The 57,671-nt window shown below is 41.9% G+C and carries 47 protein-coding genes, 1 tRNA gene, 1 pseudogene and 1 riboswitch (1 of these 50 only partly in view); of the genes and pseudogenes, 24 read left to right on the top strand and 25 right to left on the bottom strand.

Annotated elements, in window-relative coordinates:
* Positions 1 to 808: the beginning of a GAF domain-containing sensor histidine kinase gene (locus tag HMPREF0106_RS06510; protein WP_009040645.1), read on the bottom strand. The gene continues 932 nt to the left of window position 1, outside the view; only the first 808 of its 1,740 coding nucleotides appear in the window; it begins with the start codon at positions 806 to 808; its stop codon lies off the left edge, out of view.
* 299 nt (positions 809 to 1,107) lie between these two features.
* Positions 1,108 to 1,428 (bottom strand): DMT family transporter, encoded by a 321-nt coding sequence (locus HMPREF0106_RS06515; RefSeq protein ID WP_004306435.1) that lies wholly within the window; start codon positions 1,426 to 1,428, stop codon positions 1,108 to 1,110.
* 153 nt (positions 1,429 to 1,581) lie between these two features.
* Here HMPREF0106_RS06515 and HMPREF0106_RS06520 point away from each other — a divergent pair, with 153 nt between their 5' ends.
* Both HMPREF0106_RS06520 and HMPREF0106_RS06525 read left to right on the top strand, forming a co-directional pair.
* On the top strand, positions 1,582 to 2,154 hold the full coding sequence (locus tag HMPREF0106_RS06520; RefSeq protein ID WP_004306434.1) for a Crp/Fnr family transcriptional regulator: 573 nt from the start codon (positions 1,582 to 1,584) through the stop codon (positions 2,152 to 2,154).
* A 74-nt stretch (positions 2,155 to 2,228) separates the two neighbouring features.
* A complete protein-coding gene (locus tag HMPREF0106_RS06525) occupies positions 2,229 to 2,594 on the top strand; it encodes an MmcQ/YjbR family DNA-binding protein (RefSeq protein ID WP_009040644.1) in 366 nt (121 codons plus the stop codon).
* Positions 2,595 to 2,665: 71 nt separating this feature from the next.
* Here the strand turns inward: HMPREF0106_RS06525 and HMPREF0106_RS06530 are convergent, their stop codons facing one another.
* From HMPREF0106_RS06530 to HMPREF0106_RS06540, 3 genes are read right to left on the bottom strand one after another with little or no spacing between them, the layout of a single operon-like run.
* Positions 2,666 to 3,916, bottom strand: a complete 1,251-nt coding sequence (locus HMPREF0106_RS06530; protein WP_032851553.1) for a TolC family protein — start codon at positions 3,914 to 3,916, stop codon at positions 2,666 to 2,668.
* Positions 3,894 to 7,001: an efflux RND transporter permease subunit gene (locus tag HMPREF0106_RS06535; protein WP_009040642.1), complete on the bottom strand. Its 3,108-nt coding sequence runs from the start codon at positions 6,999 to 7,001 to the stop codon at positions 3,894 to 3,896. The genes HMPREF0106_RS06530 and HMPREF0106_RS06535 overlap by 23 nt, the downstream gene beginning before the upstream one ends.
* Positions 7,002 to 7,007: 6 nt before the next feature.
* Positions 7,008 to 8,117 carry an efflux RND transporter periplasmic adaptor subunit gene (locus HMPREF0106_RS06540; protein WP_009040641.1) on the bottom strand — a complete coding sequence of 370 codons (1,110 nt, stop codon included), beginning with the start codon at positions 8,115 to 8,117 and terminating at the stop codon, positions 7,008 to 7,010.
* Positions 8,118 to 8,555: 438 nt separating this feature from the next.
* Here HMPREF0106_RS06540 and HMPREF0106_RS06545 point away from each other — a divergent pair, with 438 nt between their 5' ends.
* The 4 genes from HMPREF0106_RS06545 to HMPREF0106_RS06560 all read left to right on the top strand — a co-directional run bounded on the left by HMPREF0106_RS06545 (position 8,556) and on the right by HMPREF0106_RS06560 (position 13,461).
* Positions 8,556 to 9,764: an MFS transporter gene (locus HMPREF0106_RS06545; protein WP_009040640.1), complete on the top strand. Its 1,209-nt coding sequence runs from the start codon at positions 8,556 to 8,558 to the stop codon at positions 9,762 to 9,764.
* 84 nt (positions 9,765 to 9,848) lie between these two features.
* Positions 9,849 to 11,981 (top strand): cation:proton antiporter, encoded by a 2,133-nt coding sequence (locus HMPREF0106_RS06550; RefSeq protein ID WP_009040639.1) that lies wholly within the window; start codon positions 9,849 to 9,851, stop codon positions 11,979 to 11,981.
* A gap of 103 nt (positions 11,982 to 12,084) precedes the next feature.
* Positions 12,085 to 12,561 carry a DinB family protein gene (locus HMPREF0106_RS06555; RefSeq protein ID WP_004299152.1) on the top strand — a complete coding sequence of 159 codons (477 nt, stop codon included), beginning with the start codon at positions 12,085 to 12,087 and terminating at the stop codon, positions 12,559 to 12,561.
* A 54-nt stretch (positions 12,562 to 12,615) separates the two neighbouring features.
* Positions 12,616 to 13,461 (top strand): hypothetical protein, encoded by an 846-nt coding sequence (locus HMPREF0106_RS06560; RefSeq protein ID WP_009040638.1) that lies wholly within the window; start codon positions 12,616 to 12,618, stop codon positions 13,459 to 13,461.
* A gap of 73 nt (positions 13,462 to 13,534) precedes the next feature.
* Here the strand turns inward: HMPREF0106_RS06560 and HMPREF0106_RS06565 are convergent, their stop codons facing one another.
* On the bottom strand, positions 13,535 to 14,155 hold the full coding sequence (locus HMPREF0106_RS06565; protein ID WP_009040637.1) for a hypothetical protein: 621 nt from the start codon (positions 14,153 to 14,155) through the stop codon (positions 13,535 to 13,537).
* Between the two features lie 198 nt (positions 14,156 to 14,353).
* Here HMPREF0106_RS06565 and HMPREF0106_RS06570 point away from each other — a divergent pair, with 198 nt between their 5' ends.
* The 4 genes from HMPREF0106_RS06570 (at position 14,354) to HMPREF0106_RS06585 (ending at position 18,410) form a co-directional block, all read left to right on the top strand.
* Complete coding sequence (locus HMPREF0106_RS06570; protein WP_009040636.1) at positions 14,354 to 14,770, top strand: DUF3788 domain-containing protein; 417 nt, start codon at positions 14,354 to 14,356, stop codon at positions 14,768 to 14,770.
* Positions 14,767 to 15,897 (top strand): GyrI-like domain-containing protein, encoded by a 1,131-nt coding sequence (locus HMPREF0106_RS06575; RefSeq protein WP_009040635.1) that lies wholly within the window; start codon positions 14,767 to 14,769, stop codon positions 15,895 to 15,897. Before HMPREF0106_RS06570 ends, HMPREF0106_RS06575 begins: the two co-directional genes overlap by 4 nt.
* A gap of 31 nt (positions 15,898 to 15,928) precedes the next feature.
* Entirely contained in the window at positions 15,929 to 16,399 is a 471-nt protein-coding gene (locus HMPREF0106_RS06580; RefSeq protein ID WP_009040634.1) for a GyrI-like domain-containing protein, read from the top strand.
* Between the two features lie 598 nt (positions 16,400 to 16,997).
* On the top strand, positions 16,998 to 18,410 hold the full coding sequence (locus HMPREF0106_RS06585; RefSeq protein ID WP_008770674.1) for a PLP-dependent aminotransferase family protein: 1,413 nt from the start codon (positions 16,998 to 17,000) through the stop codon (positions 18,408 to 18,410).
* Here the strand turns inward: HMPREF0106_RS06585 and HMPREF0106_RS06590 are convergent.
* From HMPREF0106_RS06590 to HMPREF0106_RS06620, 7 genes are all read right to left on the bottom strand, one after another.
* Entirely contained in the window at positions 18,402 to 19,598 is a 1,197-nt protein-coding gene (locus HMPREF0106_RS06590; RefSeq protein WP_009040633.1) for a PLP-dependent aminotransferase family protein, read from the bottom strand. The two genes, HMPREF0106_RS06585 and HMPREF0106_RS06590, sit on opposite strands and share 9 nt — an antisense overlap.
* Before the next feature lie 544 nt (positions 19,599 to 20,142).
* Positions 20,143 to 21,246, bottom strand: coding sequence for a Fic family protein (locus HMPREF0106_RS06595; protein ID WP_008640748.1), 1,104 nt, complete (start codon positions 21,244 to 21,246; stop codon positions 20,143 to 20,145).
* 98 nt (positions 21,247 to 21,344) lie between these two features.
* A complete protein-coding gene (locus tag HMPREF0106_RS06600; RefSeq protein WP_008640747.1) occupies positions 21,345 to 22,718 on the bottom strand; it encodes an MATE family efflux transporter in 1,374 nt (457 codons plus the stop codon).
* 93 nt (positions 22,719 to 22,811) lie between these two features.
* Positions 22,812 to 23,546 carry an alpha/beta hydrolase gene (locus HMPREF0106_RS06605; protein ID WP_008640745.1) on the bottom strand — a complete coding sequence of 245 codons (735 nt, stop codon included), beginning with the start codon at positions 23,544 to 23,546 and terminating at the stop codon, positions 22,812 to 22,814.
* Positions 23,547 to 23,630: 84 nt separating this feature from the next.
* Entirely contained in the window at positions 23,631 to 24,158 is a 528-nt protein-coding gene (locus HMPREF0106_RS06610; protein ID WP_008640743.1) for a GNAT family N-acetyltransferase, read from the bottom strand.
* A gap of 11 nt (positions 24,159 to 24,169) precedes the next feature.
* Entirely contained in the window at positions 24,170 to 24,796 is a 627-nt protein-coding gene (locus tag HMPREF0106_RS06615; protein ID WP_008640741.1) for a CatB-related O-acetyltransferase, read from the bottom strand.
* 215 nt (positions 24,797 to 25,011) lie between these two features.
* Complete coding sequence (locus tag HMPREF0106_RS06620) at positions 25,012 to 25,482, bottom strand: Lrp/AsnC family transcriptional regulator (RefSeq protein WP_004315247.1); 471 nt, start codon at positions 25,480 to 25,482, stop codon at positions 25,012 to 25,014.
* 177 nt (positions 25,483 to 25,659) lie between these two features.
* On the opposite strand from HMPREF0106_RS06620, the gene HMPREF0106_RS06625 reads away from it, so the two are divergent.
* Both HMPREF0106_RS06625 and HMPREF0106_RS06630 read left to right on the top strand, forming a co-directional pair.
* A complete protein-coding gene (locus HMPREF0106_RS06625; protein ID WP_008640740.1) occupies positions 25,660 to 26,946 on the top strand; it encodes an O-acetylhomoserine aminocarboxypropyltransferase/cysteine synthase family protein in 1,287 nt (428 codons plus the stop codon).
* Between the two features lie 68 nt (positions 26,947 to 27,014).
* Complete coding sequence (locus HMPREF0106_RS06630) at positions 27,015 to 27,254, top strand: hypothetical protein (protein ID WP_004306417.1); 240 nt, start codon at positions 27,015 to 27,017, stop codon at positions 27,252 to 27,254.
* A gap of 106 nt (positions 27,255 to 27,360) precedes the next feature.
* Here HMPREF0106_RS06630 and HMPREF0106_RS06635 read toward each other — a convergent pair whose 3' ends face one another.
* Positions 27,361 to 28,266: a mechanosensitive ion channel family protein gene (locus tag HMPREF0106_RS06635; protein ID WP_008640739.1), complete on the bottom strand. Its 906-nt coding sequence runs from the start codon at positions 28,264 to 28,266 to the stop codon at positions 27,361 to 27,363.
* Between the two features lie 129 nt (positions 28,267 to 28,395).
* Positions 28,396 to 28,492, top strand: a riboswitch (TPP riboswitch).
* Between HMPREF0106_RS06635 and HMPREF0106_RS06640 the strand changes: the two genes are divergently transcribed.
* Genes HMPREF0106_RS06640 through HMPREF0106_RS06650 form a run of 3 tightly spaced genes read left to right on the top strand, consistent with a single transcriptional unit; the run spans position 28,493 to position 31,986 of the window.
* Positions 28,493 to 30,742, top strand: coding sequence for a TonB-dependent receptor (locus HMPREF0106_RS06640; RefSeq protein WP_009040631.1), 2,250 nt, complete (start codon positions 28,493 to 28,495; stop codon positions 30,740 to 30,742).
* A 12-nt stretch (positions 30,743 to 30,754) separates the two neighbouring features.
* A complete protein-coding gene (pnuC, locus tag HMPREF0106_RS06645; protein ID WP_009040630.1) occupies positions 30,755 to 31,363 on the top strand; it encodes a nicotinamide riboside transporter PnuC in 609 nt (202 codons plus the stop codon).
* Positions 31,360 to 31,986 (top strand): thiamine diphosphokinase, encoded by a 627-nt coding sequence (locus HMPREF0106_RS06650; protein WP_009040629.1) that lies wholly within the window; start codon positions 31,360 to 31,362, stop codon positions 31,984 to 31,986. The genes pnuC and HMPREF0106_RS06650 overlap by 4 nt, the downstream gene beginning before the upstream one ends.
* Positions 31,987 to 32,158: 172 nt before the next feature.
* On the opposite strand, the gene thrC is transcribed toward HMPREF0106_RS06650, so the two are convergent.
* The 3 genes from thrC to thrA form a co-directional block, all read right to left on the bottom strand.
* Positions 32,159 to 33,460: a threonine synthase gene (gene thrC, locus HMPREF0106_RS06655; protein ID WP_009040628.1), complete on the bottom strand. Its 1,302-nt coding sequence runs from the start codon at positions 33,458 to 33,460 to the stop codon at positions 32,159 to 32,161.
* 127 nt (positions 33,461 to 33,587) lie between these two features.
* Positions 33,588 to 34,796: a cofactor-independent phosphoglycerate mutase gene (locus HMPREF0106_RS06660; protein ID WP_009040627.1), complete on the bottom strand. Its 1,209-nt coding sequence runs from the start codon at positions 34,794 to 34,796 to the stop codon at positions 33,588 to 33,590.
* A 101-nt stretch (positions 34,797 to 34,897) separates the two neighbouring features.
* Positions 34,898 to 37,333 carry a bifunctional aspartate kinase/homoserine dehydrogenase I gene (gene thrA / locus HMPREF0106_RS06665; protein WP_008025257.1) on the bottom strand — a complete coding sequence of 812 codons (2,436 nt, stop codon included), beginning with the start codon at positions 37,331 to 37,333 and terminating at the stop codon, positions 34,898 to 34,900.
* 401 nt (positions 37,334 to 37,734) lie between these two features.
* Between thrA and HMPREF0106_RS06670 the strand changes: the two genes are divergently transcribed.
* From HMPREF0106_RS06670 to HMPREF0106_RS06695, 6 genes are all read left to right on the top strand, one after another.
* Complete coding sequence (locus tag HMPREF0106_RS06670; RefSeq protein WP_008025258.1) at positions 37,735 to 38,772, top strand: asparaginase; 1,038 nt, start codon at positions 37,735 to 37,737, stop codon at positions 38,770 to 38,772.
* Between the two features lie 103 nt (positions 38,773 to 38,875).
* Positions 38,876 to 40,075 (top strand): ATP-binding protein, encoded by a 1,200-nt coding sequence (locus tag HMPREF0106_RS06675; protein ID WP_008999047.1) that lies wholly within the window; start codon positions 38,876 to 38,878, stop codon positions 40,073 to 40,075.
* Positions 40,076 to 40,086: 11 nt separating this feature from the next.
* The gene (radA, locus tag HMPREF0106_RS06680; RefSeq protein ID WP_004315266.1) at positions 40,087 to 41,454 is read left to right on the top strand and encodes a DNA repair protein RadA; all 1,368 of its coding nucleotides are present in this window, start codon (positions 40,087 to 40,089) and stop codon (positions 41,452 to 41,454) included.
* 80 nt (positions 41,455 to 41,534) lie between these two features.
* Positions 41,535 to 43,184 (top strand): NAD(P)/FAD-dependent oxidoreductase, encoded by a 1,650-nt coding sequence (locus HMPREF0106_RS06685; RefSeq protein WP_009040625.1) that lies wholly within the window; start codon positions 41,535 to 41,537, stop codon positions 43,182 to 43,184.
* A gap of 16 nt (positions 43,185 to 43,200) precedes the next feature.
* Complete coding sequence (locus HMPREF0106_RS06690) at positions 43,201 to 43,803, top strand: response regulator transcription factor (RefSeq protein ID WP_009040624.1); 603 nt, start codon at positions 43,201 to 43,203, stop codon at positions 43,801 to 43,803.
* Positions 43,804 to 44,056: 253 nt separating this feature from the next.
* Positions 44,057 to 46,522, top strand: coding sequence for a TonB-dependent receptor (locus HMPREF0106_RS06695; RefSeq protein WP_032851550.1), 2,466 nt, complete (start codon positions 44,057 to 44,059; stop codon positions 46,520 to 46,522).
* 532 nt (positions 46,523 to 47,054) lie between these two features.
* Here HMPREF0106_RS06695 and HMPREF0106_RS06700 read toward each other — a convergent pair.
* From HMPREF0106_RS06700 to metA, 4 genes are read right to left on the bottom strand one after another with little or no spacing between them, the layout of a single operon-like run.
* Positions 47,055 to 47,573, bottom strand: a complete 519-nt coding sequence (locus HMPREF0106_RS06700; RefSeq protein ID WP_004314570.1) for a GNAT family N-acetyltransferase — start codon at positions 47,571 to 47,573, stop codon at positions 47,055 to 47,057.
* Positions 47,574 to 47,609: 36 nt separating this feature from the next.
* Positions 47,610 to 48,794: a hypothetical protein gene (locus HMPREF0106_RS06705; RefSeq protein ID WP_008025284.1), complete on the bottom strand. Its 1,185-nt coding sequence runs from the start codon at positions 48,792 to 48,794 to the stop codon at positions 47,610 to 47,612.
* Positions 48,791 to 50,620, bottom strand: coding sequence for a peptidase U32 family protein (locus HMPREF0106_RS06710; protein WP_009040622.1), 1,830 nt, complete (start codon positions 50,618 to 50,620; stop codon positions 48,791 to 48,793). Before HMPREF0106_RS06710 ends, HMPREF0106_RS06705 begins: the two co-directional genes overlap by 4 nt.
* On the bottom strand, positions 50,617 to 51,534 hold the full coding sequence (gene metA / locus HMPREF0106_RS06715) for a homoserine O-succinyltransferase (protein ID WP_004314573.1): 918 nt from the start codon (positions 51,532 to 51,534) through the stop codon (positions 50,617 to 50,619). Before metA ends, HMPREF0106_RS06710 begins: the two co-directional genes overlap by 4 nt.
* 180 nt (positions 51,535 to 51,714) lie before the next feature.
* Here metA and HMPREF0106_RS06720 point away from each other — a divergent pair, with 180 nt between their 5' ends.
* Positions 51,715 to 51,885: a DUF362 domain-containing protein gene (locus HMPREF0106_RS06720; protein ID WP_002559159.1), complete on the top strand. Its 171-nt coding sequence runs from the start codon at positions 51,715 to 51,717 to the stop codon at positions 51,883 to 51,885.
* A gap of 254 nt (positions 51,886 to 52,139) precedes the next feature.
* Here the strand turns inward: HMPREF0106_RS06720 and HMPREF0106_RS06725 are convergent, their stop codons facing one another.
* The 4 genes from HMPREF0106_RS06725 to HMPREF0106_RS06740 all read right to left on the bottom strand — a co-directional run bounded on the left by HMPREF0106_RS06725 (position 52,140) and on the right by HMPREF0106_RS06740 (position 57,000).
* Entirely contained in the window at positions 52,140 to 53,333 is a 1,194-nt protein-coding gene (locus HMPREF0106_RS06725; protein ID WP_004306402.1) for a pyridoxal phosphate-dependent aminotransferase, read from the bottom strand.
* 82 nt (positions 53,334 to 53,415) lie between these two features.
* Entirely contained in the window at positions 53,416 to 54,633 is a 1,218-nt protein-coding gene (locus HMPREF0106_RS06730; protein ID WP_004309056.1) for a bifunctional 3,4-dihydroxy-2-butanone-4-phosphate synthase/GTP cyclohydrolase II, read from the bottom strand.
* A 5-nt stretch (positions 54,634 to 54,638) separates the two neighbouring features.
* Complete coding sequence (locus tag HMPREF0106_RS06735) at positions 54,639 to 56,537, bottom strand: LptF/LptG family permease (protein ID WP_009040621.1); 1,899 nt, start codon at positions 56,535 to 56,537, stop codon at positions 54,639 to 54,641.
* Positions 56,538 to 56,613: 76 nt separating this feature from the next.
* Complete coding sequence (locus HMPREF0106_RS06740; RefSeq protein WP_004314575.1) at positions 56,614 to 57,000, bottom strand: START-like domain-containing protein; 387 nt, start codon at positions 56,998 to 57,000, stop codon at positions 56,614 to 56,616.
* Positions 57,001 to 57,224: 224 nt separating this feature from the next.
* Here HMPREF0106_RS06740 and HMPREF0106_RS06745 point away from each other — a divergent pair.
* Both HMPREF0106_RS06745 and HMPREF0106_RS27925 read left to right on the top strand, forming a co-directional pair.
* Positions 57,225 to 57,298 (top strand) — tRNA-Met (locus HMPREF0106_RS06745).
* 164 nt (positions 57,299 to 57,462) lie between these two features.
* A pseudogene (locus HMPREF0106_RS27925) lies at positions 57,463 to 57,671 on the top strand (transposase); the annotation flags it as partial.

Raw genomic sequence — 57,671 nt, 5'->3', positions numbered from 1 at the left:
CATTTTCCAATCCTGCATTCAACATTCTCCAACATTCCGCATTTTCCGGAACTTCTCCTGCTTCTTCCCTGAAAGGCTTATTGGCAAAAATCACTTTCAACGTATCGTAATCACTCACAAAAATATTGGCATTGATATTGTCCAATACCTTTTGCATGGTTCGCTGCGACTGTTGCAGCGATGTTTCAACTTGCCAGCGTTTGGTAGCAGTAGATACGATTTGCGATATCTGGCTCATCAGTTCCACATCTTTTTCATCCCATTGTTTGTTCCAGCAAAAGTTGAACGAGAGAAAGCCGAAATGTACTCCCAATTGTGACAGGGGAAAAACAGCAATGGCTTTTACGCCTTGCACTTCGAGCATTTGAGTAATAAAGGGATCAAGCGAATAAATATCGGACGTACAAATGATATGGTTTTCTTCCAGCATGTCGAACCAGGGTTTTCCCGCTTCAATGGTCATACTCCGCAAGTAATCGATAGCGGGTTCTATACCGTCGTTACACCATTCGTTGGTACAGCCGTACGTAACTCCGTCAAGATGGTTTTCCCATGTCGCCAAACGGTCGACACCAGTATAACGGCCAATTTCGGCCAGTGCCATATTCATAGCAGTAGGTATATCTGGTTCCAGTTGCAGAATTTGCAGTACCTTGATGAATAATGCCTGCCGCCGGTTGGTTGCTTCGAGATTCTCCTGAATAGCGATCAAGTCTTTAGATTTCTCTTCAACCATCTGTTCGAGGCTGGTACGGTACTGTTCCAGTTCCATACCGCCCCCTTGAGGTTCAGAATCAGTGGATTTCATGTTTAATAGATAACAGTAAATAGAATTTTAGTTTAGTTTCGAATCCGGACGAGATGCGTCCCACATTCTGCAAATATATACATTTATTTTAGAAACCAAACTTTTTCCCATCAAAACGACTTCTTATAAATGCCTAATAATCGTAGAATTACGAAAGCAGATATTACATAATCGACCTCGCCAGTTCCAAACTTCCCCAATATTATACCGGATGGAATCTTTTCAACAATATATGACTTACACTGAAAAAGTCCTTATTACACTTTTCTATCTATTAAAACTAAATCCTATTCGTCTGGTTATATCAGTTTCAACCCTACGATTGAAATAATCAGAGTCGTCATAAAAAACAAACGACCCAAAGTTGCCGGTTCATGAAAGAACAGGATACCGATCAATACAGTCCCCACCGCTCCTATCCCCGTCCAAACAGGATATGCAGTGCCGATAGGCAATGTTTGCGCAGCCTTTGCCAGTAGGAACATGCTTAAGGTTACAGAGATTACAAATCCCGCTCCCCACAAATAAAAATCGGTGCCTGTCGCTCCTTTAATCTTGCCTAGACAAAAGGTAAAACCAACCTCAAACAGTCCGGCAATAATCAATATAATCCAATTCATATCATTCTATTTTAATATTAGACTGCAAAATTAACAAGATGCCCGGAGCTTTCACTTTACATTTGATAAGAAACGACGGTGTAAGAGTATCATCAAATCTTCTTTTCCTAATATAACTTTTTGTATTTTTGCAGAATAATGATTCAATGCGATATGGATATACACGAGATTATAAACAGGATATATCGGATGCCGGAGGCTTCAGCGGATAAGGTGGTCAAACATCTGTCAAAAATCACATATCCCAAAGGTTATCATATATTGGAGGCTGGCAAGACTGAAACGAATATCTTTTTCATCGAGAAAGGGATTGCTAGAGCTTACATTCCCGTAGACGGAAAAGAGGTAACGTTCTGGATTGGGAAAGAAGGGTCAACCATTGTCTCATTGAAAAGCTATGTAAATAATCAACAAGGGTATGAGTCAATGGAACTGATGGAAAACTCGGTGTTGTATCTATTAAAGCGCAAAGACTTACACGAATTATTCAAGGAAGATATCCATATTGCCAACTGGGGGCGCAAGTTTGCCGAATCAGAGTTCCTGCAAACAGAGGAAAGACTTATTTCTCTCTTATTCACCACCGCGTCCGAACGGTATATGAAACTGATACAAAATAATCCGGAGCTATTACAGAGAATACCATTGGAGTGTCTTGCTTCTTATCTGGGAATAACTCCGGTAAGTTTAAGCCGGATAAGGGCGAAATTGAAACGGGTACTTTAAGATAGAAACATGTTTTTCAAAAGCAAACAGAAAGTGATATATTTGTACAACGAATGAATCAAAAAAGAGAAGTCATGAATATCGAAGATTATAGAGAATATTGCCTGTCAGTCAAAGGAGCAACAGAATGTATGCCGTTTGATGAACATACTTTGGTTTTCAAGGTTATGGATAAAATGTTCACTTTTGCTACATTACGTCCTAAAAACGGAAGATTCTGGGCAGATATGAAATGTAATCCTGATAAATCAGAAGAGCTCATAGAACAATACGAAGACATTTTTTGGGGACCTTTTTCGGATAAGAAACATTGGATAACCGTTTACTTGGAAGGAGATGTTCCCGATAAACTCATAAAGGAGTTGATTAGCCACTCGGTAGAGGAAGTTATAAAGAAGTTACCCAAGAAAAAACAAGAGGAATACAGGAATATGATTTAGGATTCGGAAAGTAAACATATCCGGCACTACTATTATTACTAAAAGTAGAGCCGGATAAAATCATCGTATATTTAAAAACGTATGTCCCAGATACCGCAAGACTTCTCTAATTCTACCAAAGAAGCTACATATCCTTTCATGCTTTCAAGATATTCCTGCTGTACTTCATTATAGGTACGTTGAGCTACCAATACATCCAAAATATTGATTTCACCACGTTTGTATTTATAAACCATCCCTTCAAGCACCTTTTGTGAATCTTCGAGCATCCCCGACTTAAACTGGGCTACTTTCTTTTTTTCCGCTTCATGGCAGAACCATGCTTGAGTAATCTCCGCCTGTATTTGTAATTCCATCTCCCTTTCCAATATTTCAGATTGAGCAATACGGAATTTAGCTGCTTTGACTGCTCCTTTATTTATATTTGAAAAGGACAGCGGAATAGATACCCCTGCGGTAACAGAACGCGCCGGAGGAAGAAAACCGTTCCAATCTCTTTCATAAGAGACTGACAGACCAATATCCGGACGACGCTCTGCCTTCGTCAACTTATACGCACAGGCAGTGACTTCGGCACTTTTTTGAGCTGCAAGTAAGTCTATACGATTGTCTAAACCAACTTTGATTAGTTCCGACAGTATAAACTCACGGTTCAGTTCCTCCCAATTACCAAACGGAATATGAAGAGTATCTGCTGTCACGCCCATCTGTTTGTTAAGCATAACCAATGAAGACTGATATGCTGCTTCCTGCCCGTAAACAGTATTGAGTAAAGTAACGGCTTCCAGTTTCGACTGACGGGCATCATTCTCCGTAATTTCTCCTGCCGCATAACGCAAACTATCCGATCGGCTCAACTGCAGCATATATTCATAAGAACTTCGCTGTATTCCAAGTAGCTCTTTCTGCAAAATCGCTTCCAGAAAAAGATTGGCTGCATCGGCTCGCAAATCCTGAAATTCCTGTTCTATCATCAACTTCTCAAACGCTGCCTGACTGCGTGCTAGTTTGATTCGCGCTCCTCGTTTATTTCCTAATTCCAATGAATAGGAAAGTCCCAGCGAAAAAGTTTCATTACCAGCTTCAAATCCAAGTTCCGGATCAGGAAACACCTTTGCAGCCATAGCTTCCGCATCAGCTATACTCACATTCAACTTTTCTGCCAGATAATTCAGATTATTCTTTCCTACACTATTCAGATATTCTTCGAAAGAAATATTCCGTTGTGGGTGTCCGACGGGAATCTGCGCAAAAGTATGAACAGTCATCGCTTCCACAAGCAGCAAAAGGAGCAAGATATTAAAGTGTATATTCTTTCTCATCATTCTTCTTTTTATTTAAAACGTTATTCTCAATCAGATAGTAAAAAACCGGAAGCACAAACAGGGAGATGAGTGATGAGAACATCAATCCATACACAATAACCGTTGCCAAAGGACGTTGCACATCACTGCCAATCCCGGTTGCCAGAGAAGCAGGAAATAGTCCGAGCACTGTTGTGACGGAAGTCATTAAGATGGGACGAAACCGTTGGCGTGCCCCTTCGATAACAGACTTTCGAAGTTCCATTCCTCCTTTGCGCAAACTATTTATCTGGGATATCATAATAATTCCGTTCTGGATGGAAAGGCCGAACATAGCAATGAAACCCACGGCAGACGATACATTCAATGTCATACCACGCATATTGAGCGCAAGCATTCCGCCGAAAAGCGCTAACGGCACGATGGACAATACTAGACCGGCTTGCCGGAATTTCCCGAACGTAGCATAAAGCAAAATAAACATACACATCAGTGTTAACGGAAGAACGACAGAAAGACGAGTATAGGCTCTGTTCTGATTTTCAAAAGCACCTCCCCATTTAACTGTGTATTTGCTGCTGTCATACTGTACTTTCTGATTAATAACTTCCTGCGCCTCTTTTAGAAAAGAGACCAAATCGCGCCCACGCAAATTCAACTTTACCGTCAGATGACGTCTGTTCATTTCGCGAGTGATCGTACTTTCTCCGACACTCAACTTCACTTCAGCTACCTGCGAAAGGGGTATTTTAGCTCCGGTAGAAGAGGTTAGCATCAGTCCGGCTATCTTTTCGGGTGTATCCCGCACTTCTTCTTTATATTTACAGGTGATATCATACTGCCGGTCTCCCTGATAAAGTTGTGCTATAGCTTTACCTCCGATTGCCACCTCTATCAAATCAGCTACATCAGACACATTCAACCCGTATCGGGCAATCGCATCCCGGTTCATAATGATCTGTAGTTGAGGTAAGGGTGGTTCCTGATCAATATCTAAATCAACGGCCCCTTTCACCATCCCCAGCGTCCGGGTTATTTCTTCGGCAATACGACGTGTTTCACGAAAATCCTCACCATACACCTTTACAACCAATTCGCTATGCGCTCCGGCTATTTTATCCATCACCCCGTCTATCATTGGTTGGCTGAATCCGACTCTAAAACCAGGCAGCGTTTTATATTCTTCTTCCAGTTCATGAATCAAATCCTGCTTGGTTTTTCCTTTCGGCCATTCATCATACGGTTTTATACCGATAGATACCTCAAAATGCGAAGGGGTGAACGGATCTGTGCCATCATCATTTCTTCCTGCCTGAACCATGATATAAGTAACTTCGGGATATTTCATCGTACGAGCACGAAGTGTGTCGGACATCTCTTTCGATTTTTCAACAGAAATACCGGGAGGAAGATTCACCTGCAACCAGATAGAACCCTCGTCCAGTTCAGGGAGAAAATCTTTCCCAACAACGCCGCTCAATACGATGCTTGCCATCAGAATCAGGCAGGAAAACAGGATAGCTTTCAGCGGTTTTTCCACAAGTATCTCTATCATAGCGGTATATTTCTCTTTCAGTTTCTCCAGCCATTTATTTTTATAAATCTTACGCGGCTTACGATAGATGGCATAAGCAAGCCCCGGAATCAATAGAAGAGCGACTAAAAGAGCACCAATCAGTGCATAACTCATCGTAAACGCCATGGGAGTAAAAAGTTTACGTTCCACACGTTCGAAAGCAAACAAGGGCAGATAGGCTGTAATGACGACTATGGTAGAGAAAACAATAGGGCGTCCCACCTCTTTGGCACATTGCGCGATACTTTCTTCTTCAATATATTGTCCGGGATGATCTTCACGTTTTTTGAGAATCGTTTCCAACATAACAATAGCACCATCCACAATGATCCCAAAATCAATAGCTCCAAGCGATAGAAGATTAGCGGGAATATCCGTGAGATGCATCAGGATAAAGGCGATAAGCAAAGACACCGGAATCGTGATTGAAACCAGCAATGCCCCACGCCAATTACCCAAAAACAGGATGAGCACAATAACCACCAATGCCATTCCCATCAGAAGGGTATGAGAAACTGTATTCAAGGTGGTGTTTACTAGACTGGTACGATCCAAAAAAGTATGTATCCGTACCCCTTCCGGCAAAGTTGCATTATTCAATTCATCTACTGCTGCATGAATGCCATCCAGTACCTTAGACGGATTCTCGTGTTTCAGAAGAAGCACGATTCCCTCCAGACTTTCCGAATAATCACGGATACGATCGGCATATCCCAATATGCCTTTCCTCTCCAAATTTCCGTATTTTAAAGAACTGATATCATTCAAAAAAACAGGAACTCCGGAAGTCGTACTAACTACGATGTGACCTAAATCTTCCAAGTTCTCAATCAAACCGATACCACGTACCACATACCCCAAGTCTCCCCTGTTCAATATGCTTCCGCCCACATTGGCATTATTATTTTCAATAGCCTCAATGACCTGGCTTAGAGACAAGTGATATTGTTCAAGTTTATACGGATCTATTTCTACCTGGAATTGGGTGGTAATACCTCCGAAGTTTGTCACATCCGCCACTCCCGAAACTTCTTTAATGCGGGGAATAATCACCCAATTCTGAAGTTCAGTCAGTTCACGAAGTGAATGTTGGTCACTTTCTATAATATAACGATAAACTTCTCCTACAGGTGACGTCAGCGGATCGAGTCCCGGAACAGCACCATAAGGTAGTTCCACTTCATTCAATCTTTCCTGTACCCGTTGACGGCTCCAGTAATCTTCCGTCCCATCCTTAAATACAATCGTAATCATAGAAAGTCCAAACGTACTTCTACTACGCATGACATGCATACCAGGCAAACCGTTGATGGCACGTTCCAAAGGAATAGTGATCTGTTGCTCCACTTCTTCGGCAGCCAATCCGGGTACTTGGGTAACTACCTGCGATGTAACATCTGCAATATCCGGATAGGCTTCTATCGAAAGTTGCATCCATGAGTAATATCCGAAAATACACATCATAACGAACAAGCAAAGCATCACCCACCTTTTCTGTATAATTGAAAGCATCAAATCCTTCTTCATAATTTCTTATTTTAAATAATATCCCCCTTCACTGATGACTTTATCTCCTGCGTGCAATCCATTACTTATTATGGCAAATCCGTTTTTGGTTATTTCCACTTCCACAGATGTCCTGACAAAGACCTCCGGAGCAATCTGCACGTACACGTAACTGTCTTTCTCTCCCTGCAATAATGCGTTCTCCGAAACCTGAACCTGTTCAACAGGAGTACTACGAAAATGGACAGTAGTATACATACCCAATTTCAACTGTTTTTTCGAATTATCACAAACCGAAAGTACTTTTATAGATCTTGTATCTTCATCAACTACTTCTTCTACATGATAAACATTTCCTTTAATCACCGTACCTGGCAATGCCGACACTTCTATATCCAAACTGCTGCCTGCATTGATAAATCGAATGTCTTTTTCTTTCACTTGCGCGGTAATCCATACCTCAGATAAATCCGCCACTATTGCAACAGGATCAGTATCATCTTTCAAGTATTGTCCGGTCACAATATTATTCTCTATTATTTCTCCCGAAATAGGTGAACGCACCACAAGAGGTTGCCCCAGTGTCATATCTCCCGGATGTTCTACCTGATATACATCCAACGCAGCAGAAGCATTTTCAAACTCTTTGTCGGCAATAAGCAAAACATTTTGTGCCTCTTCCAGTTCTTTCTGAGAACTAACCCCATTTTTTGTCAAGTCTTCTTTGCGCTGTAAATCTTTCTTTGCCAGCTCCCGTGACGAAAGCGCCTGGAAATATTCTTTTTGCGCCGTAGTAAAATCCGGTGAACTGATTTCAAACAAAGGGGTTCCCCGATTCACTAGTTGCCCGATTTGTATATACGACTTTATAATTCTTCCCGCAAAAGGTGAAGCAATGCAGGCATAACGGGTAGGAATAGGACGTACCACACCGGAAGTGATTACCTCCTTGGAATAAGGTTCAAGCCTAGCATCGGTTACTTTTATCTTTTCAGATAAAAAACGGTCTGTAATATGCACGGTGTCCCCCTCCATGTGATAATCACTTTGTGGTTCTTCCTTTGATTTACTCTTGCATGCGGTAACTAGCAATACACCGCAAATTAAAAGCATTTGCAAATTTTTCTTTTTCATCATCCATAAAAATATAGTTAGTATTCTTTTTCGGATGCAAAGGTAAGTGGAGGTATTCCGGAAGCCTGTTAGAGATTTGTTAGAACGCTATTAGAATTTTATTAGAGCCTCACAGAAACTATTTCAAGGCTAATTTTCTTTTTTTATGAACCCGGTTTGCAAAAGAACGGCATTTTTTGTCTACATTTGCCGAATCGAAAACCGAACCAGAGAATATGAAAGTTATCTGTCAATTCATCCTATCCGTGTCCCATTTGGAGCTCTCTTAGCTGGGCTTCCGTTTCTTTATTTCTTTCCTCCATTACAGGAAAATAGAGAAATTCAACAGTCATTTCTCTCAATCAATTGTTTTATTATTTAGTCATAACGGTATCTTCCCTCTGCCATTTTTAGATACAGACCGGCAATACCCTTGTCATCATCCATAATCAATAAAGTATTATGAATAATTGGAAAAAGAAGTTTATCATTATATGGTCCGGACAATTATTTTCTATTCTTAGCAGTTCCATTGCCCAGTTTGCCATCGTTCTGTGGATCAGTCTTGAGACCGGTTCGGCAGAGGTGCTCTCATTGGCTACCATTGCCGCACTTTTGCCTCAAGTGGTATTAGGTCCCTTTGCTGGCGTTTTTGTCGATCGGTGGAGCCGAAAATGGACTATGATATTGGCTGACAGTTTCGTGGCACTCTGTTCGGGCGTTATTGCGTTACTATTCTATCTGGACGTTATCGAGATCTGGCAGATTTATCTGCTGCTGATGCTCCGTTCCATTGGAAGTGCCTTCCATGCGCCTGCCATGAAATCATCCATACCGCTACTTGCTCCTGAAAAAGAGCTGACGCGAATTGCCAGTATTAACCAGACAATACAGGCCTTATGTAATATTTGCGGTCCCGTGTTAGGTGCTGCATTGATTGTCAGTACAAATATGAGTGTAGTCATGCTGCTTGATGTTGCCGGAGCAGCCATAGCCTGTACGACACTCATGTTTGTATTCATCCCTAACCCGGAAAAAACAGAAACGGAAACGACCCATAATGTACTCCGGGATATGAAGGAAGGCTTTCAGGCAATCTGTAGCAATTGTGGTTTGAAATGGGTGATGATCACTGAAGTACTCATCACTTTCTTCATCATGCCTGTTGTTGCCTTGATACCGCTGATGACCCTGAAAAACTTTTCGGGAACAGCTTATCAGGTTAGCCTGATAGAACTACTCTTTGGATCGGGAGCATTAGTAGGCGGTATTCTACTTGGAATATGGAATCCGCGTATCCGAAAGGTAGTTATGATAAATATATCCTATATCATCATAGGAGTCTCCATTTTCGTTTCCGGAATACTTCCTCCTTCGGCCTTTATAATCTATGCTATATTTGCGATTGTACAAGGCATTTCCATGCCGTTTTATTCCGGTCCATTTACAGCTTTGCTGCAAACACAAATTGAAGTATCTTTCTTGGGACGCGTATTCTCTTTGTTCGACAGTATCAGTTTATTGCCCTCCATTTTAGGATTACTGGCAACCGGATTTATAGCAGACACTATCGGCATCGCCAATGTCTTTGTCATATGCGGTATTGCTATTGTGATAACGGGAACACTTGCATTCTTCATTCCGGCAATCATGAATCTGGAGAAAAAATAAATGACGAATTTTATTAAAAAATGCTTTTTTAGAAGCATTTTTTTAGGTTATTTTGCGGAACAAATATCACGAACTCGTCAAATTATGGATTGGATTGGCCTTGATTTAACATTCCCTATCACCGACCCTACATGGATATTTCTCCTTGTACTCTTGATTATATTGTTTGCTCCGATATTATTGAATAAACTGCGCATCCCTCATATTATCGGTATGATCCTGGCAGGACTGGCTATTGGCGAACATGGATTTAATATCCTGGCACGAGACAGCAGCTTTCAGTTATTCGGGAAAGTCGGACTCTATTACATCATGTTCCTGGCTGGTCTGGAAATGAATATGGGAGATTTCAAAGAGACGCGAAACAAAGCATTAGTGCTCGGTTTACTGGCTTTTATCGTTCCCATCGGGATTGGATTCGTGGCCAATGTATCTTATCTGAAATATGGTGTAATCACCTCTATATTATTAGCCAGCATGTATGCCTCTCATACGCTCGTGGCCTACCCCATCGTCACCCGCTTCGGCATATCACGCCATCGTAGCGTAAGTATTGCCGTAGGAGGAACGGCCGTAACAGATACACTCACGCTGCTGGTACTGGCTGTTATAGGCGGACTGTTCAAAGGAGAAACCGGAGGATTGTTTTGGATTTGGCTGGTGGTAAAAGTAATCTTTCTAGGGGCACTGATCATTTATTTCTTTCCGCGCATCGGTCGTTGGTTCTTTCACCGGTACAATGACAACGTGATGCAATTTATTTTCGTGCTTGCGATGGTCTTTTTAGGGGCAGGGTTGATGGAGTTTGTTGGTATGGAAGGTATCCTGGGAGCCTTCCTCGCAGGATTGGTACTTAACCGGCTCATTCCACACGTCTCTCCATTGATGGATCATTTAGAGTTCGTTGGTAATGCACTTTTTATTCCTTATTTCCTTATCGGAGTGGGAATGTTAATCAACTTACGTGTTCTTTTCGGAGAGGGGGATGCCTTAAAAGTTGCCGCCGTGATGATAGCCATGGCACTAACAGGTAAATGGATTGCTTGCTGGCTCACTCAAAAGATATACAAGATGTCTGTTCTTGAACGAAATCTGATGTATGGTTTGAGTAATGCACAGGCAGCAGCCACATTGGCGGCTGTGTTAGTTGGATACAACATTATTCTGCCCACCGGCGAACGTTTATTGAATGATGATGTACTGAACGGAACAGTCTTGCTTATCCTGGTCACTTGTGTAGTGAGTTCACTGATTACCGAGCGGACAGCCAGAAAGGTGGCAATGGATGACTCACTATCGGAAAATGAATCTTCAAAAGAAACAGAGAAGATTTTAGTATCCATAGCCAACCCGGACACTATTGAGGACATGGTGAATCTGTCTCTAATCATACGTGATTCTAAATTGAAAGATAATCTACTGGCATTAAATGTCATCAACGACGATAATAACTCTGATAATCTACGAATTCGAAGCAAACATTATCTGGAAAAAGCCGAAATGATAGCAACGGAAGCAAATGTACCACTCAAAAAGGTCACCCGGTATGATTTGAATATAGCTTCCGGTATTATCCATTCAGTCAAGGAGAATGAGATTACGAGTATTATCACCGGCCTGCACCGCAAGAAAAACATCACAGATTCATACTTTGGAATACTTGCCGAACACTTATTGAACGGATTAAACTGTGAAATAATTATCTCTAAATTTCTGATACCGGTCCATACAATCAAACGGATTGTCGTTGCCGTCCCTCCTAAAGCCGAATATGAATCCGGCTTTCCGCATTGGATGGAACACTTTTGTCGCATGGGGAGCACTCTTGGATGCCGCGTACACTTCTTTGCCAATGAAAAGACTACCATCCGTCTACAAGCGTGGATAAAGAAAAGGCATAAACAGACGCTTACCGATTTCTCTCTCTTAGAAGACTGGAATGACCTGCTGGTATTGACAGGACAGGTAAGTTACGATCATTTATTGGTTATTATCAGTGCACGACCAGGAACTCTTTCGTATGACAGTTCTTTTGAGAAGTTACCGAGACAGCTTGGGAAATATTTCTCCAACAATAGCTTCATCGTGCTGTATCCTAACCAGTCGGGAGAGCCGTTGGACACGTCTTTCTTCTCCAAGCTATATACTGATACCGAAACCCGACATTACGAGAAAGTCGGTAAATGGTTTTACAGGTGGTTTAAGAAAGAGGGATAAAATTAGAATTGAAAAGTTCCGTTTAATTTATAAATATCGATACATTTTTTTATATTTGTACTATTAGCAATTTTACAATAAACACCTAAAGGAAAAGAATGGTATGTCAAACGTTGATTTTTCCAAAATAACAGAAGGAATCTATCATGTGATAGAAACTGAAGAGAAAATACTAACCGGGCTACAAAATGATACGATCACGTTGAAACGTAATAAACAAAATCGTACCATCAAACAGATTCTCGGACATTTGATTGATTCGGCATCAAACAATCACCAACGCATGGTCAGATTGCAATACAGTAAAGATTTGCTTTTCTTTCCCGATTACCGTCAGGATAATGATCTGTGGATAGCATTACAAGATTACCAAAATGAAGATTGGAATAACCTGATTCAACTATGGAAGTTTTTTAACCTGCATATCATTCAGGTTATAAAATCTGTAGATCAGACAAAACTGGATAGCTACTGGTGTGATTTTGAAGGAACAAAGGTTACGCTACAAGACATGATAGAAGGTTATCTAAGTCATTTACACCTGCATATTCATGAAATCCATGAATTAATGAATGCCTAAAAAGAATAGCGGTTGCAGTTCTTTTATGTTCTATAAATATTAAGATGTACCCACATGGCAACTTACACTCATTTCGCAAAACAACCCGATGTACTGAAACATCTGATACTCTGTGAAGTTCTTAGAAATGAAGCCCCACAAGTATATGTAGAAACCAATTCCGCATGTGCCATCTACTTCATGACGCAAACTCCGGAGCAGCAATATGGTATCTATCATTTCCTGGAGAAAGCAGATGATGACAAATCTCTAAAAGCTTCCATTTATTACCAACTGGAAAGCACAGAAATGGCAAAAGGAAATTATCTGGGTTCTCCTGCCCTGGCAATGAATGTATTAGGGAAGCAAGCAAAAAGGTTTGTATTCTTTGATTTAGAAAAGAGTGCGTTGGAAAATGTGGGTACCTATGCCAAACAAGTCGGATTAAGTGCATCTGTAGAGATGCATCATGCCGACTCTTCGAGAGGTACCATAGAGCTATTGCCTTCACTTCCTTCATCCTCTTTCATTCATATCGATCCTTACGAGATAGACAAGAAAGGGGATTCAGGAGTAACTTATCTTGATGTTCTGATACAAGCGACCCAACTAGGCATGAAGTGTTTATTATGGTATGGATTCATGACCGGAGATGATAAAGCATCTTTGGACAACTATATTGTATCCAGTCTGGAAAAGGCAGGTATCAAGGATTACATAGGTGTAGAGCTTACCATGAATTCAATAAGAAAAGACAGTATATTATGTAATCCGGGCATTTTGGGAAGTGGTATTTTGGCTACAAATTTATCACAAATCTCCAAAGATACCATTCTTGATTACAGTAACAAACTGGTTGATATATACAAAGATGCTAAATACAAAGATTATGATGGAAGTTTATATATTCAGCATCTTTGATATCCACTTATTAATTTAATTACCTAGAACATTACTCTACAAACAGATCGTCAGAAAGCCGGAGCTTTTAAAATCAGTTTCCGGCCTTTTGGCTATAAATTAACTTATTTCTTTGGCTGATTGTCCACAAGCCATCTATTAGCCGTACATTTTTCGTATCGTCATCTTCCACGTTCCATGCATAACCTCCTGAAGGCAGGCCACGTCTCTCCAATATTTCATTGGGTTGATTATTGGAAAAGAAAAGTTCCAGTTGCGTAGAGTCAGGACTAAATACAATAAAGGCAGAAGCATTGCTATCGTCCACCGATTCCGTGCGGATTCCTTTCTCAAACAAGCGGATACAGTCTTTTTGCACTTCACACCATACATATCCGGCAGAACCGATACAGCCATGTCCATCCCGATCACCTCCCACAATCGGAGATTGCGGATACTGAACTAATTTAGAAGCCGGCATTCCCGGTGTATATTTTCCGGTATAGAACACTTCCAGCGTATCATTCAGAAGCAAACCGTTGACTTCATCTTTATTTGCATCCATCGTACTGAACGAAAGGGTATCATTCTTATCAGTAACAATCGTTACCGTATTCATGGTTGCATCACTAACGATTCCTTTTGAGCTTGCCACTTTTGACGAGCAACCTGCCATGAGGCAGAGCGTACCTACTGCTAATAATATTGTTTTCATTTTCTTTAATTGGGGCTTTGTTTTTAAATTAATGCAAAGATAAAGGTTATACTGCCAATATTTCGCTTTTACAAAATAAATTAATTTCCGGGCAGATTGTTCACCAGCTACACACAAAATGCCTATATTGGACAACGATCTATTAGAAAATCAGCCTACCTTTGTGATATGGATAATCAAAAGTAAATACAGAATACCATGAAAGAAACTTTGCAGATTCCCACTCCCGAAGCACTGGAAGCCTTGATAGGTAAGGAACTTTATGATATATGGACTTCACTTTGCCAGCTTATCGAGCAAAAGTACAATATGGAACAACTATGGAACCATGGAGGAAAAAAATGGACATACGAATATAAATATCGCAAAGGCGGAAAAACGCTGTGTGCCCTATACGCCAAAGAACAAACGATTGGCTTCATGGTCATTTTAGGTAAAGATGAGCGTGCCAAATTTGAATCTCTGCGAGAGGTCTTTTCCAATGAAACTCAAAAGGTATACGATGAGACGACTACTTTCCACGATGGAAAGTGGCTTATGTTCGAATTGAAAGACACTTGCTTATTTAATGATATGGAGCGGCTGCTATCCATCAAACGAAAACCCAACCGATGATTGAATCAGATATAAATAAAAGGTATTGTCAAAGTTGCGGGATGCCTCTCCGCTTTGATATAGAGAAATATCTGGGTACTAACTCCGACGGTTCCCGAAGTGACGAATATTGCTACTACTGCCTGAAAGATGGAAAATATATCGTCGACATTCCGATGTCGGAAATGATTAATATCTGGATAAAATACACTGATAAGTACAATGAATATGCAGATACCGCTTATTCGCCGGAGGAACTTAGGCGAATACTCAACGAACGGTTACCCAAACTGAACCGATGGAAACAGAAGTTAGAAACCAGTAATATCCATCACCAAAAGATTCAGGATATAATCGTTTATATCAATAATCATTTATTCGATAGTTTAGATGCAGACATACTTAGTACGATAAGCGGACTTTCCAAATATCACTTCAGAAGAGTGTTTCAAACCGTTGCCGGAGAAAATATCGGAAGCTACATACAACGTTTGCGCCTCGAACATATAGCACATCTGTTAGTATCCACCGACTTTACATTAAATCAGATTTCAGAGCAGACAAACTATCAAACTAAATTCAGTCTGGCAAAAGCCTTCAAAAAACATTTTGGCGTGTCAACTTCTCAATATAGGGAGAAGTATAAGCCGATGTATGACGAACAGCATGCGGTTATCACTCCTGAAATCCGGTCGATTCTGCCGATAAAAGTATTTTGTATCGAGGTGGGTGAAAAGTATAAGGATGAACTCCGATACAAATTAATATGGGACAGGCTCACCAACTATGCTAGGCAGCGCAATGAAGAAAAGTCGAATGATAAGTTTGTCAGCCTTAGTATGGACGACCCGGCCATCACCCCAATAGATAAATGTCGCTTCTATCTCGGGGTCATAATCGATAACAAAGAAAATGATTCCCAGCCGGGAGTAATGGAAGTTCCCGGTGGTCGTTATGCTATATTCAGGCATATCGGTGACTACTCTTTATTGCATAAATTCTACCGGACTATTTATGAAGAGTGGTTCCCGGAAAGTAAATATCGTCCTCAAAGCACCTTTAGCTTTGAAATGTATATGAACCGCCCTGCCTCCACCCTTAGAACAGAACTAATTACCGACATCTATATTCCGGTCATCAAGAAATAATTAATTATCAACCCTCTAAAAACAATGTATTATGGGAAAAATTTCAGAAATCATGCTATTGAAGCAACCGGAACAATCCGCTTTGGCTGTTGAAGTACAAACAGATATGAACGGAATGTCGGAAGCTATCGGGAAGAACTTTGTAAAAATAGACTCTTTATTTAAGGAACAGGGTGAAGTCACTACCGACATCCCCTACGTTGAATATCCCAACTTTGAAAGTCTGACGGAACACAATATCAAAATGATTATTGGTCTAAAGTCATCCAAAGAATTACAGGGTGAAGGGGATATACGCTCCATAACGATACCGGAAAGAAAAATAGTTTCCTGTCTACATAGAGGAACTTACAGTGAATTGGCTGTCCTGTACAACGAAATGATGGAATGGATAAAAACCAACGGTTACAAACTTTCGGGAACATCCATTGAATATTATTACAGCAATCCCAATGTACCCGAAGAAGAACAGGTGACGAGAATAGAAATGCCACTATTATAAATGTTGATTTCATCTACTTCATCATGTAGATTCTTCCCAAGCTCCAATTATTGTTATTTGATTCAAAACGGTACGGAAAGGAATGAAACAGATTCTTTTATAAATGCCATATTTTAGTTCTAATGTAAATATTATTACAGTAATAGATGCAATAGAAATAAACGGTGTTGCAAAAAAAATGTCAATAAAACTCCTATGTATTTCTGATAGATAACGTTATTTTGTAAAACACTGTTATCCAGGCGGTTACTATTCGGGCTTTTCCTTTAAAACCAATGACCCGTTTCTCACCGAGAAACAACCTTTTCGACACCGAGAAACGAAGTGTTTCTCACCGAGAAACGAATCGACTGTTGAAGTCCTAAACTTAAATTAAGAAAATTGTTCGTCTCTTTTATTTTTGACGCTTCTATCGTAGGAATGTATATGTTGAAATATATTTCAATGATAATCTTGTCATGTCTAAAATATAATGATATGGAATAAATTTATAACTGAATAGCAAGCAATTATAAAAAATGACTGAATGAATTATTTGCAATCAAACAACAACAGATACAGACATCATTTTTGTATCTTTGCCAAGTACAGAATAAACATGAAAAGAGAAATCCTATATCAAAAGATAGCCGGCACTATCGCCTGGCAAATAAAAACAGGTATATGGAAAGCAGGCGAGAAATTACCTTCTTTACGTACTATCAGCAATGAATATGGCGTAAGTTTAAATACAGCCATTCAGGTATATTATGAACTGGAAAAGGAAGGATTCATCATTTCCCGCCCCAAATCAGGGTACATTGTCAATTATAAGCCACTAAATTTGTCTGCGCCGGCAACAACGCAGCCTTCCGCTCAATCTCCGGGAAAGGAAGAAGCAGACTTAATCATGGAAGTATATCATTCCATCGAAGATTCGTCTATCACCCGTTTTTCGCTGGGAATACCGGAAGATGTTTTATTGCCTATTGCCAAACTCAATAAAGAACTGACCAAGGCCATGTATTCACTTCCGGGGAACGGCACTAGGTATGAAGACCCTCAAGGAAACATTCGTTTGAGAAACTATATTGCCCGTTTTGCGTATAGCTGGAATGGAAATCTGACCGAAGATGATATTGTTACTACCACAGGAGTAACCAATTCCATCTCTTTAGCATTATCTGTTATTGCTCAAAGAGGAGACACGATAGCTGTTGAAAGTCCTGTTTATTTCGGGATATTACAGTTGGCCAACAGTATGGAGCTTCATGTGCTGGAACTGCCGACCAATCCTGTAACAGGCATCGAACCCGATGCTTTAAGAAAAGTATTGCCGCAGATCAATCTATGCCTGCTTATCAGTAATTTCAGTAATCCGCTTGGGAGTTGCATGCCCGATGAACATAAGAAAGAGATAGTACAGATGTTGGCGGAACACAATATTCCTCTGATTGAAGATGATTTATACGGCGATGTATTCTTCGGACATTCACGCCCTAAGCCATGCAAAGCTTTCGATGAAAAGGGACTTGTGTTATGGTGTGGTTCTGTATCAAAGACGTTAGCTCCCGGTTATCGGGTAGGCTGGATTGCCCCCGGTAAGTTTAAGGATGCTATTATTCGTCAGAAACATATTCATTTAATATCCACTCCTACCCTCAACCAAGAAGCCATTGCCAACTTCATGGAGAACGGCAGGTATGAGAATCATTTACGCAAGTTGCGCCATGAGCTACATTCCAATAGTCTTCATTTGGCACAAGCTATTACCGACTATTTTCCCGAAGACACTAAAATCATCACTCCACAAGGAGGTTTTATGCTTTGGGTGGAACTGAATAAAAAGATTGATACCACGGAGCTATATTACAAAGCGATGCAACATAAGATCAGCATTGCTCCCGGACGCATGTTTACTCTGCACGACCAGTACAGAAACTGTATGCGCTTGAGTTTCGGTCAGCAATGGAGTGCTTTCATTGAAGAACGCCTGCAGGTTTTGGGAAACATTATCAAAGAATCATTCTGATTGACTGATATACTCTTTTACCACTTCGCCGAGGGTTTTAAGTCCTTTCTCTATTTTGTCTTCGGGCATATTAGAGTAGTTGATACGAAGCGTATTTTCCTTGTTTCCGTTCGGATAAAAGGAGCCTCCCGGAACAAAAGCAATCTTTTTCTCCAGGCTTCTGACTAAAACATCACGTGCCGAAATCCCTTCGGGAAGCTCTATCCATGTAAATAATCCGCCTTCGGGACGAGTAAACTTTATAGTATCAGGGAAATAACGTTCTATACTTTCAATCGCTACATTCCTGCGTTTTCTGTATACTTCCACTATTTTGGCAATATGTTTATCAATGTCATAGCGCTTCAGGTATTCGGCAATGGTCATTTGGGCAATAGTGTTGCATTGCAAATCCGTGCCTTGTTTAACCAATACATATTTGCGGATAATCTCTTTATCCCCCGCAATCCAGCCAATCCGGAAACCGGGACAGAATATTTTCGAGAAACTACCTGTACACAGGATATTTCCAGCCTCATCAAAAGACTTTATAGATGGCAAAGATTCTCCTCCAAACCTTAACTCACCATACGGATTGTCTTCAATAACCGCAACACCGTATTTTGCTGATAATTCAGCCAATTTCCTGCGTCTTTCCAGACTCCACGTCTTTCCTGTAGGATTCTGAAAAGTAGGTATTGCATATATCAGCTTTATATGAGGAGTATTGCTCAAAATTTCTTCCAAAACATCCATCATCATACCGTCCCCATCCGTGGGAATTTCAATAAAGCTACATCCATACGCTTTGAACGCGCTGATTGCAGCCAAATATGTTGGGCTTTCGCAAAGTACGATATCTCCCTGGTCCAGAAAAACTTTTCCGGATAAGTCCAATCCCTGTTGTGAGCCGTGGGTAATCAGAATATTATCTTTATCGAAAGCCGTGCCCAAACGTTCGTTCATCCGGTTGGCAATCCATTCGCGCAAAGGAGCATAACCTTCTGTTGTAGTATATTGGAGCGCTTTTGTACCTGCCTCTTTCAATACGATCTGATTGATCTCATTGATTTCATCTATCGGAAAAAGTTCTGGAGCAGGCAGACCACCTGCAAACGAAATCACATCTTCCTGTTCGGTAACTTTTAATATTTCTCTTATTTCCGAAGCCTTTATATAAGACATTCTTTTAGCAAAATTCAACTTCATAACCTTTAAGTATATTAGGAGATTAAAACAACACTGCAAAGTAAATCAAAAAAGAAAGACGAGAACAGATACACTTTTTTATATATTGACAGGTACAGATGACTGACTTTTCAAAGGATAAGTATATGAAGTTAATCTCCCCGATTACTTATTTCGTCATGAGTAATCAGGGCATTCGTCGAATAATCCTATACGGAACCTTGTTAAATGGAATGTAGATATGGAGGACTGGGAAAAAGTATTAAGAATAGAATGTCAGGGCATCACCCCGACTGAAATCTCAAAGGCATTACGTGCCATCAACATTTATGCACAGGAACTGGAATGAAACAAAGAAAGCTAGTAATGAGCTAATAACGAGGCAGGTCTTTTACTTCCTCATAATATTTTTCCACTCCAATCTCTTGCATCCGTTTGTTGATGGCTACAAATCTCTTGTATAATTACTTTTTGTTATGACCTAACTGATCGGTGTCGGGTCGTATATAAGTGCCATTATTATACGTATTTATCGCGATGATAACCATTAATAATTACCGCCAAATTATAAAACCAATTCATAATTAGTACTCCGCCCTCCCTCGTCTGTTTTACGAAATACACCTTTAGTTATTAAATCTTGTATATCACGCAATGCAGTGTCAGGAGAGCATTTGGTTATCTTCGCCCATTTGGAAGAGGTCAATTTGCCATCAAAACCATCCCAAAACAAATTCACCATTTTAATCTGCCGTTCATTCATCGAAACCAACCGATACTTATCCCAGAAAGCTGCTTTCTGCAAAATCGTGCTGATTGATTTCTCTGTATCAAGTAATGCAGCTTCCAGACAGTCAAGAAACCATTCAAGCCAATTTGTTATATCCAAACTACCTTTTTGTGTTTTCTCCAGCATCTCATAATACCCCTTACGCTGCTTGCGTATTTCGGCAGACATACTATAAAAACGGTGTGGCATTTCATCTGCACGAGCTAAAAACAAATCAGTGATCGTTCGGGATATACGTCCATTCCCATCATCAAAAGGGTGAATAGTCACAAACCATAAGTGAGCAATCGCAGCTTTCAGAACAGGATCTATCTTCTGATTACCATTTACCCACTCTAAAAACAGTTTCATCTGGTAAGGAACATGATCCGAATCAGGAGCCTGATAATGTATTTTCTCTTTTCCCATAGCTCCTGATATGACTTGCATTGGCTCTGCACCTTGCCGCCAATCGGCAACCGTTATTTTATATACCCCACTTCGTCCTGTAGGAAACAATGCAGCATGCCAATTAAAAAAGCGTTCAGCCGTCAATGGTTGCATGTAGTTTTGAGTAGCATCTATCATTACTTGCACCACTCCATCTATATAGCGGTCTGCTTCGGGTAATCCTTCTATTTCTATGCCCAAATGACGAGCCACAGAAGAACGCACCTGATCAACATTCAATATTTCTCCTTCTATTTCCGATGACTTTGTAATATCTGCTGTCAGCGCATCAAGCATAGCACTATTCTTCAAATCAAAACCAAGTGCACTCATTCGCCCTACAAGTCTACCTTGCAAGCCCCTGACTCTACCTAATTTATAAGATAGTTTTGCATCATCCCAAGTAAAATCAGGCCAATCAGTTTGTTGCCAGATATAGATTGATTTCATATTCTCCGTATATTTTGCGGTAAATATAGCGATTATTCTCCGCATTTTATTCTAATTATCAATCAAAAAATAGCCAATGCTTTGTACATTGACTGTTTCTAATCTGTACGCAAAATATTCCCCTGTATTTTCCCCAGAATCTTGGGGAACTGCCAAAAGAACAACAAAGTACAGCAAATTGCCGCTGTCGCATCAGATATTGCTTCAGCTGCATATACACCGGTTACTCCCATATAATGTGGTAATATCAATGCTAATGGAATCAGTAGAATCACTTTACGTAACAAAGCAATAAAAATAGAAATCTTAGCCTGACCTAATGCTACAAACATATTTTGGCAGGCTCGCTGTAATCCGAAGATAGTCATACCGCCCAAGAAAACAGGCATTGTCCAACGGACTGTTTCTATCAATTTTTCATCACTAGTAAAAGCAGATGCAACAATCGTAGGAAACAAGATCATAAGCAGCATCAATAACAGGTTAAATGAAAACATGGTTATCATCACAATACGGAAACAGTCTTTCACACGTTGTTTATCACCATGACCATAATTATAACTGATAATCGGAACAAATCCCAGCGCAAAACCGGTTAACGGAACACTTGCAAACTGCATCGCACTTTGCAAGATAGTTAATGCGCTGACATAAATATCTCCAAAATTTTTCAGACTACTATTCAATACAAAACCAACCAGGCTCTCCGTACTTGCCATTATAAATGGAGATATTCCCAAAGCTAACATGGCGAATACAATCTTCCGGCTCAACCGCATATTACGCTTTTCCAAAGGTAAGGAAGCACGACGGGAAAAGAGAAAACTCAATACCCACGCCGCACTACATGCTTGAGACAATACGGTAGCCAAAGCAGCTCCTTTCACTCCCATATCAAACCAGAAAATAAAAATAGGATCAAGAATAATATTCAATAAGGCACCGATCAAGACAGAGTACATGGCAATAGCCGGCCGTCCCTGTGCATTAATAAAGCTATTCAATCCTGTAGATATTTCAACGAAAACGGTTCCTAATAAATAGATGGAAAGATAATCAACCGCATATTCCAACGTATTTTCCGAAGCACCCGTAAAAAGCAAAATCGGTTCCATAAAGGTATATGCGATGAACGAAGTGAACAGGGCGAATAGTATTAATAAGACAAAACCATTCCCCAAAATTTTTCCGGCACGCAGACGATCGCCCTGTCCCAGTGCCATGGCTGCCAATGGCGCGCCCCCTCCTCCTACAATCGCCGAGAAAGAAGAAATCAGTATAACAAGAGAAGTCGTCACTCCTACCCCAGCCAACGCATCAGTACCAATACCCGGAATATGTCCGATATAGATACGGTCGACCATGCTATACAGCAAATTGACGAATTGGGCAACTACTGCGGGAAGCGCCATTTTGAAAACGAGCGGCAACATACGCTCTGTACCTAGCCGTGCTTCATACTTATTTATCATTCCAAACTTCTTTTTCTAAAATCAGCTGCAAAGTTATAAGAAAAACAGGCTCCCGATTTAAAACCGTTGGATAAAATAAATAGAATACTTCAGTTATTCCTGTGTCAGAAATCCATAAATAGATTGATTAATAAGCCTGTGTTGCTCTTCCGTTCCATTCTCTCCCATATTACTATGCGTTATTCCGTCCAATTTCACAACTTTCATATGAAATTGTTCCTGTTCTTGTTTTGTGGGGAGTACTCCCGCATCCGCATCATAATCGCATCCTCTTAATGTATACAACCGGGGCTTCTCCGTTCTAGGCATAATCATTCTGCGATGATCCATAGATATGGCTTTGTTTATTAAATGCGGATATTTAGTAGCAAACAACATTGTCATATCACCACCATTGGAGTGTCCTATCAGTATAAGTTTATCCCAGTCTAATTGTGGTTTCAACTTCTTAAACTCCTGAATGGTGAAATAGATATTTGCCACTCCTCTTTCCCAGTTTGGCATACGGGTCTGCATAAAATCACCTTCCATAGCCAAGAGTGGATCATTTGGCAATTCATGTTGTATGCTTATTACATAAAATCCTTTTTGAGAAAGGAATCGTGTCAGATAGGCATAAGTTTGGTTAGACTTACTATTTTTATTTCCATCATAACCATGATTGAATATAACGACTTTCGTTTTCGAATTCACTTTGTGCGGCTGATAAACAGCTATAGGGATAACTCTGTTTCTTGCTCCATCAAATAGGCAAGTCGCAAATTCTGTTTGTGAAAAACAAGAGAATGTTGATAACAAAAGAACAAATACAATAATCAATTTCTTCATGTTTATGATGTAATAATTATCATTCTACAAATCTAAGAATAACCGAATTATAACGGTGCAATGTATTACACAGGAAAAGGAGTATTAAATGATTCTCTCATAAAGTCTGAACCAATCCAAGCCGTACTGTCCCAGTCCTAAATCCACGGTATCAACATATTCAAAACCGCATTTTTCGTATAACGATATGGCAGGAAGATTTTTCTCATAAACATCTAACCGAACAGACTTTATTCCCGACCTTTGAGCCAATTCCAACGAATAATCCATCAACGCATGCCCTACTCCCTTTTTCAAAAAAGAAGGATGCACAACAAAAGTATGTATCACAAAGATACAGCTATAATCCAGTTCCATTTTCCATCTGACATTCTCATAAGCCTTTTCCGGCTGATGATTTAAGATGACCGAACCGGCAATTCTCCCATCGGTTCTTGCTACGTAAAGCATGTTATCATTCACACCGGCAACTGCATCCTCCCGAATTGGATAGATACCTTTTATCCATCCGGGATAATTAATCGTAGTTGCCAGGTAATCATTCAGTTCATTATACAGCTTTTCCAATTCATCTATATCAGCAGAAGTTCCGGGTTCTATTATAAATTTCATATATGCATTGCTTATCTTTTCATCAGTTCTTCTATCTTTCCACCTGTAATATAAGGTATACATTCGGAGATCTTTTCGACGCTCCAATCCCACCATTGCAATTCTTGCAATCGGGCAATCGTTTGCTCATCAAAACGTTTCCGAATCTCCCTGGCTGGCGTTCCGCCTACTATTGTATAAGGAGGAACATCCTTAGTAACCACTGCCCGCGACGCAATGACTGCTCCATTCCCGATATGTACTCCTGCCATAATAACAGCTTCATATCCAATCCATACATCATTACCTATTACTATATCCCCTTTATTATCCCAGGCAGAAGTTACATCTCTCTTATCTAAATTCCATTCCTCAAAAAAGATAGGAAACGTATAATTGGATAAAGAATTCAATGTGTGGTTTGCACTATTGAAAAGAAACTTAGCTCCACAGGCTATGGAGCAGAATTTTCCTATTATCAAACGGTCTTTATTAATCGGATAATGATATAAGACATTGTTCTTCTCAAAAAGAACCGGATCATTTACAAAGTCATTGTATATTGTATAATCACCTACGATAATAGCAGGATTCTTAATCACCGTATTCAGGTAAATAGTCTGAAAATCATTAGAACGAGGATATATGTTCGAATTCATTGTAATGGCTTCTTTTATATAGTTTATTGAATAGAATAAAAAAATAACTTGTGACTTACGTTAAATCACAAACAGTTGTAGCAGCAGAACTCTCTATTGTTACAATCCATATGGGCGAAGCTATTTACAAAGTTGCCATTTCATTGTGTCAGCAAAACAGGATTTATATTACATAGCAAATATACAAGATAAATTTCAGACTATCACACAAAGGACTAAATATGTATCCCATATTGATGCTTCACTTCTGCCATCACAAATGTACTTTCCAGTGATCCCAAACTATCAATTGTCCCCAACACATTCAGAATAAACTCCTGATAGTATTTCATGTTGGGAGCATGAATCTTCAACAGGTAATCATAACTTCCTGATATGTTATAACATTCGGTTACTTCAGGAATATCCTGTATGATCCGTGTAAACTCTGCCGCTATATCCCTATTCAGACGTCTAAGCTTCACACTGCAGAACACGACAAATCCCTGATTCAGTTTTTCCGCATCCAATACGGCAATATACTTTTTTATATAGCCTCCATTCTCCAACCGTTTAAGACGTTCAAAAACAGGAGTTGAAGAAAGACTCACCCGCGCGGCCAACTCTTTCGTTGTCAATCGGGCATTCTCTTGCAAAGTACGGAGTATTTGCAAATCTACTTTATCCAGCTTATCAAAAGTATCCATAAGAAAAATATTCTTCTAAAAGGTGATTTTCAGGAACAACGCAGTTACATTATTCCATATAAAGGCACAAAAATAGCATTATTTTCTATATTTCATCTATATCTTGTTCGATATATCTACATCTCATAACTTTGCAAGAAAATAAAGAAAGAATATAAACTTAAAAAACATACGATTATGGCAACAAAGAAATTACACTTCGAGACTTTACAGATTCATGTAGGACAAGAACAAGCAGACCCGGCAACAGATGCCCGCGCAGTACCTATTTACCAGACCACCTCTTATGTATTTCACAACTCCGCCCATGCAGCCGCACGCTTCGGCCTGCAGGACCCGGGAAACATCTACGGCCGTCTGACCAACTCCACTCAAGGAGTCTTTGAACAACGCGTAGCCGCTCTTGAAGGAGGAGTAGCAGGGCTGGCAGTCGCTTCGGGTGCCGCTGCCATCACTTATGCTTTTGAGAATATCACTCGTGCAGGCGATCATATTGTAGCAGCCAAAACTATTTACGGAGGAAGTTATAACCTACTGGCACATACCTTGCCCAGCTATGGCATCACAACAACATTCGTTGACCCAAGCGATTTGTCGAACTTTGAAAAGGCTATTCAGGAAAATACAAAAGCCGTATTTATCGAAACCCTGGGAAATCCGAATTCAAATATCATTGATATAGAAGCAGTGGCAGAAATAGCCCATCGCCACAAAATACCTTTGATTATTGATAACACATTCGGAACTCCGTATTTAATCCGCCCCATCGAACACGGAGCAGATATCGTAGTACATTCCGCAACAAAGTTCATTGGCGGACACGGTTCCTCATTGGGAGGAGTCATTGTAGATTCAGGAAAATTCGACTGGGTAGCTTCCGGCAAATTCCCACAACTGACCGAACCTGATCCATGCTATCATGGCGTACGCTTCGTCGATGCAGCCGGTCCGGCTGCCTATGCAATCCGCATCCGTGCCATTTTGCTGCGCGACACAGGAGCTACCATCAGCCCATTCAACGCTTTTATCCTGCTGCAAGGCCTGGAAACTCTTTCCTTACGTGTAGAGCGTCATGTAGAAAATGCATTGAAGGTAGTGAATTTCTTAAACAATCATCCAAAAGTGAAGAAAGTGAATCACCCGTCATTATCCAACCATCCCGACCATGCACTGTATCAACGTTATTTCCCGAACGGTGCCGGTTCTATCTTTACTTTCGAGGTAAAAGGCGGACAAGAAGAGGCACACCGTTTCATCGACAGTCTGGAAATTTTCTCCCTGCTAGCCAATGTGGCTGACGTGAAATCATTGGTGATCCACCCGGCGAGCACTACCCATTCGCAGCTCAATGCACAGGAGCTAGCCGAACAGGAAATTTATCCGGGCACCGTACGTCTATCCATTGGAACAGAACATATCGATGACCTAATTGCTGATTTGGATCAGGCACTTGCCAAAATCTAACATTCAATCATTGAACTTTCCATGACTGCAAGATGTTATACCTATATAACATTAAAAACATTGCAGTCATGGAAAAATATTTAATACACAGCAACGAACTGCATCTGATAGACGCAGAGAAAATCCATCAAGCTGTAGAAAAGATGGTGGAATCACTCGATTTAGCCGCTGGCTCAACTACGAACTTCGATCTCTATCAGGTTGTGGAAAACTACTTTAAAGATCTTGAGAAAAGAAGGAAAATCAATCATGTACTGGGGATCAAAGAAGATAGATATGAACTAGCCGAAGATTTCGGCATTAAATAAAAGAAAGAAATTTATTCAATCACACCAGACAAGTTTATCCAAAAACGAGGGAGTTACACTCAATGTGAAACTCCCTCGTTTTTTTGGAATAATCGGCGTATCATAATTAATTTCCCTGATGTACTGTAAGTTGCGGGAAAGGGAAGTTGATACCTTTTTCATTGAAGGTTTCGTAAATCGCTTTATTTATATCGAAATAAACACCCCAGTAATCTCCGCTATTTACCCATACACGTGCCACTACATTCACACTGCTGGCGTCCAGCGCATGAAGAGCCACAAAGGGAGCAGGTTCTTTCAGGATACGTTGATCAACAGCAAGAATATCATAAACGATTTTCTGCACTTTCTCATAATCTTCTCCATAATCTACCCCAACAATCCATTCCACGCGACGAGTCACCTGATTACTATAGTTAGTTACCACTCCACTACTCATTGCACCATTCGGCACGTAAATCACTTTATTATCTGCAGTAGTCAAAATAGTATGAAAAATCTGTATTTCTTTCACTGTACCAGAAACTCCCTGACTTTCTATCCAATCTCCCACTTTATATGGCTTAAACAACAACACAATCAAACCTCCCGCAAAATTCTGTAAATTACCGGATAAAGCCATACCGACAGCAACACCGGCAGAAGCCAACAAAGCAGCAAACGAAGTTGTTTCAACTCCAAGAGCACCTACTACAGAAATGATTAACAGTACAGTCAACGTAATATTCACCAAGCTTTTTACAAAAGTCTTGATACTTATATCCACTTTTCTTTTATCCATCAAACGCCCGACAAACTTATTAAGCATAGAGATAAGGAAACGTCCGACGATAAAGACAATGACCGCAATCAGTATACGTTCTCCGGCACGAATACCAAAGTCTATCAGTTGTTGAGTAATCAACGAGAGTTTGTCCAATCCGTCAGCATTGGCAATCGCTTCTTTCATTAATTCATCTGCGGCCACTTGCACAGAATCCGCAGCTTGTGTTGCTTGTAATAATAGTAGCATAATTAAAATGTATATTAAATGAGTAAACAGTTATATTGCTATTTTAACAAAATACAAAGTTATATTGTTTTTAGTGAATCTAAAAGTTTTTTTTGCTTTCCTCCTGCAAAAGCAGTATTTTTGTAACCGATTCACTGGTAGGGGTGCCTTAACATGACGGGCTGAGAACATACCCATAGAATCTGATCCGGGTAATGCCGGCGTAGAGAACTAATTAGTAAGCAAGATGAAAAAAATTGTATGGATGGCCATCGCCTTATCGGGCGTAGGCATCACTGTTCATGCACAGACGAGTGTAAAGGATAGTATGAGAGTAGTAAACCTGCAAGAAGTGCAGGTAGTATCCACGCGTGCCACCGCCAAAACTCCCGTGGCATTCACCAATATAGGCAAAGCGGAATTGAAGAAGGTTAACTTCGGACAGGACATCCCTTATCTGTTAAGCATGACTCCTTCTACACTGACCACATCGGATGCAGGAGCAGGTATCGGCTACACGACTCTTCGCGTACGCGGAACCGACGGTACACGTATCAACATCACGGTAAACGGCATACCGATGAACGATGCCGAAAGCCATAATCTGTTCTGGGTAAATATGCCCGACTTTTCTTCTTCCGTAAAAGATATGCAAGTGCAACGCGGCGCAGGCACGTCTACCAACGGGGCAGGTGCCTTCGGAGCCAGCGTTAATATGCAGACTGAAGGTGCATCTATGAAGCCGTATGCCGAATTCAACGGTTCATACGGTTCATTCAACACGCACAAAGAAACGGTAAAAGTGGGAACCGGTTTGCTCAATAATCATTGGACGTTTGACGCCCGCCTTTCCAATATCGGTACGGACGGATACATAGACCGCGCTTCGGTAGACCTAAATTCTTACTATCTGCAAGGAGGTTATTTTGCAGAAAACACATCTGTGAAGCTGATTGCATTTGCCGGAAAAGAAAAGACATATCACGCCTGGGGATACGCAACCAAAAAGGAAATGGAGGACTTCGGCAGACGCTACAACCCCTGTGGCGAGATGTACACCGATGCCAACGGCAACAAGCATTTTTATGACGACCAAACGGATAATTATCTGCAAAAGAATTATCAACTTCTCTTCAATCACACTTTCTCAACGGCTTGGAACCTAAACGTTGCCTTACATTATACCAAAGGTGACGGCTATTACGAAGAGTACAAAGACGGCAGATCCCTTATAGAATATGGCCTGAAACCATTCACAATTGATGGAACCGAAATAACCAAAAGTGATTTAGTCCGTCAGAAGAAGATGGACAACAAATTCGGTGGCGGCGTTTTTTCTCTCAATTATACAGTCAACAGGCTGAATGCGTCTCTAGGAGGTGGTTTGAATCAATACCGGGGCAATAACTTCGGAAGAGTTCCCTGGGTGAAGAATTATGTGGGCACTCTATCTCCCGACCATGAATATTACCGCAATAAATCCAAAAAGAGCGATGGTAATATTTATCTGAAAGCAAACTACGATCTCACCAGCGGGTTAAGCGCGTATGCCGATCTTCAGTATCGACACATCGACTATACCATCGACGGCAACAATGATAAATATGACTGGAGCAAAAATGCCCTGCGTCCACTGGCAGTAGACAAGAAGTTCGATTTCTTTAACCCGAAAGTCGGATTAAACTGGAACATCACGTCCAACCATCGCGTTTATGCCTCTTTCTCGGTAGCCCAAAAAGAACCGACCAGAAACAATTATACGGATGGCGATCCGGATTCGTATCCCAAAGCAGAAAAATTACTCGACTATGAAGCGGGATATACTTTCGCCAACCAATGGCTGACAGCAGGTGCAAACTTCTACTACATGGATTACACCGACCAACTGGTTCTGACCGGAGCTTTAAATGACATCGGTGAAGCACTGACCGAAAACGTGCCGGACAGTTATCGTATGGGAGTCGAGCTAATGCTGGGAATCAAACCGTGTAAATGGTTTCAATGGGATATAAACGCTACATGGAGCAAAAACCGCATCCAGGATTTTGTAGAAAGCCTGCCGGGCTACCATTATAATGAAGATGGCAGTTCTACTTCCCTCCCGACTGTTCAGATCAAGCATAAAGACACTCACATCGCTTTCTCACCCGACTTTCTATTTAATAACCGTTTCTCATTCAATTATAAGAGATTCGAAGCAGCTCTGCAATCGCAGTTCGTAAGCAAGCAGTATATGACAAATACGGAAGTAGAAGCATTGACTCTTGATAAATATTTTGTCAGTAACCTCAATCTGGCGTACTCCTTCCGTCCCAAGAAGGTGCTGAAAGAAGTCACGGTAGGGTTCACTGTGTACAATCTGTTTAATGAAAAATATGAAAACAACGGTTGGGCTTCGAGCGACTACACCGATACGGTGGAGAATCGGGGAAACTATGCCGGATATGCAGCGCAGGCAGGAACAAACGTTATGGGACATGTTTCTTTCCGCTTTTAATACCACAGGGCTATGGAATTGAATTTTCTGGAAATATTCGGTACGATTGTCGGGCTAGTCTACCTTTGGTTGGAGTACCGGGCAAGTATCTACCTTTGGATAGCAGGTATCGTGATGCCTGCCATCTATATCTTCGTATATTACAAAGCAGGACTGTATGCCGATTTCGGTATCAATATCTACTATCTGATAGCTGCCATCTACGGTTGGTTCTTTTGGATGTGGGGACACAGAAAGAAGAAAGGTCAACAGTCGGCAGATGCTTCAACCGGTGACAAACCCAAAGATCTTCCTATCGTGCATACTCCATGGAAATGTTACTTACCTCTTTTTCTGGTATTTATTGTTGCATTTATCGGCATTGCATGGATACTGATCGAATATACGGACAGCAACGTGCCCTGGCTGGATAGTTTTACCACGGCATTGAGCATTGTCGGCATGTGGATGCTGGCGCGTAAATACGTCGAGCAATGGTTTGCCTGGATTCTTGTGGATATTGTCTGCTGCGGACTTTATATCTACAAAGACCTTTATTTTACTTCTGCTTTATACGGACTTTACTCCATTATAGCTATCTTTGGCTACTTTAAATGGAAAAAAATAATGAGCGTACAATGATAAGTGAACACTATACTCCCGAAGCCGTCATACTTGCCAACGGTGAATATCCTACGCATGTGCTTCCCCTGAAAATACTGGAAGAGGCTAAATTCGTGATTTGTTGCGATGGAGCAGCCAACGAATATATCTTACGTGGACATACTCCCGATATTATTATTGGCGACGGAGATTCTCTTTCGCCGGAAAACAAAACACGCTTTTCGGACATTATTCACCATATAGCCGATCAGGAAACAAACGACCAAACCAAGGCTGTCCACTTCCTGCAAGAAAAAGGCTACCGGAGAATAGCCATCGTCGGTGCTACCGGAAAACGGGAAGACCACACATTAGGAAATATCAGTTTATTGCTGGACTATATGAAAAGCGGTATGGAAGTACGAACTGTTACGGATTACGGGGTATTTATTCCCGCAAATGGCACGCAGACTTTTATGTCTCACACAGGCCAACAAATTTCCATTATCAATTTCGGAGCGAAAGGATTGAAAGGGGAAGGATTGGTTTATCCGCTTAGCGACTTTACAAATTGGTGGCAAGGAACTCTTAATGAAGCTACAAGCAATCGTTTTACCATTCAATGCACGGGAGAGTATTTAGTGTTTCTAGCTTCTATGTAAACCGATATTAATTCTCAAACATTCTCATCACTATGAGAAAAAATTCTCACTGCGATGAGAAAAAATACTCATAGTAATGAGAACTTTTTCTCATTGCGGTGAGAATCTTTCTTTCATTTCAATAGACTGATAACGCTTCATAGACCATTGTGTAACAGTCTATTAAGACTGACTATAATGAAAGTAAATAGCTCTTGAAATCTACAAATTCTTTCGTCATTTGCAGACTTTTCTTCTCGCCTTTCATAAATTCCTGCAATTTGGCAGGTATCTCTACTGATTCACCGATAATGCTTTCCACTGTTTCAAGGAACTTGGCCGGATGAGCCGTTTCAAGGAATACACCCGTTTCGCCTTCTTTCAAGCCTTCTACCAATGCACGGTATCCGCAAGCTCCGTGAGGATCGAGGAGATAATGATGTTTTTTCCAAGTTTCTTTCACCGTTTCACGGATCTGTTCATCGGTATAAGTTGTTCCTGAAATTTCGGCAGAGATAGCAGCGTGCGAACCATTATACAAATCAAGTACACGGGCAAAGTTGCTAGGATCTCCCACGTCCATGGCGTTAGCGATTGTTGCAATAGACGGACGGGGATTGTATTTACCTGTTTGCAGATATTGATAGAAAATATCGTTGCGGTTGTTGGCAGCAATAAAACGCTTCACAGGCAATCCCATTTTCTTTCCGAACAATCCTGCAGTGATGTTTCCGAAGTTTCCGCTAGGTACGCAGATGACGGCGTTATCTGCTTTTCCGGCACGCTTCAGTTGAGCATATGCATAGAAATAATAAAATGCTTGCGGCAGGAAACGGGCTACATTGATGGAATTGGCAGAAGTCAATGATAGATGTTCATTCAGTTCCTTATCCATGAAAGCAGCTTTTACCAATGCCTGGCAATCATCAAACGTTCCGTCCACTTCGAGCGCAGTGATGTTCTGTCCCAGTGTAGTGAATTGCTTTTCCTGTATTTCGCTGACTTTTCCTTTCGGATAGAGCACATATACATGAATACCGTCCACACCCAGAAAACCGTTAGCCACAGCACTTCCCGTATCACCGGAAGTGGCTACCAGTACATTTACATTCTTTTGTCCTTCCTTCTTAATGAAATATCCCAGCAGACGCGCCATGAAACGACCGCCTACATCTTTGAAGGCTAGTGTCGGTCCGTGGAAAAGTTCGAGCGAGTAGATGTTATCCGCAACTTTCACCAAAGGTACATCAAAACTTAAGGTATCATATACAATCTGTTTCAGAGTGTCGGCAGGAATATCCTCACCGAAGAAAGCATCGGCTACACGGTAAGCTATTTCCTGAAAAGACAACGTATCAATTGTATCGTAAAACTCTTGTGGAAGAGGCTTGATAGACATAGGCATAAACAACCCTTTATCGGCTGCAAGACCTTTTACAACTGCTTCCTGTAAAGAAGCCACCGGCGCTTGTTTATTCGTACTATAATATTTCATGGAATGATATTTTTAGTGCTCACCACAGATTACACAGATTTACACAGATATTTTCTCTATTATTACATAATACAAAAGTCTCTTATCACTTTAAATCTGTGCGAATCTGTGTAATCTGTGGTGAACATTATTTCATAAATTCTTTAATAAACTCGTCTTCTTTCAACACACCGTAACTACCATTGCAGGCAGATACTTCGTCGTAAGTTTGCACCTCGTCCGGCTCAATTCCCGGATACCAGATAAGGAACGGGATAGGATCGGAAGTGTGCGTGCGAAGTTCGCAGGGAGTAGGATGGTCAGGCAATACGGCTATTGCTACCGGTTCATCCCAATCTTTCACTGCTTCGTAGATAGGTCCTACGGCACGTTTATCCAGATTCTCGATAGTGAGAAGTTTCAAGTCGATGTCTCCTTCGTGTCCGGCCTCATCGCTGGCTTCGATATGAAGATAGACAAAGTCATCGGTTTTCAAGGCTTCCAATGCAGCAGCCACTTTATTTTCATAATTCGTATTATACAGGCCGGTTGCCCCTTCTACCGCAATACGACGTAATCCGGCATAATAACCGATTCCGTTTATCAGATCGACTGCCGAAATCACCGCACCTTTTTTCACTTGCGGGAAAGTTTCGGAGAAAGTAGTCATCTGCGGACGATAACCGGGGCTCCAGGGCCAAATACTATTGGCGGGGTCTTTACCTTCAGATATACGTTTCAGATTCAACGGATGATTCTTCAACAGTTCCTGTGATTTTAGAATCAGGTCGTTAATCAGGTCTGCCGTTTCTTGTGCTTCCGGGGCCAATGGTTTCACCATCAATGGGCGGAAAGGTTTCAAAGGAACATCGTGCGGAGGAGTACAGTCCAATTCTTTATTTCCTCCCTTGATAACCAACAGATGACGGTACTGGACTCCTGTGTGGAACCGTACGCGGTCATTGCCTAGTTTCTCTTGCAGGTATTGAATCAATACGTCTGCTTCTTCTGTAGATATATGTCCGGAGGAGTGATTCTTCAGAATTTCTCCTTCCACACAAATCAGGTTACAACGCATTGCCATCTCGCCCGGTTTCAGATCCACGCCGATACTGGCAGCTTCCAGCGGTCCACGACCTTCGTACACTTTCGGAAGATTATATCCCAACACAGACATGTTGGCTACTTCACTACCCGGATGGAAACCTTCCGCCACAGTAATCAGGCGGCCGTTACGCCCCATTCGGGCTAACTGATCCATATATGGCGTCTTCGCATATTGCAGGAGCGTCTTGTCCCCTAATGACTTCACTGGCCAGTCGGCCATTCCGTCTCCCAATATAATGATATGCTTCATTTCTTTTGAAAATTAAGAATGAAGAATGATGAATGAAGAATTGGCTGCACCATTACGCTGCATAGTAATTCTTCATTCTTCATTTTTAGTTCTTCATTTAATTAAACGTTTGCGATGCTCATGATGTCGGCAAATACTCCGGCAGCTGTTACTCCGGCGCCGGCGCCGTATCCCTGAATCATCATCGGATATTCTTTATAGCGTTCTGTAGTAAGCAGGATAATGTTGTTGCTGCCTTCCAAGCCGTAGAACGGGTGGTTGGCGCCTACTTCCTGTAAGCCGACAGAGGCTTTTCCGTTCTCCAGTTTGGCAACGAAACGCCAGTGTTTATTTTCTTTCTCCAATACCTGACGGCGGGCTTCAAAGTCTGCGTCGAGACTTGGAACACGTTTCCAGAAATCTTCCAGAGAACCTTCAAAGAAGTCATTGGGGACAAAGAGGTTCTTTTCAACATCTTCCTGTTCCAGACGGTATCCGGCTTCACGTGCCAGAATCACCAATTTACGGATGACGTCTTTTCCACTCAAGTCGATACGCGGGTCCGGTTCGGAGTAGCGTTCTTCCTGTGCCATTTTGATGGTACGGCTGAAAGGAATATCGGCGCTGATCTTATTAAAGATGTAGTTCAGTGTGCCTGAAAGCACTGCTTCAATCTTCAGAATCTTGTCGCCGCTATGAATCAGGTCGTTGATCGTGTTAATAATCGGAAGACCTGCACCTACGTTTGTTTCGAACAGATATTTCACACCACGTTGGCGGGCAATTGTTTTCAGTTCACGATAGTTTTCGTAAGCGGAAGAAGCGGCAATCTTGTTGGCTGCTACCACAGAGATATTGTGTTGCAGGAAATCTTTGTAAAGCGATGCGATATCGGCGCTGGCCGTACAGTCTACAAAAACGGAGTTAAAGATGTTCATTCCGATAATCTCGTCGCGGATGGTTTGCAGACTACTGTCTTTACCCTTTTCCAACAGTTCCTGACGGAAATTAGAAAGGTCGAAACCTTCACGGCTGAACATTGCTTTGGCAGCATCAATGATACCTACCACATGGAGTTTCAATCCGTTTTCCATCATGAGTTTCTGCTGTTGGCAACGAATCTGTTCTACGAGGCTGCCGCCTACTGTACCGACACCGCAGATAAAGAGGTTCAGTACCTGATATTCGGAGAGGAAGAAAGAGTCGTGAATGACATTCAGGGATTTACGCAAAGATTTGGAATCGACCACAAAAGAGATGTTTGTTTCCGAAGCTCCCTGTGCACAGGCAATTACGTTAATACCGTTGCGTCCCAGCGTACCGAAAAGTTTACCGGCGATACCCGGGGTATGTTTCATATTCTCGCCTACGATAGCAACAGTAGCTAAATCTCTTTCCGCAAGAATCGGAGAAATCTCGCCCATCTCTATTTCTTTCGCAAATTCCTCGTTCAGCACTTCACAAGCCAGGTCGGCATCGGCATTACGCACACCGATAGAAGTACTGTTTTCCGATGAAGCCTGCGACACGAGGAATACGCTGATTCCGTTCTTAGCCAATGCTTTAAAGATGCGGTAGTTTACACCGATCACACCCACCATACCGAGTCCCTGAACAGTAATCAGGCTGGTGTCGTTGATGGAGGAAATACCTTTGATAGCCTTGCTCTGCGGGTTGGAAACTTCTTGTTTGATAACCGTTCCCACTCCGTCCGGATTGAAGGTATTCTTTATTAGAATAGGAATATTCTTGTGACATACGGGATAGATAGTCGGCGGATAAACCACCTTTGCACCGAAGTTACAAAGTTCGGTCGCTTCTACATAACTCAATTCCGTAATGGTATAAGCAGTTGAAATGACACGCGGGTCAGCCGTCATAAACCCGTCTACATCCGTCCAGATTTCCAGACTTGCCGCATCCAGAGCCGCAGCAATAATGGCAGCCGTATAGTCCGAGCCACCACGTCCGAGGTTCGTCACATCTCCTGTCGTTTTATCCGAAGAGATGAATCCCGGCACCAGTGACACTTTAGGGATAGACTGGAAAGCCTCTTTCACCAACTTATTAGTCAGGTCAGTATCCAACGTGTGTTTACTATGTTTTCTTTCGGTCTTGATAAAAGTGCGCGAATCGAACCATTTTGCTCCGTCAATCAGTTCGGTAACGATGATGGATGAAAGGCGTTCACCATAGCTGACGATTGTATCCGAGGTCTTAGCAGAAAGGTCTCTAATCAGATAAATTCCCTGGAAGATGTCCTTCAACTCGTTCAGCAGTTCGCCAATCTGACGTTGCAACGACACTTGCTTTTCTCCGGCAGGAATCACCTCCTTAATCATCTCCACATGACGGTAAACGATTTCGCGGAACTCACCCTCGTATGCTGAATCTCCTGCTGCCGCCATCTTTGATGTATTTATCAATTTGTCAGTGATGCCTCCCAATGCGGAAACAACTACAATTACCGGCTCACTTGCCGACTCTACAATTCTCTTTACGCTTAAAATGCTGTTCACGGAACCTACGGACGTCCCGCCGAATTTCATTACTTTCATGAAGATACTTATTTAAATGCAATGTCCTGCAGTTTACTTTTTACAGAACGATTGGTTGTTTACGAATAAAATTGAAATTGAATTTTGCCTGCTTATACAAGCGTGAATCACGTAGATACACAAAAACTATCCATTAACCCCTAAGGGTCATGGTACACATGGATGTGACTGTATGTGGATAGTACTTCATCATAGTCCTTGTTTCTACTCTTGTTTTTGATAAGTGTCGCAAAAGTAATAATAAAAACGTTCAATCTATCACTTTTTTCGGTTTTTTTCTGATAAAAAGAATCTTCCGTCTTCTATTCGTCCTGTCATTCGCCTTTACTTTTATGACATTTTGCTACTTATATATCAAATATATTATTATATTTGCGAAAACAATCGCACAAAATCAGCTTATGAATCCATTAAATACTTCCGTATTGCTAATATACACCGGTGGAACAATTGGCATGATCGAGAATGCCGCGACGGGTGCTCTGGAGAACTTTAACTTCGAGCAACTGCAAAAGTATATCCCCGAACTGCAAAAGTTCAACTTCCCGATTGACACCTATCAGTTTGATCCTCCAATGGATTCGTCGGACATGGAACCGGATATGTGGCGGAAGCTGGTACGCATCATTCATGAAAATTACGACCGCTACCACGGCTTCGTCATCCTGCACGGAACGGATACAATGGCTTACACTGCTTCCGCATTAAGTTTTATGCTCGAAGGACTCGATAAACCTGTTATCCTCACAGGTTCACAACTTCCCATAGGTGTACTTCGCACGGACGGAAAGGAAAACCTGATGACCAGCATCGAGATTGCCGTCGCACAAAACAAGGAAGGGAGGGCGCTCGTACCGGAAGTGTGCATCTTCTTTGAAAATCATCTGATGCGGGGAAACCGCACGACCAAGATGAATGCGGAAAACTTCAACGCGTTCCGTTCTTTCAATTATCCGGTATTGGCGGAAGCCGGAATCCATATCAAATATAATAATGTGCAGATTCACGTAAATGGTGAAGAGCGGGAATTGAAGCCTCATTATCTGCTAGATACCAATGTTGTGGTACTGAAACTCTTCCCGGGCATCCAGGAAAATGTGATTGCCGCCATTCTGGGGATTGACGGATTGAAGGCTGTCGTGCTCGAAACATACGGTTCGGGAAATGCTCCCCGGAAGGAATGGTTCATACGTCGGCTTTGTCAGGCCAGCGAACGTGGAATTGTGATTGTCAACGTGACGCAATGCAGCGCAGGAATGGTAGAGATGGAACGTTATGAAACGGGCTACCAGTTGTTGCAGGCAGGTGTTGTCTCCGGATATGACAGTACGACGGAATCTGCTGTGACGAAATTAATGTTCTTACTGGGACATGGATATACAGCGGACGAGGTGCGCGACCGGATGAACCGTTCGATGGCAGGAGAGATAACTCTGTAAATTCCCTGTTTGTTTTACGCATTGAACAGATTTTATCTGAATTTGTTTTGCGCGTTGAACAAATTATGCCTATTTTTGTATTCCATAGAAAACAAATAAAGATATGGATACACTAATCAGAAGATACAAAAGGTTATTAACAGCTACTTCCACAACCTATATCAGAAGCCTGATGAATACAATCAATTGGGATAACCGTCTGATTGCTATCCGGGGAGCTCGCGGAGTTGGGAAAACAACTTTAATGCTTCAATACTTAAAACTTCATTATGCCAATGATAGCCAAAGTGCCTTATATACAAGTTTAGATAGTCTGTATTTCACACAGCATTCTCTTAGCGAACTCGCCGAACAGTTTTACCTGAAAGGAGGTAAATGCCTGTTCTTGGATGAAGTGCACAAATATCCGTCATGGAGCAAGGAAATTAAAAATATATATGATGAGTTTCCTGAACTGAAAATAGTATTCACCGGGTCATCCTTACTCCAACTGCTGAATGCAGAGGCCGACTTGTCTCGTCGATGCATATCATATAATATGCAAGGGCTATCCTACCGTGAATATCTGAATTTATACCATCAGATTGACATCCGCCCTTACACGCTGGAAGAGATATTGGACAATAGTGATGGAATTTGTAATGAAGTGAACTCCCAATGCCGTCCCCTCGCCTATTTTGAAGACTATTTGAAACATGGATACTATCCTTTTTATTTGGAAGGAAATGCGGAATACTACACACGTATCGAAAATATAGCCAACCTGATACTCGAAATCGAACTTCCCCAGCAATGCGGAGTGGACATCAGTAACGTGCGAAAACTAAAAAGTCTGCTGGGAATCCTCTCCTCCGAAGTGCCTTTCATGGTGGACATCACTAAACTCTCTGCTATGGCAGAACTTTCACGCACTACTATTTTGGCCTATTTACAGTATCTGGACAGAGCTAAATTAATCCACCTTCTTTATTCGGATAATGACTCTATCAAAAAGCTACAAAAACCGGATAAGATTTATATGGAAAATACTAACCTGCTTTATGCATTGACCTTTAAAGATGTAAACAAAGGAACATTGAGAGAGGTATTCATGGTAAACCAACTCGCCTATCAACATCGTGTGGAATATTGCACGCGTAGTGCAGACTATACGATAGACAGTAAATATACAATAGAAGTTGGCGGAAAAAGCAAAGACGGGAAACAGATAGCTAACACTAAACAGGCATTTATTGCCGCAGATGATATTGAATATTCGGCCGGAAATAAGATTCCACTCTGGGCATTCGGATTTTTATATTAAAGAAAGAGAATATGGCAAAAGAGAAAACCGTATATGTATGCAGTAATTGCGGACAGGATTCACCGAAATGGGTGGGTAAATGTCCGTCGTGTGGAGAATGGAATACGTATGTTGAAGAAATCGTACGGAAAGAACCTACCAACCGCCGCCCGGTGTCGGGCATTGAAACACAGAAACCCAAACCACTGGCACTTAGCGATATTGAAGCGGACGACGAGCCACGCATCAATATGCACGATGATGAATTGAATCGCGTATTGGGTGGCGGACTTGTGCCGGGTTCTCTTGTCCTGATAGGCGGTGAGCCGGGAATCGGTAAATCCACGCTCGTCATGCAGACCGTACTGCACATGCCGGAAAAGAAAATCCTTTATGTGTCCGGTGAAGAAAGTGCACGACAGCTTAAACTCCGTGCCGACCGTCTCTCTGATACTTCCAGCGATTGCCTGATTGTTTGTGAGACTTCGCTCGAACAAATTTATGTGCATATCAAGAATACGAATCCTGATTTAGTGATTATTGACTCTATACAGACTATTTCCACCGAGAGTATCGAATCATCTCCCGGAAGTATTGCGCAAGTCAGAGAGTGTTCGGCATCTATTCTTCGTTTCGCGAAAGAAACGCATACCCCTGTGTTGCTGATCGGTCATATTAATAAAGAAGGAAGTATTGCAGGACCTAAAGTATTGGAACATATCGTCGATACCGTCCTTCAATTTGAAGGCGACCAGCATTATATGTATCGTATTCTGCGCAGTATCAAGAATCGTTTCGGCAGTACGGCAGAATTAGGGATTTATGAAATGCGTCAGGATGGGTTGCGCCAGGTGAATAATCCTTCCGAGCTTTTGCTTAGTCAGGATCATGAGGGAATGAGTGGAGTGGCTATTGCTTCCGCTATCGAAGGGATCCGCCCGTTCTTGATCGAGACACAGGCTTTGGTCAGCTCTGCTGTTTATGGAAATCCTCAACGTTCGGCAACCGGTTTCGATTTAAGAAGAATGAATATGCTGCTGGCTGTTCTCGAAAAGCGTGTCGGATTTAAGCTGGCACAGAAAGATGTGTTCCTGAATATTGCCGGAGGACTGAAGGTGAATGACCCGGCTATCGACTTGCCGGTTATCAGTGCCATCCTTTCGTCCAATATGGACGCAGCCATTGAGCCGGAAGTTTGCATGGCGGGAGAAATCGGACTGTCGGGAGAGATACGTCCTGTAAATCGAATAGAGCAACGTATCGGTGAAGCCGAGAAATTGGGTTTTAAACGGTTCTTGTTGCCAAAATATAATTTGCAAGGGATTGACACTAAGAAACTGAAGATCGAGTTAGTTCCGGTGAGAAAGGTAGAAGAAGCATTCAGAGCTCTATTCGGATAGGGCACTGATAAATAGTCACTGATAAATAAATGATCCGCTTTATCAATTTTATAGTCAAAAATAATATCAACAATAACTAAATGATACAAGAATACCAACTCCGCATCCTTCCCGAAATCGCAGCAAACGAACAGAAACTAAAAGAATATCTTTCTAAAGAAAAAGGTTTGAACCTGCGTGACATCACTGCTACCCGAATCTTGAAACGGAGCATCGATGCACGGCAGCGGACTATCTTTGTCAATCTGAAGGTACGAGCTTATATCCGTGAGATGCCTAAAGATGATGAATACGAGCATACTATATATAATAAGGTAGAGGGAAAGCCGCAAGTGATTGTCGTGGGCGCAGGTCCCGGCGGACTATTTGCAGCCCTGCGTCTCATCGAACTGGGGTTACGTCCCGTTGTTATCGAACGCGGAAAAGACGTACGCGAGCGGAAAAAAGATTTAGCACAAATCAGCAGGGAACACACGGTTGACCCGGAATCGAATTACAGTTTTGGCGAAGGCGGTGCAGGAGCTTATTCGGATGGGAAACTCTATACCCGGAGCAAAAAGAGAGGAAATATAGATAAGATATTGAATGTATTCTGCCAGCATGGGGCTTCTACGGCGATATTAGTAGACGCGCATCCGCATATCGGGACAGACAAGTTGCCACGTGTCATTGAAAATATGCGGAATACCATCATCGAGTGTGGCGGAGAAGTACATTTCCAAACACGAATGGAGGCACTGATTATCGAGAATGACGAAGTAAAGGGTATCGAAACAAATACAGGAAAGATTTTTCTCGGACCTGTGATACTGGCAACCGGACATTCGGCAAGAGATGTATATCGTTGGCTGGCTGCGAATCATGTGGCAATTGAAGCGAAAGGCATTGCAGTCGGTGTCCGTTTGGAGCATCCGGCAATGTTGATCGATCAGATACAATATCATAATAAGGAGGGGCGAGGCAAGTATCTGCCTGCCGCAGAATATAGCTTCGTCACACAGGTTGAAGGCAGAGGAGTGTATAGCTTCTGTATGTGCCCCGGCGGTTTCATTGTTCCTGCTGCCAGCGGACCGGAGCAAGTGGTAGTAAACGGAATGTCTCCTTCTAATCGTGGCTCGCGATGGAGTAATTCGGGCATGGTGGTGGAAGTGCAACCGGAAGATTTAATAAGTGGAGAGTGGAGAGTAGAGAATGGAGAGTTAGCTGCGCAACGAAATGAACAGCTACTGGCTCTTAACCCATCTCTAAATAACTCTCAACTCTCAACTCTCAACTCTCAACTTCTTCCCCTTTACTTTCAGGAAGAACAGGAACGCCAATGCTGGTTGCAAGGAGGCAGAAGGCAGACAGCACCGGCACAGCGTATGCAGGACTTCACCCGCAAGAAGTTGAGTTACGACTTACCCGAATCTTCTTACAGTCCGGGATTGATTTCTTCTCCGCTTCATTTCTGGATGCCGGAGTTTATCAGCAAAAGATTATCTCTCGGTTTCCAGCAATTCGGACGTTACAGTCATGGCTTCCTCACTAATGAAGCGGTGATGATCGGCGTAGAGACACGTACTTCTTCGCCTGTCCGCATCGTACGCGATAAAGAGACATTGCAACATACAACCGTTCGCGGATTATTTCCTTGCGGAGAAGGTGCAGGCTATGCCGGAGGGATTGTTTCTGCCGGAGTGGATGGAGAACGGTGTGCGGAAGCGGTAGCCAATTATTTCAATCGTTAACTAAAACTACATGAAAATGAATCATCAACCCGAAATAGCTATCATTGAATCCAACACCCTTACTTGCCTTGGCCTGAAAGGAATCCTGGAGGAAATGATTCCTATGGCAACCATACGCACCTTCCATCAATTCAGTGAACTGATGGACGATACGCCGGATATGTATGCCCATTATTTCATTTCCGCACAGATTTATGTGGAGCACAATGCTTTCTTTCTCCCCCGGAAACGAAAAACAATTGTATTGGCAAGCGATAGTCCGCAATTCCAACTGTCCGGCGTGCCTGTACTCAACATCCATGAATCCGAGGAAGAGTTGGTGAAAAATATATTGAAACTCCACCAACACGCCCACCACAACGGTTATCCGGTGAAAGACATGCCATCCATGCCTCCGACGCAGCCTCATCAGGAAATTCTATCTTCCCGTGAAATAGAAGTGCTCGTACTGATAACCAAAGGATTAATCAACAAAGAAATAGCAGATAAACTGAATATCAGCCTGACCACCGTCATCACTCACCGGAAAAATATCACAGAGAAATTAGGTATCAAGTCCGTCTCCGGACTGACTATTTATGCGGTAATGAACGGGTATATAGAAGCGGATCGAATCTGATTCACCACAGAGGACGCAGAGGACACAGAGGATAAAAAGGATAAAGAAGGTAAAGAGAAAAACTTTCCACACTTTTTCCCAAAAACACTCAAACAGTCTGTATCAGAGAATGAGTGAAGATGTTACCTTCACTATACCCTCTGTGTCCTCTGCGTCCTCTGTGGTGAAAACTGTGGTGAAACAAATCCTAATAAATGAGGATTGACCATTGTCTATATTTGCCGTTACTTTGCAGCAGACAAATTAACAGCAGATGAAGACAAAGAATATTATGATTGCCCTCACGCTCCTGACGACAGGTACAGCATGGGCAGAAGATTTCCCGAAAGACTCACTAAAAATAGTAGACATCGAAGAAGTGGTAGTGATTGCCACTCCGAAAGAGAATCGTAAGTTGCGTGAATTACCGGTGGCAGCCACTGTTTTATCACAAGATAATATGCGTGCCAATCAGGTGAACTCTGTGAAAAACCTGACAGGCATCGTCCCTAATCTGTTTATCCCCGATTATGGTTCCAAACTGACCACTTCCATTTATATCCGTGGAATCGGCTCACGTATCAACACTCCGTCCGTAGGACTTTACGTAGACAACATCCCTTATATCGACAAATCCGCTTTCGACTTCAACTATGCTGATATCGAACGTATTGACATTCTCCGAGGACCACAAGGTACTCTCTACGGACGTAATACGATGGGAGGACTTATCAAAGTGCACACAAAATCACCTTTCACTTATCAAGGTACTGATATCCGCATGGGAGCAGCGACCTACAATAATTATAATGTGTCACTCACCCACTATCATCGGACATCCGACCGCTTCGCCTTTTCTACCGGAGGTTTCTACGAACACACAGGTGGCTTCTTTGAAAATTCGGCAAGAAACAACGAAAAGGTAGACAAGAGCAATGCCGGTGGCGGACGTTTCCGTGGTATTTACCTGCCTAGTTCGAACCTGAAAATAGATATGGCCCTTAGCTATGAATATAGCGATCAGGGCGGATATCCGTATTACTATACCGGGATTACCCCCAGTGCAATAGCTAAAGCGAAAGAAAATGGTAAAGAAATGACAGAAGACCGGGCAGATCATATCGGTAAGATTTCATATAACGACCGCAGCAGTTACCGCCGTGGATTGCTCAACTCCGGTGTTAACATCGAATATCAAGCCAACAACTTTATATTAAGTGCCGTGACAGGTTATCAGAACCTGAACGACCGTATGTTTCTCGATCAGGATTTCACAGAAAGAGATATTTTCAATATTGAGCAAAAGCAACGTGCAAACACCATTTCCGAAGAGATTGTGTTGAAAGCCAAACCCGGAAAAAGATGGCAGTGGGCTACGGGAGCTTTCGGATTCTATCAATGGCTGCATACTACGGGACCTGTTTTGTTTAAAGAAGAAGGAGTGAAGTCGGTCATTGAAAACAACGCCAATGCAGCTTTTGAAGAAGTATCTGCCAAACCCGGAGCTCCCACCATGGGAATGACTGTGCACAACCCGACCTTAAGCGTAGGAGGAACTTTCGACACCCCGACTCTTAGCGGTGCACTTTATCATCAGTCTACTTTCAACAACTTGTTCATAGAAGGACTGTCCGTTACAGCCGGCCTCCGGCTCGATTACGAGAAAATCAGTATGAAGTATAATTCTCTTAGCACTCCTATCGACTTTGGTTTTGATTTTCACTTAGCTATGGGACCCAACCAAATAAACTTGTCTGATCAGAATATGAAAGCCCCTGCCTCTTTCGTTGGCAAGCTCTCTACTGATTATGTACAGCTCCTACCCAAATTTGCTATTCAATATGAATGGAAGAATCAAAATAACGTTTATGCCACCGTCACCCGGGGATATCGTTCGGGAGGATATAACATCCAAATGTTCTCTGACTTATCACAAACAGAATTGAAAAATTCGATGATGAATGCCATCAAAGAAAGTCCAACAATAGGGCAAGATGCCACCTGGGGAAAAACCATCATTAATATGATGAACCAAATGGTACCTACAAAAGAGATTGATGTAAAAGCGTCCACCACTTACAAACCCGAATATTCGTGGAACTACGAAGTAGGTAGTCACCTTACTCTATGGGAAGGAAGACTTTGGGCTGACGTCGCAGCATTCTATATGGATACCCGCGACCAACAACTCTCCCAATTTGCAGAAAGTGGTCTGGGACGTATCACGATCAATGCAGGAAAAAGCCGTAGCTATGGTGCAGAAGCAGCCCTTCGTGCCAGTGTGACAAAAGAACTTAGCCTGAATGTCAGTTACGGATATACGTATGCCACCTTTACGGATTATGTAATCACCGAAGAGCAAAAAGACGGCACTTTTAAAGTAACCGCAGATTATAATGGCAAATATGTTCCCTTTGTCCCCAAACATACCTTAAATATCGGAGGAGAATACGCCATCACCTGCAGTCCGCGCTCTATCTTCGACCGGGTTGTATTCCAAGCTAATTATAACGCTGCCGGACGTATCTACTGGACTGAACAAAACGATGTCAGCCAATCTTTCTATGGCACACTCAACTGGAGAACGAATCTGGAAATCGGTGACGCAATGATTAGTTTCTGGGCACGCAACTTCTTGAATAAAGAATATGCCGCCTTCTATTTCGAAACAATGAACAAAGGTTTTATGCAAAAAGGACGCCCAATGCAATTTGGAGTAGATCTCCGCTGCCGGTTCTAATCATTTTCACTCATAGAGATATTATTTAGTCATTTTATTGTCAGCTAAAGATTTTATCCATATAGAACAATGATTATCAGTCCATTGACACCTGACAATAAGTGCTGACAATAACCCAAAAACAGGCTGACAATAAAAGATTCGGACTTTTATTGTCAGCCTGTCTCTTATAGATTGATGGCATGGAATACGTGATAGAAGAACGTATGCCTCTATGAAGTATGCATTATAAAGTCGTTATACTTAATTAATCCAATAGGCATTGTTCTCTTAACCCTACGCTATCTTTACCTTTCCATGGCTGTGGTAGCTTCTCTTCACGGCCGTGGAGAGATCTCGTCACGGCTGTGAGAAGAAGTCACCACGGCCGTGGGAAGGTAAAGATAGCGGTACCTTCACACAACTATACCGGCATCTTAACGGAACTATACCGGTGTCCTGGCATTACTTTACCTACAGTTTCCTATTGGTTTGCTTATATCTAAGATTATCTTGTCTACATCTAATACACTTCAACTACACTCCACCACGATTAAGCAAGTTTCTCTGTTCCATCAGACACACGCGTCATTTGATAAGCGATACGCTCTGTACCGTTCTTTACATAAATGATACCACAACGTTGAAAGCCATACTTCGTCAATATATGCTGCATGACTTTATTGTCCCGATGAGTATCTACCCGGAGATTGGGCCAACGTTCGAAACACCAGTTCAAGCAGGTTTCCGATACCCCCTTCTGTTTTCCGTTCGTTGCCAGCCGATGAATCACTCCATAAGGTTCATTATTGAGCCATGTTCCTTCATAAATCTGTTGATAAGTAGGGTCGTCTCCCAAGATAAAACAAAAAGTCCCCAAAATTTCTCCCTGTTCATCTATGCAGACAAAGCTATGTCCATCTTCAATTTCCTGACGAATCAATACTTCAGAAGGATAACCGTCAATCCATTGAGTAGTATTTCCGGTTGCACGCATAAAGGCACGGGCATAGTCATAAATCTCCATCACTAAAGGGAGATCTTTTATTTCGGTAGATCTGATTTCCATCATTTGAAAAGTTATTCAAGAATAAAACAGATAATAAAATTACTCATTGATAGCTCCACAATGGGGGCATACACCTTTTTGCTTCAACTTTTCCCCACAACGCCCACAACGATACTTATACCCAATGTTCCGATGGACTTTCTTCGCAAAAACCAGCATAAAAAAGGCAAGGAACAGATAACCGATATAAATATGTGTCATCAGGATAAAGAAGAAATAGCAGAAAATACAACAAGACATCAACCCCAGCAGATAAAAGATAGCTGCAGCGGGAGTCAACTGTCGGAACAAATCATCCAGCACCGCCAAAGCGACTATCAAAAACAGCCAAATACTCAACAAGAAGACAGAGAGAATAAAAGGAACTTTGAACGGCGACAAAGTAGGATTGAAATAAAAATGCTCCCACGTTTCCGGCACAAAGACCTGCATCGATTCGTAAATCGTTGCACTGAAAGCCATCAACAAACAGAGAAATAACGGATAAACACTATCTATATCATTAAAATAGACCATCTGCAACTGCTTTCGACGAAAAGCGCGAAACAGATATACACCGACGAATAAAGCGAAGATGATAATGAAATAAGAAGCATGCGTATCACTGAAAAGATGAATGGCCTGCGAAATACTATCAGTCGGCACAAATGACTTCTTGAGTTCTTTTTCACGTATCCAGCCCTGTTCATCCTGTGTGTGAGCCAGCTTCACCCAAACACTGTCTACACTATCGGCAGGGTGAACCGCAAACTCTGCCACCACTACCCTATCCCCTTTATTCAACTGAATAAAAGTATCTTTTATCGGAAGACATTCCAAAGAGATGGAATCATCGACTACTTCCAAGTTTGTATTCCATGTATAATGCCGTTCGTACAAGTAAGTCAACGAGTCTTTCGTCTTCTTCGACAGTTCTTCCGAATCCAAAGCCGGTGCTTTATAATAACAAGATGAGAGCAAAAGTAAACATAGTAGGAGGTTCATCACTGTTTTCATCACTATTTTCACCACAGAGGACGCAGAGGACACAGAGGATAAAAAGGATAAAGAGGGTAAAAAGGGGAAAGAAGGTAAAGAGAAAAACTTTCTACACTTTTTCCAAAAAACACTCAAACAGTCTGTATCAGAAGAATGAGTGAAGATGTTACCTCCACTATATCCTCTGTGTCCTCTGCGTCCTCTGTGGTGAAAACTGTGGTGAAAATTGTGAATAATGATTCTCATTGAGCCGCTTTTACTTTCATTTGACAATTCTTACAATCAAATTCCAGACGAAAACGTTTGCCGTCATTTGACACCAGGTAATAGGGTTCTTTATAAGGTGAACGTACCCGTTGATGGATGGGACACCATCCCATACTGTAACGCAAACAATGTTTGCAGAACATCAGTACCGCATCTTCCACCGCTTCTTTTTCGTAAGCCGCTGCTACCTGTTGAACCCCATGCTCCTGATAGAAAGAGGCTGCACGAGTATTCATGACATTTCCCAGATAGGTTAGCGTCGTTTGTGGAAAAGCATGATTGGTTGACTTCCATACCGACAATTCCTGACGGTAATTGATTCGACGGGCAGTTATTAACCGGTCGATTGCCTGCCGGCGGAAATCGGCTAATACCGAAGCCGGCAGAAACCAGTTGTCGGTAAAAGAGATTTCTATTTCTTTTGCTTCGAAAGGCGTATTCCCCAATTTGGACAGTTGCGTTTTCAGGTTGTCCGTCTGCGGAGTCCGGGCCGGCTCTTTTTCACGTGGAAGGGTGATTGTGACGCTATTATCATCTTCGTCAGTCAATGTCAAAGAGAAACCGGAATGATGGTCGGCAAGCAACATTCGCACTGCGATTTTCCTTTCGGCAGACTTACGGGAAAGCACTCGTTCAAATTCCTGGTCGAAATTACGATATAATGTGGTACGAGGCTTGATGCGAGGCATTCCCTGTGGATATAGTTTGTTGCTGTCCACCCGGTTGATGCGGAATCCCTGTAAACGTCCCTGTTCGTCGATATAACAAACACCGTCTCCATTGTTAAAGGATTTAAGTCCCGCAACCGTCAGATAATTGCCGCGAATCTCCTTCACAGTCCCCATCTCCTCGCCCAACGACTTGGGAGTGTCGAAAGAGAAAATCTCTTTGTCACGTCCATGCAGGAAATAATGTGTGAATCCACGGCTGAAACTCTTATCCAGTTGCGGCTTAAACTCGAAATTGCACGTACCCGAAGAAGCCCTTACATATTCCGGACGACGGGCAAAGATGGCATCCAGCTTTTGACGATAAGCGGCCGTTACATTCTTCACGTAAGAAACGTCTTTCAGCCGCCCTTCTATCTTGAACGAGGAAGCTCCGGCATCCAGCAATTGCTCCAGTTCGTCACTTTGATTCATATCTTTCAGGGAAAGCAGATGTTTGTCTTTGACAATCACTTTCCCGTCCGCGTCTACCAGACTAAAAGGTAACCGGCAGAATTGCGCACATTCTCCCCGGTTGGCACTACGACCGAAACAGGCTTGGCTGACATAGCACTGCCCGCTATAGCTGACACAAAGTGCCCCATGTACGAATACCTCTAAAGGCACTTCCGGACAATTTTCGTGTATCTTTTTTATTTCACGCAACGATAGTTCCCGCGCCAGGACTACTTGCCGGAAACCCGCCTTCCAAAGGAATTTTACTTTTTCCGGTGTACGGTTGTCCATTTGTGTACTGGCATGAAGCGGTATCGGAGGAAGATTCAACTTCGTGATCCCCATGTCCTGCACAATCAGCGCGTCTACGCCAATCCGATAAAGTGCATGAATCATCTCCTCCGTCTCTTTCAACTCTTCTTCTTTCAGAATCGTATTGACCGTGACATAAATACGTGCATGATACAAATGGGCATGCTGCACCAATGCTTCAATATCTTCCAATGAGTTCACAGCCGCCGCACGGGCACCGAACTTCGGAGCACCGATATATACTGCATCTGCCCCATGATTGATAGCTTCAATGCCACATTCCAGGTTTTTCGCCGGAGCGAGAAGTTCTATTTTACGCTGCTTTATCATTGAATATCGTTGATGTTGTAAGGTGTTTCCTGATAAACGAAGTAGTTCAGCCAATTGGAGAACAACAAATTAGCATGAGCACGCCAACGTACCAACGGGCCTTTTTCAGGATCATTGTCTATATAATAATTGCGGGGCATCTCTATCGGCAAGCCTTTATCGAGATCGCGACGGTATTCCGTGTCCAGTGTCAGCGGAGAATATTCGGAGTGTCCCGTGACAAAGAATTCACGACCGCCCCGTGCCATTGCCATATAGACACCGGCATCTTCCGATTCGGAAAGCAACGTCAATTCCGGAACTTTCAGAATGTCTTCCCTGCGTACTTCTGTATGACGGCTATGCGGCACATAGAAACAATCATCAAAACCACGGAAGATGGAGTGGAAAGGTTCCAATACCCGATGTTCAAAGATACCGAACATCTTCTCTTTCAACGGATATTTAGGAACTCCATAATGATGATACAATCCGGCCTGCGCAGCCCAGCATATATATAAGGTAGAAGTGACATGCGTACGTGCCCAATCAAAGATTTCCGTAATCTCATCCCAATAGGTCACCTCCTCGAAGTCCATCTGTTCTACAGGAGCTCCGGTGATAATCATACCATCATACTTCTCGTGACGCATCTGGTCGAAATCCGTATAGAACGTTTTCATGTGTTCTATCGGCGTATTCTTTGACGTGTGGCTCTTGATCTTCATAAATGAAATCTCCACCTGAAGAGGTGTATTGGAGAGTAAGCGCACCAAGTCTGTTTCCGTTGTAATTTTCAACGGCATCAGATTCAGAATCACAATCCGTAGCGGACGAATATCCTGTTGCGTAGCGCGGGAAGTGTCGATCACAAAAATATTCTCTTCCTTCAAAAGCTCTATCGCAGGTAGTTTATCGGGTAAATTTAAAGGCATAATCGCTATATATTAGTAATTTGAGTGCAAAAATACGAAAAATATAGCAGATTATAGGGAGGTAGCTTATTTAGAAGACGTACAAATTAAGTCAATTTAAACATAGAAGCATAACAACCAATCAATAAAAGCCTTATTTTTGCCGGAGAAATTAGTACTAATAATTTAAATCTTAGAAAAATGGCATACGTAATTAGTGACGATTGTATTGCTTGCGGAACTTGCATTGACGAGTGTCCGGTAGAAGCTATCTCTGAAGGTGATATCTATTCTATCAACCCAGATGTATGTACTGACTGTGGTACTTGTGCAGACGTTTGTCCGTCTGAAGCAATTCACCCGGCTGAATAATACAAGTTACAAAAAGAGTATAGGCTGCTTTCTATGGAAGGCAGCCTTTTTTATTGCTCTTTCTTCACCACAGATTACACAGATTCACACAGATTAATTCACAATCAAACGGATAGAAAAATACAAAGAAGTTCCTTAAACAAAAAATCACCCTTACTGCATACTGTAGTAAGGATGATTTTATTAATCTAATATTTTTCAGACAGACAATCTCTTTTCAATCTGTGTCAATCTGTGTAATCTGCGGTGAACTCTTATTTCAACTTAGCCAATGCTTCTTTGATACGACGGATAGCCTCTACGATATTTTCATCGCTTGTAGCATAACTCATACGGATACATTCAGGAGCACCGAAAGAGGCACCACCTACACAAGCCACGTGAGCTTCTTCAAGCAAGTACATTGCCAAATCATCCGAATCTGCAATCTTACGTTCGCCGTTACTCTTTCCAAAGAAAGCATCGCATTTCGGGAACAGATAGAAAGCACCTTGCGGAACGTTTACCTCAAATCCCGGAACTTCCTTAGCCAACTTCACAATCAGGTCACGACGGCGTTGGAATGCTTTCTGCATTTCTTTTACCGGTTCTTGTGTTCCTGTATATGCCACTTCAGCAGCTTTTTGAGAAACAGAACAAGGACCTGAAGTGTACTGACCTTGCAACTTGTTGCAAGCTTTTACAATCCATTCCGGACCGGCAATGAAACCGATTCTCCATCCTGTCATAGCGTAAGCCTTGGATACACCGTTTACAATCACTGTACGTTCCTTCATTTCTGGGAATTGAGCGATACTCTGATGTGCACCAATATAATTGATATGTTCATAAATCTCGTCAGCGATTACTATCACCTGCGGATGTTTAGCCAATACTGCTGACAATCCGGCCAATTCTTCTTTTGTATATACAGAACCTGTCGGATTAGACGGAGAACAAAGAATCAATGCTTTGGTCTTCGGAGTAATAGCTGCTTCCAGCTGTTCCGGAGTAATCTTGAAATCTTGTTCGATACCTGCCGAAACAATTACGGGAGTACCTTCTGCCATTTTCACCATTTCCGGGTAGCTTACCCAGTAAGGAGCCGGCACGATAACTTCGTCACCCGGATTTACCAATACAAGGATGGTATTACAAACAGATTGTTTGGCACCATTGGCACACGAAATTTGAGCGGCTGTATATTCCAGACCGTTTTCTTTTTTCAGTTTCTCAACAATAGCATTGCGCAAAGCCGGATAACCCGGTACCGGAGAGTAACGAGAAAAGTTATCATCTATGGCTTTTTTCGCAGCTTCTTTGATGTGGTCAGGAGTATTAAAATCCGGTTCTCCTACACTTAAGTTAATAACATCAACACCCTGTGCCTTGAGCTCGTTGCTCTTTTGCGACATGGCAAGCGTCGCCGATGGCGACAAGCTGTTCAAACGATCTGATAATTGATTCATTTTGTATCTATTTTATTGTTGTTGAGTGAAAATCGTTGCAAAATAAGCGATAATATTTGATATATGAAAACAAATTGGCAATTTACTTATTAAAATGTAAAGTATGCCCCATTCTTTCTTTCTTTGTTCTCAAGTATCGTTCATTATACGGATTAGGAACTGTTTCAACAGGTACATTTTCTACTATCTCCAATCCGTATGCTTCCAAACCAACACGTTTCACCGGATTATTTGTCAAAAGTCTCATTTTGTGTACTCCCAGTTCACGAAGGATTTGTGCGCCTACTCCGTAATCACGTTCGTCGGCAAGGTGTCCCAAACAAATATTCGCGTCAACGGTATCCATACCGTCTTCCTGCAACTTATATGCTTTCATCTTTTCCATCAGACCGATGCCACGTCCTTCCTGATTGAGGTAAACCACCACACCTTTTCCTTCTTTTTCGATCATTTCCATCGCTTTATGCAGCTGCTCGCCACAGTCACAACGTTGTGAGCCAAGGATATCTCCAGTAGCGCAAGAAGAATGGACACGTACCAAGATCGGTTCGTCTTCACTCCATGTTCCTTTAAATATAGCCATGTGCTCCAATCCGTTTGATTTCTGGCGGAAAGGAATCAGACGGAACTTTCCGTGTTCGGTAGGCATATTTACTTCTACTCCTTTTTCTACAATGGATTCCTGTTTCAGGCGATAAACGATCAGGTCATGGATAGAAATCAGTTTCAGCCCGTGTTCGTCTGCCATCTGACGGAGTTCGGGCAAACGTGCCATTGTTCCGTCTTCACTCATGATTTCCATCAAGGCACCTGCGGGGTAAAGTCCTGCCAGACGAGCCATATCAATCGTAGCTTCTGTATGTCCGGCACGGCGAAGTACTCCTTTTTCTTGCGCGTACAACGGATTGATGTGTCCGGGACGCCCGAAAGTAGCCGGTGTAGAAGTCGGATCGGCCAACGCCTGAATAGTAGCGGCACGGTCGGAAGCGGAAACACCTGTTGTACAGCCTTCCAATTTGTCAATAGTAACCGTAAAAGGAGTTCCCAACACGGAAGTATTATCACTTACCTGATGCGGTAAATCCAACTCCTTGCAACGAGACACCGTGACAGGTGCACAAAGTACGCCACGTGCATGTTTCAACATGAAATTTACTTTTTCGGGAGTTATCTTTTCAGCTGCAATAATCAAGTCGCCTTCGTTTTCGCGGTCTTCATCATCCACTACTATGACAAACTTGCCTTCTTTGAAGTCGGCAATCGCATCTTCTATTCTATCCATTTTAATAGTCTCTTTCATAACACTTATTTATTGATTTTCTGTATGATGAATTGAATTTGTTCATTGTTCTTTATAATCCGTTCCATATCCTTAGCCAGACGAACGCGGAACGCCCAGATGCGGAAATAGAAAAATAAACCGATAGGGAAAATGACTCCGGCTACCAGATTCAACCAATATATATGGAACGGGCGCACATGAGCAGAAACGGAAATAACCGGATAATTGTTTAATGCACCGATCAAAGTGGCAGATTTCGTATTGGACATTTCTTCAACCAACGCTTCCAGCTTTTCATTGATTGCCATCACCTCGTTATCATCCTCACTCGCCATCCACAACTTAAAGTAATTCGGTGCTTTTTCCAATCGTTTCCTGGCGGCATACGCTTTACACTCTGCCGAAAGTTGTTCCAAATCACCCGTCAGACGTGCGTAATCAGGATCATGAATAATCACTTCTTTCTTAAATATATGGCGCACACTACGAATTCCCACAATCTTTTTAAACCAGTTGATATAAGCATCTGCATTAAGCACCACAGAGTCTTTATTCGATTTATAAGTAAGGAAGATTCCTAACGGGGCAAGGACTGCGCTACTTGTCCACATCCCCATCCAAACAATCCACTTACCGTCGCGGGCCATTTTATATCCTGTATTATCAATGATATAATAAATGATAAACACCAACACTGATACGATGACCGGCATTCCCAGACCTCCTTTACGGATAATACCGCCCAACGGAGCTCCGATAAAGAAGAACAGCAGACAAGAAAGTGAAATCGTTATCTTCTTATGCCATTCCGTCTTATGTTTTCGAATACTATAATCATTGTTCTCCATCGTGAATTTCTTGAACCCAAGATCGTTAGCCACGTTCTCCGCACGACTGACAGCAGAAGAAATCACCTTCTGTTTCTGCGTTAAAGAGGCTACTTCGTAAAGACTATCTACATTATATTCATAAATATCCGCCTTTTCTATTTTGATCGTATCTTCTTTTGTCAATCCATAAGAAGGACGGAAATTTCCTTCTGCCACTTCCCTGTAATACTGTCGTCCGATACTGTCTCCCACAACCGTCATTGAGTCAATGGAACTCTGCAACTGCGCCATGTCCTTAGCACTGGACTGTTTACCCATAATCTCACCGTCAACCATATTGAAATCGGAATTAAACTCAATAATGGTATGTTTTTCCCTGAATTCCTCGCGTCGGTAAGGTACATTCTCCGATTTCATACTTTGAGCTTTCAGATTCTCAAATAAATCTCCGCTATACAAATGCAGCCAAAGATGCTGTTTATCCGCGGTCATCTCCAAACGCCCGGAATCAGCATATATAATACGTGCTTTCTCAAAGCCATCTTTCATACTATAAATCAGCACATCATATAGCATACCGGTCTTCCGGTTCTTCTTAGCTACCTTTAAATTATAGTCCTTGATTTCAGAATAGAAAACTCCTTCCGGAATGTCCAACTCCGGAGATTTTTGTTTCATCGAAAGGATCAGAGTTCCCAATTTAGCCTGGGCGATAGGACCTACTACATTTTGGAAATAGAATGAGACACCGATAAGTCCGCAAACGAAGAAAGCAAGCGGACGCATGATTTTAAGGAGAGAAATACCTGCGGCTTTCATCGCAAGCAATTCATAACGCTCGCCAAAGTTACCGAAAGTAATCAAAGAAGCCAGTAGCACTGCCAATGGCAACGATACCGGCACTAATGTTAATGCGGAATAAAAGAAGAATTGAGCCATTACGCTCATCTCCAATCCCTTTCCGACCAATTCGTCTACATATCTCCACAGGAACTGCATCATGAATATGAACAGACAGATGAAGAATGTACCAATAAAGAGCATCAAAAAACTCTTTACGATGAATATATCTAATTTCTTTATGCGTAGCATCTTAATAGGTTCGTGCAATTAGGATGCAAAATTAGCACAAAAAAAGGAGCATCGAAAATTTTTAGTTGAAAGTTAACTAAAAACCACAAGTTCTTCTTAATTTAGCTACTTGCGACTCCCACAATTCTTTCATATCGGCTACTTCATCCGGCTCTGCGAAATCGGTAATTTCCAACACATAGTCACTAGTCAGCTCATTATAAGTCATCTTGATTTCAAAATAATCGCGTTCGTTTTCATCATCCTGCCAACGGAAGCGGATAAAAGAGAAAGAGCGAATGGCAATAATCTCTGCTTTCCTCAGCTCTGTCTTCCCCCAATGGAACTCTACTATTTTATCGTCAGAAATAACTTTGTCGGCAAACCAGTCCTCCAACCCGGTCGGTGTACTAATAGCTCCCCAAAGAATATTTTTAGACGTTGCATTCAACAAATACTCCAAATGAATCTTTTCCTTTTTCATAGCAATTTCGAATTGTTTTTACGTGTGCCAAGATAAATACTTTTTTCTAAATACGCCGCATAAATCAGACACTTTATTTAATTATTCTTTCATTATCGAGCTTCAAACTTCCTGTTTATAGGGAAAATCAAACCCTTTCTTAAAGAAAAAACACAAAAAAGTTATGAATTGTTTTGGAGATTATAAAAAATCATCTATCTTTGCACCCGCAATCGAGAAACGATGGCGGGATAGCTCAGCTGGTTAGAGCGCATGATTCATAATCATGAGGTCCCCGGTTCAATCCCGGGTCCCGCTACTTGATAAGAATAAGGCATTTGGGAGGCTTCCACTTCTGGGTGCCTTTTTCTTTTATACATCAATTGGTGCCGGTTTACACCAACGCAAATCATATATCAATCAGATTAAACAGGCTCAGTCTGAAACCTTGGGGGATTGCGTTAAAATTCTTATTTTTGCATCATGAAAACATCCTCTTCCCAAACGATTGATCCTGTTGCTTCTTTAAGCTTGTTCTTGCCTTCAGGAATCCTTGATTACTTTACCCTAGTCAATCATGTTTCTCAGGATACTTGCTTTATTCTTTATTTAGAGGAGAAAGCCACTATTCCTGCTGAGTACTCTGATCTCCATCTTCACTCAAAAGGTTTCCTCCCTGAGATTGAAGTTCA

This window comes from Bacteroides sp. D22, assembly GCF_000163675.1.
GTDB classification, from domain to species: domain Bacteria; phylum Bacteroidota; class Bacteroidia; order Bacteroidales; family Bacteroidaceae; genus Bacteroides; species Bacteroides xylanisolvens.
The sequence above is the reverse complement of the archived record's forward strand: the minus strand, read 5'-3'. Positions and strand labels throughout refer to the sequence as shown.

Coding starts and splice junctions, on each gene's coding strand:
- thrC (WP_009040628.1), bottom strand. CDS start 33,460: ATGAAATATTATAGTACGAATAAACAAGCGCCGGTGGCTTCTTTACAG.
- HMPREF0106_RS06730 (WP_004309056.1), bottom strand. CDS start 54,633: ATGAAAGAGACTATTAAAATGGATAGAATAGAAGATGCGATTGCCGAC.
- HMPREF0106_RS06690 (WP_009040624.1), top strand. CDS start 43,201: ATGAATCATCAACCCGAAATAGCTATCATTGAATCCAACACCCTTACT.
- HMPREF0106_RS06565 (WP_009040637.1), bottom strand. CDS start 14,155: ATGAAAACAATATTATTAGCAGTAGGTACGCTCTGCCTCATGGCAGGT.
- HMPREF0106_RS06560 (WP_009040638.1), top strand. CDS start 12,616: ATGGCAACTTACACTCATTTCGCAAAACAACCCGATGTACTGAAACAT.
- HMPREF0106_RS06735 (WP_009040621.1), bottom strand. CDS start 56,537: ATGCTACGCATAAAGAAATTAGATATATTCATCGTAAAGAGTTTTTTG.
- HMPREF0106_RS06595 (WP_008640748.1), bottom strand. CDS start 21,246: ATGAAATCAATCTATATCTGGCAACAAACTGATTGGCCTGATTTTACT.
- HMPREF0106_RS06705 (WP_008025284.1), bottom strand. CDS start 48,794: ATGAGAATCATTATTCACAATTTTCACCACAGTTTTCACCACAGAGGA.
- HMPREF0106_RS06600 (WP_008640747.1), bottom strand. CDS start 22,718: ATGATAAATAAGTATGAAGCACGGCTAGGTACAGAGCGTATGTTGCCG.
- HMPREF0106_RS06635 (WP_008640739.1), bottom strand. CDS start 28,266: ATGCTACTATTATTACAAGCAACACAAGCTGCGGATTCTGTGCAAGTG.
- HMPREF0106_RS06520 (WP_004306434.1), top strand. CDS start 1,582: ATGGATATACACGAGATTATAAACAGGATATATCGGATGCCGGAGGCT.
- HMPREF0106_RS06740 (WP_004314575.1), bottom strand. CDS start 57,000: ATGAAAAAGGAAAAGATTCATTTGGAGTATTTGTTGAATGCAACGTCT.
- HMPREF0106_RS06535 (WP_009040642.1), bottom strand. CDS start 7,001: ATGAAGAAGGATTTGATGCTTTCAATTATACAGAAAAGGTGGGTGATG.
- pnuC (WP_009040630.1), top strand. CDS start 30,755: ATGGAATTGAATTTTCTGGAAATATTCGGTACGATTGTCGGGCTAGTC.
- HMPREF0106_RS06660 (WP_009040627.1), bottom strand. CDS start 34,796: ATGAAGCATATCATTATATTGGGAGACGGAATGGCCGACTGGCCAGTG.
- HMPREF0106_RS06630 (WP_004306417.1), top strand. CDS start 27,015: ATGGAAAAATATTTAATACACAGCAACGAACTGCATCTGATAGACGCA.
- HMPREF0106_RS06545 (WP_009040640.1), top strand. CDS start 8,556: ATGAATAATTGGAAAAAGAAGTTTATCATTATATGGTCCGGACAATTA.
- metA (WP_004314573.1), bottom strand. CDS start 51,534: ATGCCTTTAAATTTACCCGATAAACTACCTGCGATAGAGCTTTTGAAG.
- HMPREF0106_RS06610 (WP_008640743.1), bottom strand. CDS start 24,158: ATGAAATTTATAATAGAACCCGGAACTTCTGCTGATATAGATGAATTG.
- HMPREF0106_RS06590 (WP_009040633.1), bottom strand. CDS start 19,598: ATGAAGTTGAATTTTGCTAAAAGAATGTCTTATATAAAGGCTTCGGAA.
- HMPREF0106_RS06525 (WP_009040644.1), top strand. CDS start 2,229: ATGAATATCGAAGATTATAGAGAATATTGCCTGTCAGTCAAAGGAGCA.
- HMPREF0106_RS06640 (WP_009040631.1), top strand. CDS start 28,493: ATGAAAAAAATTGTATGGATGGCCATCGCCTTATCGGGCGTAGGCATC.
- HMPREF0106_RS06695 (WP_032851550.1), top strand. CDS start 44,057: ATGAAGACAAAGAATATTATGATTGCCCTCACGCTCCTGACGACAGGT.
- HMPREF0106_RS06575 (WP_009040635.1), top strand. CDS start 14,767: ATGATTGAATCAGATATAAATAAAAGGTATTGTCAAAGTTGCGGGATG.
- HMPREF0106_RS06625 (WP_008640740.1), top strand. CDS start 25,660: ATGGCAACAAAGAAATTACACTTCGAGACTTTACAGATTCATGTAGGA.
- HMPREF0106_RS06700 (WP_004314570.1), bottom strand. CDS start 47,573: ATGATGGAAATCAGATCTACCGAAATAAAAGATCTCCCTTTAGTGATG.
- HMPREF0106_RS06685 (WP_009040625.1), top strand. CDS start 41,535: ATGATACAAGAATACCAACTCCGCATCCTTCCCGAAATCGCAGCAAAC.
- HMPREF0106_RS06585 (WP_008770674.1), top strand. CDS start 16,998: ATGAAAAGAGAAATCCTATATCAAAAGATAGCCGGCACTATCGCCTGG.
- HMPREF0106_RS06675 (WP_008999047.1), top strand. CDS start 38,876: ATGGATACACTAATCAGAAGATACAAAAGGTTATTAACAGCTACTTCC.
- HMPREF0106_RS06550 (WP_009040639.1), top strand. CDS start 9,849: ATGGATTGGATTGGCCTTGATTTAACATTCCCTATCACCGACCCTACA.
- HMPREF0106_RS06555 (WP_004299152.1), top strand. CDS start 12,085: ATGTCAAACGTTGATTTTTCCAAAATAACAGAAGGAATCTATCATGTG.
- HMPREF0106_RS06720 (WP_002559159.1), top strand. CDS start 51,715: ATGGCATACGTAATTAGTGACGATTGTATTGCTTGCGGAACTTGCATT.
- thrA (WP_008025257.1), bottom strand. CDS start 37,333: ATGAAAGTAATGAAATTCGGCGGGACGTCCGTAGGTTCCGTGAACAGC.
- HMPREF0106_RS06620 (WP_004315247.1), bottom strand. CDS start 25,482: ATGGATACTTTTGATAAGCTGGATAAAGTAGATTTGCAAATACTCCGT.
- HMPREF0106_RS06650 (WP_009040629.1), top strand. CDS start 31,360: ATGATAAGTGAACACTATACTCCCGAAGCCGTCATACTTGCCAACGGT.
- HMPREF0106_RS06725 (WP_004306402.1), bottom strand. CDS start 53,333: ATGAATCAATTATCAGATCGTTTGAACAGCTTGTCGCCATCGGCGACG.
- HMPREF0106_RS06670 (WP_008025258.1), top strand. CDS start 37,735: ATGAATCCATTAAATACTTCCGTATTGCTAATATACACCGGTGGAACA.
- HMPREF0106_RS06710 (WP_009040622.1), bottom strand. CDS start 50,620: ATGATAAAGCAGCGTAAAATAGAACTTCTCGCTCCGGCGAAAAACCTG.
- HMPREF0106_RS06515 (WP_004306435.1), bottom strand. CDS start 1,428: ATGAATTGGATTATATTGATTATTGCCGGACTGTTTGAGGTTGGTTTT.
- HMPREF0106_RS06615 (WP_008640741.1), bottom strand. CDS start 24,796: ATGAATTCGAACATATATCCTCGTTCTAATGATTTTCAGACTATTTAC.
- HMPREF0106_RS06580 (WP_009040634.1), top strand. CDS start 15,929: ATGGGAAAAATTTCAGAAATCATGCTATTGAAGCAACCGGAACAATCC.
- HMPREF0106_RS06540 (WP_009040641.1), bottom strand. CDS start 8,117: ATGATGAAAAAGAAAAATTTGCAAATGCTTTTAATTTGCGGTGTATTG.
- HMPREF0106_RS06530 (WP_032851553.1), bottom strand. CDS start 3,916: ATGAGAAAGAATATACACTTTAATATCTTGCTCCTTTTGCTGCTTGTG.
- radA (WP_004315266.1), top strand. CDS start 40,087: ATGGCAAAAGAGAAAACCGTATATGTATGCAGTAATTGCGGACAGGAT.
- HMPREF0106_RS06605 (WP_008640745.1), bottom strand. CDS start 23,546: ATGAAGAAATTGATTATTGTATTTGTTCTTTTGTTATCAACATTCTCT.
- HMPREF0106_RS06570 (WP_009040636.1), top strand. CDS start 14,354: ATGAAAGAAACTTTGCAGATTCCCACTCCCGAAGCACTGGAAGCCTTG.